The organism is Exiguobacterium sp. s122 (genome assembly GCF_018618475.1).
In the GTDB taxonomy this organism is placed as follows: Bacteria; Bacillota; Bacilli; order Exiguobacteriales; family Exiguobacteriaceae; genus Exiguobacterium; species Exiguobacterium himgiriensis.
The window spans coordinates 57,672-106,790 of record NZ_JACSMD010000004.1; the positions used below are offsets into that span (position 1 = coordinate 57,672).

At 44.6% G+C, this 49,119-nt stretch carries 51 protein-coding genes and 1 pseudogene; 35 read left to right on the forward strand and 17 right to left on the reverse strand.

Annotated features, from left to right (window positions below):
* Positions 1–152: 152 nt before the first annotated feature.
* A complete protein-coding gene (locus KNP92_RS13835) occupies positions 153–1,220 on the reverse strand; it encodes a hypothetical protein (protein WP_214841481.1) in 1,068 nt (355 codons plus the stop codon).
* Positions 1,221–2,057: 837 nt separating this feature from the next.
* Complete coding sequence (locus tag KNP92_RS13840; protein WP_214838064.1) at positions 2,058–3,494, reverse strand: hypothetical protein; 1,437 nt, start codon at positions 3,492–3,494, stop codon at positions 2,058–2,060.
* Between the two features lie 1,174 nt (positions 3,495–4,668).
* Here KNP92_RS13840 and KNP92_RS15955 point away from each other — a divergent pair.
* Positions 4,669–5,292: pseudogene (locus tag KNP92_RS15955) on the forward strand (BA5345 family protein).
* Between the two features lie 310 nt (positions 5,293–5,602).
* Here the strand turns inward: KNP92_RS15955 and KNP92_RS13845 are convergent.
* Positions 5,603–6,439: a hypothetical protein gene (locus tag KNP92_RS13845; protein ID WP_214841483.1), complete on the reverse strand. Its 837-nt coding sequence runs from the start codon at positions 6,437–6,439 to the stop codon at positions 5,603–5,605.
* 533 nt (positions 6,440–6,972) lie between these two features.
* On the opposite strand from KNP92_RS13845, the gene KNP92_RS13850 reads away from it, so the two are divergent.
* Positions 6,973–8,340: an AbiJ-related protein gene (locus KNP92_RS13850; protein WP_214841485.1), complete on the forward strand. Its 1,368-nt coding sequence runs from the start codon at positions 6,973–6,975 to the stop codon at positions 8,338–8,340.
* 208 nt (positions 8,341–8,548) lie between these two features.
* On the opposite strand, the gene KNP92_RS13855 is transcribed toward KNP92_RS13850, so the two are convergent.
* Together KNP92_RS13855 and KNP92_RS15895 are read right to left on the reverse strand one after the other, a co-directional pair.
* Positions 8,549–8,944: a site-specific integrase gene (locus tag KNP92_RS13855; protein ID WP_214838133.1), complete on the reverse strand. Its 396-nt coding sequence runs from the start codon at positions 8,942–8,944 to the stop codon at positions 8,549–8,551.
* Between the two features lie 366 nt (positions 8,945–9,310).
* A complete protein-coding gene (locus KNP92_RS15895) occupies positions 9,311–9,718 on the reverse strand; it encodes a transposase family protein (RefSeq protein WP_214841487.1) in 408 nt (135 codons plus the stop codon).
* A gap of 586 nt (positions 9,719–10,304) precedes the next feature.
* Here KNP92_RS15895 and KNP92_RS13865 point away from each other — a divergent pair.
* A complete protein-coding gene (locus KNP92_RS13865) occupies positions 10,305–11,096 on the forward strand; it encodes a hypothetical protein (protein WP_214841489.1) in 792 nt (263 codons plus the stop codon).
* A 315-nt stretch (positions 11,097–11,411) separates the two neighbouring features.
* On the opposite strand, the gene KNP92_RS13870 is transcribed toward KNP92_RS13865, so the two are convergent.
* On the reverse strand, positions 11,412–11,651 hold the full coding sequence (locus KNP92_RS13870; RefSeq protein WP_214838075.1) for a hypothetical protein: 240 nt from the start codon (positions 11,649–11,651) through the stop codon (positions 11,412–11,414).
* 368 nt (positions 11,652–12,019) lie between these two features.
* Positions 12,020–13,045 (reverse strand): tyrosine-type recombinase/integrase, encoded by a 1,026-nt coding sequence (locus KNP92_RS13875; RefSeq protein WP_214838078.1) that lies wholly within the window; start codon positions 13,043–13,045, stop codon positions 12,020–12,022.
* A 299-nt stretch (positions 13,046–13,344) separates the two neighbouring features.
* On the opposite strand from KNP92_RS13875, the gene KNP92_RS13880 reads away from it, so the two are divergent.
* Genes KNP92_RS13880 through KNP92_RS13890 form a run of 3 tightly spaced genes read left to right on the forward strand, consistent with a single transcriptional unit; the run spans position 13,345 to position 16,758 of the window.
* Positions 13,345–15,495 carry an ATP-binding protein gene (locus KNP92_RS13880; protein ID WP_214841497.1) on the forward strand — a complete coding sequence of 717 codons (2,151 nt, stop codon included), beginning with the start codon at positions 13,345–13,347 and terminating at the stop codon, positions 15,493–15,495.
* On the forward strand, positions 15,495–16,121 hold the full coding sequence (locus KNP92_RS13885; RefSeq protein WP_214841499.1) for a hypothetical protein: 627 nt from the start codon (positions 15,495–15,497) through the stop codon (positions 16,119–16,121). The genes KNP92_RS13880 and KNP92_RS13885 overlap by 1 nt, the downstream gene beginning before the upstream one ends.
* Positions 16,111–16,758 (forward strand): HNH endonuclease signature motif containing protein, encoded by a 648-nt coding sequence (locus tag KNP92_RS13890; protein WP_214841501.1) that lies wholly within the window; start codon positions 16,111–16,113, stop codon positions 16,756–16,758. Before KNP92_RS13885 ends, KNP92_RS13890 begins: the two co-directional genes overlap by 11 nt.
* 135 nt (positions 16,759–16,893) lie before the next feature.
* Here KNP92_RS13890 and KNP92_RS13895 read toward each other — a convergent pair whose 3' ends face one another.
* Together KNP92_RS13895 and KNP92_RS13900 are read right to left on the reverse strand one after the other, a co-directional pair.
* Positions 16,894–18,318 carry an Eco57I restriction-modification methylase domain-containing protein gene (locus tag KNP92_RS13895; RefSeq protein ID WP_214841503.1) on the reverse strand — a complete coding sequence of 475 codons (1,425 nt, stop codon included), beginning with the start codon at positions 18,316–18,318 and terminating at the stop codon, positions 16,894–16,896.
* Positions 18,319–18,474: 156 nt separating this feature from the next.
* Positions 18,475–18,669 (reverse strand): helix-turn-helix domain-containing protein, encoded by a 195-nt coding sequence (locus KNP92_RS13900; protein ID WP_214841505.1) that lies wholly within the window; start codon positions 18,667–18,669, stop codon positions 18,475–18,477.
* Between the two features lie 365 nt (positions 18,670–19,034).
* On the opposite strand from KNP92_RS13900, the gene KNP92_RS13905 reads away from it, so the two are divergent.
* From KNP92_RS13905 to KNP92_RS14000, 20 genes are all read left to right on the forward strand, one after another.
* Positions 19,035–19,523, forward strand: a complete 489-nt coding sequence (locus tag KNP92_RS13905; RefSeq protein WP_214841507.1) for a helix-turn-helix domain-containing protein — start codon at positions 19,035–19,037, stop codon at positions 19,521–19,523.
* Between the two features lie 299 nt (positions 19,524–19,822).
* Positions 19,823–20,005 (forward strand): hypothetical protein, encoded by a 183-nt coding sequence (locus KNP92_RS13910; protein ID WP_051627825.1) that lies wholly within the window; start codon positions 19,823–19,825, stop codon positions 20,003–20,005.
* 12 nt (positions 20,006–20,017) lie between these two features.
* On the forward strand, positions 20,018–20,242 hold the full coding sequence (locus KNP92_RS13915) for a hypothetical protein (RefSeq protein WP_214841509.1): 225 nt from the start codon (positions 20,018–20,020) through the stop codon (positions 20,240–20,242).
* A gap of 66 nt (positions 20,243–20,308) precedes the next feature.
* The gene (locus KNP92_RS13920; protein ID WP_214841515.1) at positions 20,309–21,409 is read left to right on the forward strand and encodes a hypothetical protein; all 1,101 of its coding nucleotides are present in this window, start codon (positions 20,309–20,311) and stop codon (positions 21,407–21,409) included.
* Positions 21,410–21,552: 143 nt separating this feature from the next.
* Entirely contained in the window at positions 21,553–23,787 is a 2,235-nt protein-coding gene (locus tag KNP92_RS13925; protein ID WP_214841517.1) for a VirD4-like conjugal transfer protein, CD1115 family, read from the forward strand.
* A 16-nt stretch (positions 23,788–23,803) separates the two neighbouring features.
* Complete coding sequence (locus KNP92_RS13930; protein ID WP_012390470.1) at positions 23,804–24,046, forward strand: hypothetical protein; 243 nt, start codon at positions 23,804–23,806, stop codon at positions 24,044–24,046.
* Between the two features lie 16 nt (positions 24,047–24,062).
* Positions 24,063–24,479: a hypothetical protein gene (locus KNP92_RS13935; RefSeq protein WP_131472605.1), complete on the forward strand. Its 417-nt coding sequence runs from the start codon at positions 24,063–24,065 to the stop codon at positions 24,477–24,479.
* A gap of 15 nt (positions 24,480–24,494) precedes the next feature.
* Positions 24,495–26,429 (forward strand): pLS20_p028 family conjugation system transmembrane protein, encoded by a 1,935-nt coding sequence (locus tag KNP92_RS13940; RefSeq protein ID WP_260564101.1) that lies wholly within the window; start codon positions 24,495–24,497, stop codon positions 26,427–26,429.
* Between the two features lie 6 nt (positions 26,430–26,435).
* Positions 26,436–26,735 carry a DUF5592 family protein gene (locus tag KNP92_RS13945; protein ID WP_214841521.1) on the forward strand — a complete coding sequence of 100 codons (300 nt, stop codon included), beginning with the start codon at positions 26,436–26,438 and terminating at the stop codon, positions 26,733–26,735.
* A 1-nt stretch (position 26,736) separates the two neighbouring features.
* Positions 26,737–27,357 (forward strand): hypothetical protein, encoded by a 621-nt coding sequence (locus tag KNP92_RS13950; RefSeq protein WP_214841523.1) that lies wholly within the window; start codon positions 26,737–26,739, stop codon positions 27,355–27,357.
* A gap of 17 nt (positions 27,358–27,374) precedes the next feature.
* A complete protein-coding gene (locus KNP92_RS13955; protein ID WP_214841525.1) occupies positions 27,375–29,327 on the forward strand; it encodes a VirB4 family type IV secretion system protein in 1,953 nt (650 codons plus the stop codon).
* A complete protein-coding gene (locus KNP92_RS13960; RefSeq protein ID WP_214841527.1) occupies positions 29,327–30,433 on the forward strand; it encodes a lysozyme family protein in 1,107 nt (368 codons plus the stop codon). The genes KNP92_RS13955 and KNP92_RS13960 overlap by 1 nt, the downstream gene beginning before the upstream one ends.
* 81 nt (positions 30,434–30,514) lie before the next feature.
* The gene (locus tag KNP92_RS13965) at positions 30,515–31,003 is read left to right on the forward strand and encodes an AraC family transcriptional regulator (protein ID WP_214841528.1); all 489 of its coding nucleotides are present in this window, start codon (positions 30,515–30,517) and stop codon (positions 31,001–31,003) included.
* A gap of 118 nt (positions 31,004–31,121) precedes the next feature.
* On the forward strand, positions 31,122–31,700 hold the full coding sequence (locus KNP92_RS13970; RefSeq protein ID WP_214841530.1) for a hypothetical protein: 579 nt from the start codon (positions 31,122–31,124) through the stop codon (positions 31,698–31,700).
* A complete protein-coding gene (locus KNP92_RS13975; protein ID WP_214841532.1) occupies positions 31,701–32,540 on the forward strand; it encodes a hypothetical protein in 840 nt (279 codons plus the stop codon).
* Between the two features lie 192 nt (positions 32,541–32,732).
* Positions 32,733–32,984 carry a hypothetical protein gene (locus KNP92_RS13980; protein WP_214841534.1) on the forward strand — a complete coding sequence of 84 codons (252 nt, stop codon included), beginning with the start codon at positions 32,733–32,735 and terminating at the stop codon, positions 32,982–32,984.
* Positions 32,977–34,131, forward strand: a complete 1,155-nt coding sequence (gene mobP2, locus KNP92_RS13985) for a MobP2 family relaxase (protein WP_214841536.1) — start codon at positions 32,977–32,979, stop codon at positions 34,129–34,131. Before KNP92_RS13980 ends, mobP2 begins: the two co-directional genes overlap by 8 nt.
* A gap of 18 nt (positions 34,132–34,149) precedes the next feature.
* Positions 34,150–34,590: a hypothetical protein gene (locus tag KNP92_RS13990; RefSeq protein ID WP_214841538.1), complete on the forward strand. Its 441-nt coding sequence runs from the start codon at positions 34,150–34,152 to the stop codon at positions 34,588–34,590.
* 5 nt (positions 34,591–34,595) lie between these two features.
* Complete coding sequence (locus KNP92_RS13995; protein ID WP_214841540.1) at positions 34,596–34,883, forward strand: hypothetical protein; 288 nt, start codon at positions 34,596–34,598, stop codon at positions 34,881–34,883.
* A 4-nt stretch (positions 34,884–34,887) separates the two neighbouring features.
* Positions 34,888–36,324 carry an ImmA/IrrE family metallo-endopeptidase gene (locus KNP92_RS14000; protein WP_214841542.1) on the forward strand — a complete coding sequence of 479 codons (1,437 nt, stop codon included), beginning with the start codon at positions 34,888–34,890 and terminating at the stop codon, positions 36,322–36,324.
* 69 nt (positions 36,325–36,393) lie between these two features.
* On the opposite strand, the gene mphN is transcribed toward KNP92_RS14000, so the two are convergent.
* The 3 genes from mphN to KNP92_RS14015 all read right to left on the reverse strand — a co-directional run bounded on the left by mphN (position 36,394) and on the right by KNP92_RS14015 (position 38,883).
* Positions 36,394–37,284, reverse strand: coding sequence for a macrolide 2'-phosphotransferase MphN (gene mphN, locus KNP92_RS14005; RefSeq protein ID WP_214841544.1), 891 nt, complete (start codon positions 37,282–37,284; stop codon positions 36,394–36,396).
* Between the two features lie 535 nt (positions 37,285–37,819).
* The gene (locus KNP92_RS14010; RefSeq protein WP_024127775.1) at positions 37,820–38,044 is read right to left on the reverse strand and encodes a DUF3006 domain-containing protein; all 225 of its coding nucleotides are present in this window, start codon (positions 38,042–38,044) and stop codon (positions 37,820–37,822) included.
* Positions 38,041–38,883: a ComEC/Rec2 family competence protein gene (locus tag KNP92_RS14015; RefSeq protein WP_214841546.1), complete on the reverse strand. Its 843-nt coding sequence runs from the start codon at positions 38,881–38,883 to the stop codon at positions 38,041–38,043. Before KNP92_RS14015 ends, KNP92_RS14010 begins: the two co-directional genes overlap by 4 nt.
* Before the next feature lie 144 nt (positions 38,884–39,027).
* Between KNP92_RS14015 and KNP92_RS14020 the strand changes: the two genes are divergently transcribed.
* From KNP92_RS14020 to KNP92_RS14030, 3 genes are all read left to right on the forward strand, one after another.
* The gene (locus KNP92_RS14020) at positions 39,028–39,309 is read left to right on the forward strand and encodes a hypothetical protein (protein WP_214841548.1); all 282 of its coding nucleotides are present in this window, start codon (positions 39,028–39,030) and stop codon (positions 39,307–39,309) included.
* A 123-nt stretch (positions 39,310–39,432) separates the two neighbouring features.
* Positions 39,433–39,813 (forward strand): hypothetical protein, encoded by a 381-nt coding sequence (locus KNP92_RS14025; protein ID WP_214841549.1) that lies wholly within the window; start codon positions 39,433–39,435, stop codon positions 39,811–39,813.
* Positions 39,814–39,869: 56 nt separating this feature from the next.
* On the forward strand, positions 39,870–40,811 hold the full coding sequence (locus tag KNP92_RS14030) for a DNA/RNA non-specific endonuclease (protein WP_251136610.1): 942 nt from the start codon (positions 39,870–39,872) through the stop codon (positions 40,809–40,811).
* 76 nt (positions 40,812–40,887) lie between these two features.
* On the opposite strand, the gene KNP92_RS14035 is transcribed toward KNP92_RS14030, so the two are convergent.
* Positions 40,888–41,496 carry a helix-turn-helix domain-containing protein gene (locus KNP92_RS14035; protein ID WP_214838336.1) on the reverse strand — a complete coding sequence of 203 codons (609 nt, stop codon included), beginning with the start codon at positions 41,494–41,496 and terminating at the stop codon, positions 40,888–40,890.
* A 251-nt stretch (positions 41,497–41,747) separates the two neighbouring features.
* Between KNP92_RS14035 and KNP92_RS14040 the strand changes: the two genes are divergently transcribed.
* Genes KNP92_RS14040 through KNP92_RS14050 form a run of 3 tightly spaced genes read left to right on the forward strand, consistent with a single transcriptional unit; the run spans position 41,748 to position 44,424 of the window.
* Positions 41,748–42,449 carry a hypothetical protein gene (locus tag KNP92_RS14040; RefSeq protein ID WP_214841552.1) on the forward strand — a complete coding sequence of 234 codons (702 nt, stop codon included), beginning with the start codon at positions 41,748–41,750 and terminating at the stop codon, positions 42,447–42,449.
* Positions 42,449–43,375: an AAA family ATPase gene (locus KNP92_RS14045; protein ID WP_214841554.1), complete on the forward strand. Its 927-nt coding sequence runs from the start codon at positions 42,449–42,451 to the stop codon at positions 43,373–43,375. Before KNP92_RS14040 ends, KNP92_RS14045 begins: the two co-directional genes overlap by 1 nt.
* Before the next feature lie 5 nt (positions 43,376–43,380).
* Positions 43,381–44,424, forward strand: coding sequence for a DUF58 domain-containing protein (locus KNP92_RS14050; protein WP_214841555.1), 1,044 nt, complete (start codon positions 43,381–43,383; stop codon positions 44,422–44,424).
* A gap of 298 nt (positions 44,425–44,722) precedes the next feature.
* Here the strand turns inward: KNP92_RS14050 and KNP92_RS14055 are convergent, their stop codons facing one another.
* Both KNP92_RS14055 and KNP92_RS14060 read right to left on the reverse strand, forming a co-directional pair.
* Positions 44,723–45,067 carry a hypothetical protein gene (locus KNP92_RS14055; RefSeq protein ID WP_214841558.1) on the reverse strand — a complete coding sequence of 115 codons (345 nt, stop codon included), beginning with the start codon at positions 45,065–45,067 and terminating at the stop codon, positions 44,723–44,725.
* 174 nt (positions 45,068–45,241) lie between these two features.
* A complete protein-coding gene (locus tag KNP92_RS14060; protein WP_029336186.1) occupies positions 45,242–45,448 on the reverse strand; it encodes a hypothetical protein in 207 nt (68 codons plus the stop codon).
* A gap of 333 nt (positions 45,449–45,781) precedes the next feature.
* Between KNP92_RS14060 and KNP92_RS14065 the strand changes: the two genes are divergently transcribed.
* Together KNP92_RS14065 and KNP92_RS14070 are read left to right on the forward strand one after the other, a co-directional pair.
* Complete coding sequence (locus KNP92_RS14065; RefSeq protein WP_214838313.1) at positions 45,782–46,351, forward strand: hypothetical protein; 570 nt, start codon at positions 45,782–45,784, stop codon at positions 46,349–46,351.
* 2 nt (positions 46,352–46,353) lie between these two features.
* Entirely contained in the window at positions 46,354–46,980 is a 627-nt protein-coding gene (locus KNP92_RS14070; protein WP_214838310.1) for a hypothetical protein, read from the forward strand.
* A 197-nt stretch (positions 46,981–47,177) separates the two neighbouring features.
* Here the strand turns inward: KNP92_RS14070 and KNP92_RS14075 are convergent, their stop codons facing one another.
* Together KNP92_RS14075 and KNP92_RS14080 are read right to left on the reverse strand one after the other, a co-directional pair.
* Positions 47,178–47,384: a hypothetical protein gene (locus KNP92_RS14075; protein ID WP_214838307.1), complete on the reverse strand. Its 207-nt coding sequence runs from the start codon at positions 47,382–47,384 to the stop codon at positions 47,178–47,180.
* Between the two features lie 390 nt (positions 47,385–47,774).
* The gene (locus KNP92_RS14080) at positions 47,775–48,230 is read right to left on the reverse strand and encodes a JAB domain-containing protein (RefSeq protein WP_214803761.1); all 456 of its coding nucleotides are present in this window, start codon (positions 48,228–48,230) and stop codon (positions 47,775–47,777) included.
* A gap of 371 nt (positions 48,231–48,601) precedes the next feature.
* Here KNP92_RS14080 and KNP92_RS14085 point away from each other — a divergent pair, with 371 nt between their 5' ends.
* Positions 48,602–48,943 carry a YolD-like family protein gene (locus KNP92_RS14085; protein ID WP_251136611.1) on the forward strand — a complete coding sequence of 114 codons (342 nt, stop codon included), beginning with the start codon at positions 48,602–48,604 and terminating at the stop codon, positions 48,941–48,943.
* The last annotated feature ends 176 nt before the right edge of the window (positions 48,944–49,119 follow it).

Below are 49,119 nucleotides of genomic sequence, written 5' to 3' on the forward strand. Positions count from 1 at the left end.
TGGTTTGATTTTTTTCCTAAAAGTAAAAAAATCAGATTCAGTATGCAATGATGACTTAGAACGAATGAGAAACAATATAAACAGAAGGAAATACCTGAAAAAATGGGTCGTTTTCATATATATTTTCAAAAATGAACATGACAAATAGACCATCATGCGATAGCCAATTTTGCCTGGTTCTCTTTTAGTCGTTGGTGAAGATAGAAAATTGGCTCCTCAAAGAACAGCTTATGGGTGCTCGAGTGGACCAAGTCCTCACGATGGTGTAGGAATGCTTGTTTTAACTCTTCGACGACCTGTTTGAACGTCTCGGCCCCGAAAGTATCGCTCATCGAGAAGAGTGAGTCACGGTTGACTTTGAGGGCGTCAAAGTCGAAGAACTCCCCGACTCGCTTGCGCAACTCGAACCAGAGGAGTTGAACTTCAGTGCGGTCTTTCTTTTTGATCTGCTTACTGTCTTGCGCAGCCGATAGCTGGACTTCGAGTAAGAGCGGTCGCGTCACGTCTTGGACTCGTTTCTTGAGCGAGATGTTCTGTTTGACCATATTTAAGAAACGCTTACTGTCTTCAACAAGCGACACTTGGAGGAATTTGAGACCAGACATCATCTTTTGGATGGCGAGCTTATGGCCACAGTATTTAGGAAGGAATCCTTTGATCTCATCGTAGGTCAGGATGGCCTGTTCATTTGACTGGACATGGACATCTTTCTCGACCTGGACGATTGTCCGTAGCGCGAGTCGCAACGTATTCACATTATCGAGTGCGACCAGTTCGGACAAGAGGCCGTGCCAAACAGACGTATACCCGGTCTTCGAATCGACCGTAGCACCGTCTACAAACAAATCACGATAGTTTTCAAGGTAATCCGTCAATTGGATTGAGATCACTCCTGGGAAGTGACGGACGACCGTCATAAGACCATTCTGTTCAAATGTTTTTAAGTTATTATGTAGGGAGCGGATCGACGTGCATGCAAAATCCGCGACCATGTGGTCTTCGATAAATTCTATTTTCCCTTGGTCGTCAGCGTAGGCGAGAATAGAGAGCATATGGCGGATCCGAGACTTGGTCCATTTGAAGGCCGTGAAACAGGCCGGGATGTTATAATGATGCTGCTCATAACGATAATGATCGGCTCGTTTTGTCCAACGCGTCAATCCGCTCATCGCGACCAATAGTTTATTGGCGACCAAAATATGTCGATTCGTCTCTATCATCTCTCCTACACCTCCCCTATCCTAAAATATGCTAGTTTCAGTATCCAGCTCTTTCAAGATAGTGTCAAAGTGCGTTTTCAGTACGGCATTTTGTTACCAAAATGAAAAAAACGTTGGTATGAAGCCATTTTGAACGAATAAAAATATGCACTTTCAGTACGGTCATTTATTACCAAAATCGATTAATCCGCTCTATAATGCCATTCATATTGAAAATAAAGTAGATTTTTTTAGTCAGAAAAGAGAAAAGTGTAGTGTCAGTACGGCATTTTGTTACCAAAAACGAAAAAGTGTAAGTTTGGTACGGTCGTTTGTTACCAAAAAAGAAGAAAATGCAGTTTCAGTACGGTCATCTGTTACCAAAAAGACAAAAAGAGTCTCGAAAATTTATTTTTTATAGGGCGACGAATCGGTAAAAGTGTGGTTTCAGTACGGTGTTTCATGACCAAAATAAGAAAATGTAGTTTCAGTACGGTCATCTGTTACCAAAAAACAAAAAGTGCAAGTTTGGTACGGTCGTTTGTTACCAAAATCGTTGGAATCTGATATAAATGAACGCCATACTCACTAAAAAAGGTGATCAGATTGAATATCAACCGAATCTAAAAAGGGAAATTCGAGTGAAAAATTTTCAAACTACCTCATTTATAAAGAAGAAAGAGAGAAGAGTGTAAGATTGGTACGGCATAATCAAAAAATTGTTTCATGACGTCTCATGAGTCTGGATACTAGTTGAGCGTTTTGGCCCATTTTCATCGTTAAATCGATTCATGTGAAACATTGGTGCAGCTAAACTGAAAAAAGAACCCAGATAGACTGGGTTCTCCACGATATCAATTACAATAATAACGTGTCCACATGACCTGGCAATTCCCAAGACTCCAACGGGTAGAAGGTGAAGAAATAATAATCACCAGAGCGATGCCATTCCTTCAGGATGAAATCATGTTCCTTGATTCGATCCAGATTCAACTCAAGCTCTTTTAGGTTATCGGCCTTTCGGACCTTGTTGAATCGAATCGAATAGGTGAACTGACGCCAGTGCCTACGGACGGGTTGTTGCTCCCCTGTCTGGATGGAGCTCATCCGCTCTTTTTGAAGGACGAAGGCCAGGTGATAAGCGAAGCTGCCTTTCAACTGTTCGATTTGTTCCCCATAGATGCTGACGATCTGTTGTTTCAACAGGTCGTCGTAAATCTCCTCACTGACCGTGACGATGACCTGGCTCTCGGCTAATGTCGTCGCATTTTTAATGGTAACCGAGGAGAACAGGCCTCGGATGAAGAAGTCCCCGTCCTCGTTGTGGCCTGCGACCCGATAATAACCGAGCTTCATGAGACGTTGCGTCGTCAAATCGTAGCTTTTCCCACTATCGTTCGCATACAGCTTCTTGACGAGCTGCGAGAGCGGGAAGATGATTTTCCGGCTAGTCTGGAACGTCATGTCCCGATACGCCAGAATCTCTGTGAAGGCCTCGAAGTCTTTCGAGTCAAGGTCTGGCACTTTCCCGTTCAATTCTTGGATGAATTCTTTGCTGACAAGGACCGAAAGGTGGTCGGGAATCCCCTTCTTATATTTCGGGACCACCGTGTCATAGTTCTGAAGCTCGAGATTCAACTGCGACGCTTCATTCAGTTTCTCATCCAACAGGTCCGTCTGGTTCTTGATGCGGTCAGACATGCCGAAGAATGGGATATCGACGGCGAGCGTCGGAGAGTGGTGCGCCGTCGGTTGGTTGAGGTCGACCTCTTTGGCGACCTCCCAAAGAATCATCAAAACGTCCGTCTTGAGTGAGGTCTTCTTCTGATTCACCGTCTTTTGGGACCAGTAAGGATACGTATGGATCAACAGATTCGGATTCTCAGCCCATTCCTTCAACTCTTGGATGCATTGTTGCATATAACCTTCGATGGTTTTCACGTGAAACTCTTTCAAGAAGGCTTCAGGGCCGACCAAATGATGATATGCGGTAATCATCTCGAACCGGGCACGCAATTCTTTTTTCGGGCCACGCCCCTCTTCGTAGTTTCGGATGGCAGCCTGCACCCATCGCTTCTTTAGCTTGTTGAATGAATGATAACGTATCTTCTTATAAGAAGCCTCTAAATTTTCGAATTGATAGTGCTCTTGATAAAGTGTCGTGACGAATTCCTGGATATCAAAGATAGACACGCTGTGGAGAATCTCCTCCATACGATGTCTTTGAATAGCCGTGACCGCTTGAGAAATGATGAGTTGTTGCGAGCGGCCATTGGAGGTTGATTGAGTCTCCATATTGATCACCTCTTCTAAGGATAAATATAGCACAAATTTGGTGGCACTTAATTAACGATTTTAAATTATTTCAAATACCGTAAGTCCCTTTTAAAAGTGTGTGCCGGCACACACTTTTAAAGAATGTAAGTAAGATAATTTCTTATTCTTTGATTCAGTCCACAAGAAATCAAGAGGTTAAAAGGCGAGTTTCGAATAAATAGAAATAAGGATGTTTCCATGTTTTATCCTTTTCGCCGGTGATTACCGATGAAATTCGACGATGATCTTTCTAAAGTGAGTTTTTCACGTCTTCAATCCGTTTTGCTAACGAAAATTAGTGAAATTCTTTAAATCCTGTTGAATATTTATAATTTCAATAGGAACAAAAAGTGTGCGCCGGCGCACACTTTCTAGTCTATAGACATAACATCGTGTGTAGTTTTTTTATTTGACCGACCGGGCGCAACTCGCTGCTATAGGGCCAATTAGTGAGCTGAATCGCGGACCTTATCGCTGCTCGGTCTTCCTTTTCTCGCGAAACTCTTAGAAATCTAGTCATACTCTCAATTGATGCACTCAGTGATTTCTATTTTCGTACTGCCGTCGCAGTGTCTCCGCTTATTAAAAAAATCAGCCATTGCTAAGCTGTAAATCTACCGCGGAATCCAGCCGGCATTACACGAATTCGCCCGAGGGGGAACGGAAGTACGTCTCGAACCCACCCTCTGTGTGAACTGCCCAATGCTCGATTGATCTACAAATCCCTAGAAGTACTAGCGTGTATTGGCAGATGCAATGGAGAAGCATGTTATGCTTTGGACCGTCATCGGGGACCTAAAAAAATCAATTGAGGCTGTGTCTACTTTTACTGTCCTCAATCACACGAAGGTGGTTGCTGGGTATGGAAGATGCTCCGCCTGCCTAAATAAAGGTTCGACCAGGGCACATCAAGGGCCGAAAACGACAAGTCATATTTCAGTTCGTCCGAAACGTGACTTTATCTATAATCTAAAAAGTGTGCGCCGGCGCACACTTTTTAGATTATAGACATTAAATGGTGAACTTAGGGCGCATAAATAGAGGAGGTTGAAAAAATAGATAACAGAACCGCCCGTGAGTACTCGAATTCTAAGGTTAGCAGTATCGCGTTTGAAACATGATACTCTAATAAGAAGAAAGGAAGGGTGATTAAATGAATTTTGAAACAAAATATTTGATTAGGTGGGGAATTCCCGGGTGGGTGTTCATATTTTAGTTATTCTTTTATTTTTCATTCACGCAAAATAATTACTCCGAATTCGTAAAAAATGTTCCGTTGCTGATATCTTTGATAGTTGCAGGGGTGCCTTTAGAATATCTAATTTATCAAATCTATTTTGTCTTTTTTTGGAGTATTAGAACAAAAGACAGTTTGAACAAATTTAGAACCGAGCTTGGAGACAAATTTTCTCCAGACGCAACCTTTGGTACTCTCTACAAGAATAGAAATAACGATTACTACTATCTTGAGCACGTGTGGCATTCTATGTTGTTGGAACAGGATGAGGGGGTCCGGGCTTATTTAGAGGGGCGATATAGACATTTGCTGAGCACTGTCCATGGGGTAGGGACATTGTTTGTCAGTGCAACAGGGTCACTAGTCCTTGTCTTCCTCTTGTTAGTTCGTAGTTTGATCACAGGCGAAGAGCCATTGCTGTTTTACATCGGTATTGCAATGCAAATCATTATCTTAGCTGCGGCTGCTCTAAACTATAGATACTTTTCCGATGATCTTCGTGCGTTTCAAATCAGCATGTTAAATAAATATCTATCTTGAAGCGATGTGCCAAAGGATTTAAATCATAGTTCTAAAAATACAAGATAGACTAGTGATTATAAAAATGCTTATTGATTTCTTTTTCATCTAAAAGGAGAGATGAATCATGTATATTCTTGAATCATCTCTTTTTGATGAAATATCTGTAGTCGTTATGATGAAAATTTTCAGCATCTTACATATTCATTTAATTTATCCAATATAAATATCAACCAAGCAGACACGAAAGCATTCATCATATTTTTGCTGGGAAGTTAAAAGGAGTATGGGTAGAAGCCGGATTTTGCAAAAACATTTATCACAACAGAGGTTATTCCTCTTCGTTCTGGTTCATTTCAAAAAAGAAATCAATAAAATCTTTACCAAACCTTGAGATTTCGAACTGCTCCTTAGATTTAAATTTAGGTTCTTTCAATTTTGGTAAACGATTGGACTTCGGATTTGAAAGTTTTTCAAGGTATGTAAAAATATTTTTGAATGTCTTTGAGATTTCTTTGAGATCATCAACGACATTAAGATCTGTGCGAGTTGTCAATAAACCAATCCGAAGCAAATTTCTTCTTACTGCTTCGTACTGTTCATAGGATATCCCATGTCTCTCCATGACATCGTGAAATGTCTCTTTAGAACCCTCTTGGTACCAGAATCGAGTCGAATTCATTAGCCGTAAGACCGAAATATCGATTATTCGTAATTCTTTCAACACGTCGTAATAGGTTAAGACAAAGTCTTCTGATACAAAATCGTGTTTCGTGATTTGTACAAATCCATTGACCATGTACTTAATTTTTTCTTCTTGTTGCTCGTCTATCGCCGAGTCTATTACATATTGAAACAGTCTATCAATCTGCTCTTTTTGTTCACTGGTTTTAGAATCGAGATTAGACTGAATGGATTCCACTTTTAAATTTAACTCTTCAGCGACACGTATCATGTTTCTTTCGAAGCGAGCACGTTTATAGCCTTGAACGGCTCCTGATACCCCGGGGATAAATGAGCTCGCCGCATCTACAGCTAAATCACCTGCCGCACTTGCGATAGACTTCTTAGCTACCTCCGCACTTATTTCGCTTCCTACTGTCAAAAAAGTATCCAGAGCAAATTCACGGCTAGATTGCTTCACATCTTCTTTTTTGTCTCTGCCCATTGAACTCATTCCTTTCATCATAAGTAATTCTATTTTATAGGAAATGTATGATAAACGCTTTAGTGGGAATAGACGTACATATTGCAAAAGTTGTTTCTACAGAAACAATAAGTTCAGGAATAAGAGAATTGAGATTGGATAGATAAATATTTAAGGAAAAGAAATCGTAAAAAGTACGAACAAAGTAATAAAGATAATTAATATTGTTGGTGTAAAAAAGAGAATACTTACTGCTGACATTTGATTCTTGGTTTCCTGATGACGTATCCAGATATTTTAACCAGATAGATGCTCACATTCTGGGAGAACGTCTAGAATCAGCTAGCGTTTCCAACAGAAAAAGTGTTGTTCGTGAATCGGAAAGCCCTAAAGCCTCATTCATTTTCCCATCCGTTAGCCGTGTTCTTTAGGCCTAGCAATGATCTAAAAGATATCATGTCGTTGAGTATACGGGAAAATAAACCCCATATGATCGTTATTAAGTTTATATTAAAGTTATTTAGGATTATCCAATCATCGTGAGGAGTGATCTCGTGGCGAAATTAAATCAAATAGTTGAGGAGATTTCAAATATTTTAAGTGGAGAAAAGGCTTATAATTTGCCGAGTGTCTGTGGAAGATATGGATTAGACGAGGGAGAAGAAAGTGAGGCGTTCTCTAGTAAGAGGTTGTATGTCCAAAAGAGGTTAAAGGGGAAGAATCAACTCTTTCTTTTGGACCTCTCTAAAAGAATTATTGATGATTATGGAGAAAGTGCCAAGTCTCTATCAAAATTAATGTACAGTGTGAATCCCAAAGGGGTTTTTGAAATCAGTGAAATAACCAGAAAAAACATTTTTGATGAGCTATACAAGCGAACTGACTTATGGGGGAGAGCAGATGTCGTTTCTTTCTTTAAAAGAATTTGGGATTTAGACGCGATGCCTTCAAGAGATGGTAGATTTGATACAGCTGCTCAGGATATTTGGCAACACATGATTAATAATTATGACTATGATGAACAGTTCTTATTGGAGGAATACTTTGAATTGTTGATAAAAAACGACCAAGAATTCATGAATTTTTTGGAGCAATTAGTTCATCCAATGATAAGAAATAAATCCTCCCAAGAGTCATATATCAATTTATTGAATGAACATTTGCATAATGATGGATTTCATCTATATCCTACTAGCCAACTCTCTGGATACCCGATTTATAAAGTTCATAGAATTCAAAACGGAGTGAGAGGCGAAGTAAAGAACCTTATTTTTGCTGCTGTAGGCGCCAAGCCAGAAATTATTATAAATGATTCTCTCAACAATGACATTACCATTGTAAAGCACAAAGACAACTGTTTGGTTTATGAAAAACCAATATCTTCTGACGGATTGTACTGGGCAGAATTAGTTGATTGGTGGAGCGATATGAATCCTACGCTGACATCCTATAAAGAAAAAGAAGTTTCACTGTACAAACGATTGTTAAATTCGTTAGATTCTCCACCAGAAATTACTTTCTTTAAAGCGTATTTTCAGTTATTCAGAGGTCAATATCATCAAAACCTGCCTGCGCTAATCCCTCAAGTTTATCTTCATTATGATCCCTATACAAAAAGACAGCGGAATGGAGAAATTTATTTGCCACGTCAGAGAATGGATTTCTTATTGCTTCTTCCAAATCGAGAAAGAGTTGTTATTGAAATTGACGGGAAACAACATTATTCAGAAGAAAACATTGCTAGTCCTCAACGGTATGCAGAGATGGTTTCGGCAGATCGGGATTTGAAGTTACATGGGTATGATGTCTACAGATTCGGTGGTTATGAATTAATGAATGAAGATAAAAGTGCTGAACTGATGAAAAACTTCTTTAATAGCTTCTTTAAGAAGTACGACATTAAAACTATAAATGCCCAATAACCAAAAATAGAAATTAAACATAGGTGATTGTTAGTTTTTAGAGATTGAAAACAAGATGCCTTCCTGCTCGCTCTTTTTTATAAGTTGCAAAGGTTTTATTGACAGTAGAAAAAAACCTAATACGTCCATAATTGATTTATGTTGCCTTTCAGATGATGATAGGTATCTTAATGTTCAACGAAACAAATTTATCCGAGTGTTCAGGTATTTATTCAAACGGTAAGTCAGCGTTCGATACGTTTGAGAGTCGATCAAGTGATTGCAAGTAACCGTTCGTCGTATTTATCGATTCGTGACCTACCAATTGCATGACCCCAATCAACGAATTGCCGTTTGCTAGGAGCTTTGTGATGTAGGCCCGGCGGAACCAGTGAGGCGGGGTCTTCTCTTCATTCGCTACATGGTCGACTGCCTGATGACTCATCAGGCGCAGGGCCTCATATGTGATGGCCTTGTTGTTTTTTTTCGTGCTAAAGGCGATGAAAGGAGACGAGACTTCCTCAATCATCATCAATGTCTGCAGCCGGTTCACGAGGTGAATCGCCTTCTTGATAACCGGGATGCGGCGCCACTTGTCACGTTTCCCTTCACTTCCAGGTAGTATGTATACTTATTTCGCTTTACGTCGTGAACTTTATTGATAAAAGTTTTGCGCCTCCCATGCCAGTCATTAATAATTAATAGCCAATCGTCTCGTTCCGGAGCTCCATGAGCTCCTTTTTTCTCGCCTGTTTATATGAAACAAGTGCCATCGGTCACTCACTTGCTGAATCGTCTCATCGGCTAAACGGATGGCCTCCCGAAACTCGACGGATCCAAGCACAGACGGTTTTGAAATTCCGAGAAGGAAGTAAGGCGATCGGGCGTCGCGTCTCTAGATCACAGATGATTGTCCCGTACTTTTTTTGTTTTCTTCAGGCTCAGTCATCAATGCCAACCAGCGAGGGTCAGACATCTTTCGATGATGTTGTTAGCGTTTCAATAGTTTGATTAGCGTACTATCGCTGATATTGTTCAAAATACGTTCCAGTCCGATAGCACTCATCCCACTTAAGAGCCTCAGTAGCCCACATTCTAAACGAATCGTTCTGCAGGAGTGTGGTCGATACAGGGATAGAAATCTTTCCGTAAAGATGCTTGAGGGACAGTTTGGTTCGTCGTAGAAGAAACGTCTTGCCTGAATTCGTAGCTGAACATCATATCCGAACACACGCTCATCGTGCAATGTCCTGATGTATCGGCTATGGATACGTTGTGAACCTTTAGTGCAATGGGGACAGGGTGCACACGACTTTTTTCCATGAGAAATGAACTGATACGCTTCATTGCAACGGTTCACCTCGACTACTTCTAGTTCTGGAAAAAACTCGTTTAACATGATTGATCCCTTCAATCCTTTTAGTAAACTAATTCTCGAAGATTACCTTCATCAAAAGTGAGGAAGAACCAATTTTAAACCGCTGTTGACAATGGACAGCATTGCAAAATTAGAACCGTGACATTTATACGATGCGATCTAATTCGGTACCTGGAGATATATTCCTATTACGATTTTTATCTGTTCATAATGTTAATTTTTAAGACAAGATGTAATTGCAGGAACAGTTTAGTCCAAGATGGTTTAAATATGGAACGGTTCATGTCGAACTCCTCCCTATTTATGAACGGTTTTGGTACCTATTTATCCTTTTCTGTTTTCACCAGTTCAGAGAATATGTCCGGGACTCTCTCTGCGACTATCGAGGTCTCAAAAAAAAAACAAGCGGTCACCTAACAGCGACTACTTAGCGATGTCATGTAATTGTTTGGCGATTAAATCCGCATCTTTGAATCTAATATTGTCACGATATTGAATTCGAATATTACAATTTAGAAAATAAATACAATATAAAGAATATTAAAAAAATTTTAACGATTAAAAGAATTTATGATACAATTTAGTAAATAAATAGGAATGGATGTGTTTGGAAATGGTAAAAAGATTTTTAATTAGTGTGTTTGGTATGTTCTTAATCGTTGGTTACACTTTACCCTCTTCTGTTGCTGCGAATTCAGAGAGTACAAGTAATTACTTGAATGAGGTTAAAAGCAACCAGATAACAAATTTTGTAATGATTGATGATTCAAACAGCATGTTAAAGTATACATATACTGCAAATGGACAAAGTTATTTAGTCGAAGAAAAATTTGTAAACGATAAAAAAGTGGTTAGTAAGATCTTTGTTAAAAACCAAAAAACAGGGAAATACAAAAAAGAAGATGTCATCACTACTTCGTATTTAGAGAACGAAGGAACGGTAGTTCAAACAAATGAATCTTTTGAAGTAATTAGTAATGTCGATATTGATTCAATGAAAAGTGTTATCGAAAAAAACACTGAAGCTTATGACGACTTGACTCAAAGTCTAAACCTATCGGCTTCTTCGTATACACCATGGACATATAGTAGTACTAGCTATGGAAATAGTACTCCAACGAAATGGTTAGTAGGTGCGATTGGTATAACAATTGCCGCCATTACTAAAGTTCCTGCCACTGTTAAATGGGTTACGAATATTGCAAACCTAACTTTCCAGCTTTATAACGATAAAGTATATTACAAATATGTTTCTTATCATAGAGGATCTGGCTTGACTTCGGAAGTGATGACCCATAGATATGTTTATACAACTAGCAGTTATAGTAAGGCTCTCGGCTACTCTGTTACAGTATCTGGTCGCACGGGCATGCAAGTTGTTTCAACAGTCACGTTATAATTAATATAACATTTTATCAAGATGGCTCTTATTTTTTAAGAGTCATCTTTTTTGACTTTCTTATATAAAACCTTATAGCTAGAATATAATTATAAATAAAGTGATTTCTATTAAAGATAAAAATTATCAATTAATAACAATTTAGTTTTAGCTTTATAAAAATTATTTTGTAAGTGAGAAAAAATGAAACTCGACGCATAAAAAAAGAGAAAAAATAAATCCAATCACAATATGCGATTGGATTCGTCACCTATTTTATAGCTGAATTAAATTTAATTGCCTGCAGTTAGCCCCGTTATTTTAGTTTTATGTAAGTTACAAATTTGCACCATCGGACCATCTGGTTAATCCATATCCAAAAACAAACAATGTTACAAGTAAGAAAACAATCCATAAGTAATAGCCTTTTGTTCCTCTGTTATTTATCGCCATCACTAAAGTCCAAGCAATTAATGAAAGTGGCCATAAAAGAAATAGCCAAATGCCTTTCAAAAAAATAGCTAAAACTCCCAACATCAATGAGGCATATAACAGAATAGTTCCAATTTTTTTCATACTTACTCCTTTGTGCTTTAAAAGTATAGTTTTTAATAATTTAACAAATTCATTTTAGATTTTTGGGTATTTTTAGTTGTTACTGATAGATTAATGTAACCGTATATGTATGTCAAACAATCATTTAAAAAGTGCTTCTTAATTACGACGTAGCGATATTTATGGTACTCAACTACTGGTAATTTTTCACAGGGTTCATATGAATGATTAAGAAAAAATTGATAGTCATTTACAGATGTGTTCCGATGTTATTGGTATTATCTCCTTTATATACTCAAATAAAAGAACAGTATGCTTTCATTACTAAGAAAATGTTTGTATAGCCTTTTCGATTAAATAAGCTCTACTTTTTAAAAGAGGAATAGAACTTATTTAAATGGCAAATTAGCATTAGAAAAGTTTGAAAGTTCGTTGAGAGATTGTAAATAACCGTTCGTTGTATTAATTGATTCATGACCAACCAACTGCATGACTCCAATCAACGAATTTCCGTTCGCCAGGAGCTTTGTGATGTAGGCCCGGCGGAACCAGTGGGGCGGGGTCTTCTCTTCGTGTGCGACATGGTCGACCGCCTGATGGGTCATCAGCCGTAACGCCTCATAGGTGATCGCCTTGTGAGCTTTTTTGGTGCTGAAGGCGATAAAAGGGGACGATACCTCCTCAATCATCATCAATGTCTGCAGTCGATTCACGAGATGGGACGCTTTCTCGGTAATCGGAATGCGGCGCCACTTGTCGCGTTTCCCCTTCACCTCGAGGTAAGATGTATGCTGATTTCGCTTCACATCGGTGAACTTGATTGACAACAGTTCTGCAGCTCGCATGCCTGTCGTCAACAACAAGTACCCGATCGTCTCGTTTCGGAGCTCCATGAGCTCTTTTTTTTGTGCCCGCTTGACGGTATATCGGAACGACTCGGCAATCCGCTCGATCTCGTCGAAATCGATTTCACGCCGAAGCAACTCAGGCCGCTGCTGGTTCTTCACATGGAAGGCCAGGTTATGCAGATGATACTGGTTGACGTGGAGGTAGGTCAGGAGGCGTTTTAACATGTGGTTTTTCCGCTGTGCCGTGCGTGGGGCATACTGTTCGTTCACCTCAAACAAGTAACGATGGATGTCGAGTACGGTCAGGTGTTTTAACCCATCTGTCTTCGTCATCACAAAACTGAGGACGAACTCGAGGTCCAGTTTGTACGCGCGTCGCGTGTGCGGGCTCTTGTCCGCATAGATCGGGAACAGTTCTGTCGCCCAGAACAATTCGATGATCTCGACATCATTCAAGGTCTCGAGATCAATATGGTCCTTCCTTAATGCTTCGGCCAGTTTCGGGTTGGCCCCGGTCAGTTCTCGCAATGCTACCTCGAACGCTTGCTGTTTTTTCTCGATCTCCATGCTTCTCCCTCTTTTCGCTCTCTGTTTTCTACTAAATATCTGTAGTCCTTGAAATATGAGGTGAAATATAAGTAATACATATGTATTTATATTTAAAATACGTTTGTAATTAGATGAATTGATTAAAAAATATGTATTACATTTATATATTTAAGTACAACTAAATTATTAACACTTGTGATAATCTTATATTATCACAAGTTATAAAATTATGTATAAATTCATTATTTTTATATATACTAATTATTGACAAGAATAATCCAATTAAAAGTTTTTATTATATAGGAGGTAAAATCTTAATGGAGGAATTAACTTTTACAATTGAAGATAGCGAAATAGCTGAATTGTTAGGGAGGCAAAACTTCTCTACAAAAGAATCCGCAATCTATGAATTAATTAAAAATTGTTATGATGCTGGATCTGAATTTTGTGTGATTAAAATTTGTGAAGATTTCATTTCTATCTCTGATAAAGGAAAAGGGATGAATGAAGAGGATATTAAATTACATTGGATGCATGTCGGAAAAAGCAATAAAAAGTATAAAGATCCTGAATCAAATAGAGTCCTTGCAGGATCCAAAGGTGTCGGAAGATTCGCGCTTGCGAGATTAGGGAACCATGCCAAAGTGATTTCTAAAAAAAATGAAAGCTCTCCAGTTATATGGGAAACTAATTGGACCAAAAATTCTCTTATAAATGAAAGCGTAAAGGATCTCGAAATTGGGACAACTATTGAGATTAGTGATTTAAGAGATACATGGCGCGAAAAAGATGTGAGAAAATTACAGGATTTTTTGAACCGTGCTTATAAAAGTACAGAAATGACTATAAGTATTGTTTTTGAAGATAATAGTTTTGAAATAAAACCGATATTTAATAATATTCAAATTGGTGAAGATTATGTATCCAAGATAACACTTAAATATGTAAGTGAGACACAAGAGATAAATGTCTCTGTTGTCTCAGATGAATTTACTCCTGAAGTTGAAAGTATTATTAAAAGTAAGGATTTCTTTACCTATAATGACACTTTTAATTTAAATGATGAATTTACTAGTTCAAACATTTTTGAAAGTGATGAGCAAAAGACAAATTTATTAAGGCAAGTTGGAGATTTCAATGCCGAACTATACTTTATTTTAGAGAGATCTACAAAAGAAAATGCAAAAAAATTCTTTTATAAACATAATGGTTTAGTGGGAATAAATACCGGTGTAATACTATATCGAAATGACTTTAGTATTGCTTCTCATGAAGGAAGCAAAGATTGGCTCGAAATTACGGATCGTGCAAGAAAATCACCTGCCGCCGCGACTCACCCTAATGGGAGTTGGAGGGTAAGAAAAAATCAATTATATGGAATGGTGAATATAGATAAGGTTGTAAACGATAATTTAATCGATTTAGCAAATAGACAAGGCCTAGATGAAAACGTTCATTATGAGATATTTAAAAGTATTATAAACTTTGGTATTAGTAGATTCGAAAGATACCGACAATCTATTATTAGAAAGATTGATAATTATAATTTGTTGAAAAATGTTGAAAAACGCCAAGAAAATAAAAAGTTAAATGAGTTTCTAAAAAAACCTGATCAAATTAAAAAAATGACTAAAGAGGATCTTGTTGAAATTGCTGTAGAAATTAAAGATATCAAGAAAGAAAATATAGAGAGTAAAAAAGTTTACAAAGAAAAAGAAGAAAAACATAGATACGATGTAAGAATTTTAAATGTTTTGTCTACACAGGGGCTAAGATCAAGTGCACTTGCCCACGAACTGCATAATAAAAAAAATTTCTTGAGCTCAGGTTTCGAAGACATAATTGAAGCTCTTGTGGAATATGATTTTTGGGATAGATTAAATTCAGAAGAATATACTCAGCACTCTTATAATAATGTTCCTAAATTACTTAATGATCTGCAGACTATTAACTTAAGATTATTAGCATTTTTAGAAATAATATTAAGCAAAATTGAAAAGAAAAAATTTGAAGAGAAGATGAGTTCTATTCAAAGTGTTATGGATAACATTAAACATACATGGGAAAGCCAATATAGCTGGATAAATATAAATCTAATAATTAAAAACGAACTTGAAAAACCCTATGAAATTTCAGATGATGTTCTTGAAGTTATATTTGATAATTTGATACTTAATAGCATTCAGCATAACGAGATGAAAGACAATCTAAATATTAATATTGAATTTAAGTGTAATACTGATAATTTTGATGTTTTATACTCGGATGATGGAATCGGACTGGATAAAAAGTATCAAAATGATCCATTTAGAATTTTGGAAGTCCATGAAACATCTAGAAATAACGGACATGGACTTGGAATGTGGATTGTAGAAAATACTATATACACATATAAAGGTAAAATTCTAAATATTACAGGCGACAATGGATTTAATTTAGAATTTTCATTGAAAGGAAGAGATGTGTGATGAAGACAATTAACATCTGTTATATAGACGATATGATTGATAACATGCTTAATAGATTTATAGTTGAATACTGTAGAACAGTGACTTCAGTTAATACTATGAATTACATATTAAAGCCCACTGAATATGAATTTCAGCCTAGTGACAACTATAAAACTTTATTAGCAAATCCACTAATCAATACTGCAAATATTATAATCATAGATTCAAGATTATTTGAAAATCAGAAATCTGAATTAAGTAAGTTCACCGGAGAGCAGTTTAAAATTATTCTTAAACAAATTCTTCCATTTATAAAAACTATTGTTATTAGTCAGAATGAACCTGACGAAGTTTCGCAGACCGTACCAAAGTATAAATCAGAATTAGGTAAAAATAATAGACAGTTGGCTAAAGAATTTTATACTGAAAAACTCTCTCCCATAATAGATAAAAATGTGCTGAGTACACTAGAAGAATTTAATGTGTTAGATCAGTTAGAAGAGGAAAAAGAAGTAGATCCAATACTTGTAGCTACGATTCAGTCTACAATTGCTGGGATCAATGACACAGCTTTATTTGAAAAGGAAGATTTGGATAAATTAATTGAGCTTTTTAACGAGGTAAAAGTTAGCTATGAAGATTAAAGATTATAGAAACACGTCCTATAAAGAATGTGATTTTAGTATAAATAGTAAGAAAGCTGATTTTTTAGTTTTTTTTTCCTCTGTTCATCCTAAGGCATGGAATGTATATGATCATGTAAGTGTTAAACAAAATGAATTGAATTATAAATTCAGAGAAATGTATTATGAAAAATGTATTTATTGTGGAGTAAGTATTCAAGTTATTGATTCCTCTAACTTTGAGGTGGATCACTTTATTCCAAAAGAAGTCCTAAAAAAAGAGTTGCCAGATTACGATTCACGCTACATTAATGGTATAGATAACTTAGTGAATAGCTGTAAATCATGCAATAGAGCAAAAAGTAATTTTATATGTGAAGAAACAAGTCTGGATCTTATCCATCCAGATAGAAATAAACTTCATGAAATTTATGTTCGAGAAAATGACTATTCAATAAAAATTCATCCAGAGTATAGTACAAATGAAATGGTTTCAAAATTTTATCGGGTCTTAAAGCTAGATAGTCAGCTAAAAAGATTAGACTATTTAATAATGGAGATGAAAGATTTTTGCGAAAGATATAATGACCGTGCTGAAATTATGAAATTACATCAACTTATTTTATCAATTGAAGATAAAAGAAGGAGAGTATCCTAAAATTAAAAGAGTTACAGCTCAAAAGGGTTTTGAGCTGTAACTCTTTTAAATAAAAAATATGAAAAATTTGTAATGGTTTCAAATGACTATTAAATTTAGGGGCTTTCATCGTAATTAAGGTGCTATTGTATTTGTTTAACACGTTTTAACATTACCTGTAGGAAGAAGTTCCGGATGTAAATCAGGATTAAACATATAGTTATTAATATCAGTTGAAGAAATACGAATTGAGTTACCATTTACATTGATTCCAACGTTCAAAATATAATTGTGAAAATCTTCACTGTTCAAAATCTTTTTAGCTATATGCAGACTAGTATCTTTTTTTGGCACTATATATATACCTGAATAGGGGATACTTGAAGTATCAAGTTCATATATCTTTATATGTTTTGTAACCAGAGTAGATAGTAATAGTTTAGGTTGATTTAAATGTTGTAGTGCTTGAGATCGTCCAAACTCATACCATTGAGAACTAACATCAGAATCTCTTTCAAGTAGTTGTTCTTTAAATTGTTTTAAATACTCAACACAGTATGGGAATCTTTCGATGAAATCTTCAGGAGGATACCTTTTTAAATTATTAAATTCATCATAAAAATAAGGGAATATAATTAATTCATTTTTTTCGAGTCGTAAACTATTTGGACTATAAGCATTTTTCAATATTTCTTTTTCAATTTTATATTCATTTACAAAAGCATACTCTTCTGTAACATAATAATCTTTAATCACAAAAGCTTTATTATACAGAGTAGCAATACTTACAGAAGATTGAAAATAATCACCAAATCTCACACTATGATTATTAGTTATCTCTTTTGAGTTTGCTTTAGATGAAAAAATCCACTTTTCGAACAAATGATTTTTGTTAAAAACGTATTTTCTTTTTTTAGTAACATCATGGTAATTAAATTTTTCAATATCTGTACTTTTATTCAGACAAATTATCGAGGAGGAAGTCAGAACATTTTTAAATAGTTTATGAGTCGTGTAATCATAGACATCAGTTAAAAAAGGTACAACTAATTCTCTCAGGTTTTTTGCTGAAACATTTTTAAAAAAATTGTTTGGAACTAAATATATCAATTTTCCATTTACATCTAACATGTTTATACTCTTCTCGATAAATGCATAATAGTAGTCGAATTTCCCTTTTTCACAAGAAGTGAAATTATTTTTAAGAAATAGACGTGTTTCAGAGTCTAGATCGTTGTATGAAATGTAAGGGGGATTCCCTATTACATAATCAAACTGAAAGTTGAATGAATGTTTTAAAATATCTAAATTTAAAATGTTCCAAGAAACATTACTAATTCCATAATTAGATACAAGAGAGTTCAAGTTGCTAATGCAATTCCAATAATGAACTTTGTCTATTTCTGCCCCATAGATATCATTTTCTAAACCTTCTTTGATTTCTCCGAGACTATATTTATTTTTCAAACCGTCTTTTATGTATCTTCTTACAATTTCTCGAAGAATATTCCCGTCCCCACATGCATTTTCTATTACCTTTTTCCCGAAAATATTAGAATCATAACCAATACTATCCAGCATATTGATTACTATATCTGTTGGCGTGAATACCTGACATTTTATGTTCAATTTAATATCCCTACTAACTAATTGATTGATTTACTATTATATTTTCAATTTAATATATTTTACTACATTTTTTTAAAATTATAAAATGTGGAATTGTGTTTTGATTATTTATTTTTTGAATTTAGCAGTATTAAAAAAAGTACTTATATCCAAATCTAATCCATTACAAAACTTTTGTATTGTACTCACTTTCGGATGTTTTGTCCTACCACTCATCAGCTCTGAAATCGTAGCTTGATTCAACCCACCTTTTTGAATTACTTGATGGATCGTCATGTTGCGCTCTGCTGCGAGCTCTTTCATTCGCTCGATGATTGCCTCGTTCAATTCCACTTACTCACCCCACAATCTTAGTACTCTTTATTCGTTATTCTTGAAAAAACCTTCTATTCCTCTACCCTATCATAATCTCTTGATATCAGAGTACTTGTCATTATTTTCTATAATCAAAGCGTTATTTTTTTACAATTGTGCTACAAAACCAAAAATATTGAGTTACTGTCGCTCTTAATCCCTTGTATAGAGCGGATTCGACAAGAATCGTCAACTGTAAAATTTCTGACATATCAGAAAACTGATGATTTTTATTCCTATCCCTGCTATATTGGAACCAACAAAAGGAAACATCTGTTTGGTCGCCGCTCTGGTTTACAGAAAGGGGAAGGCTTATGTATCGATTCGGGGAGTGGTTGAAGGAGAACCGCCGGCTCTCGGGCTGGTCACAGATCGAACTATCAGAGAAGACGTTTGGAGAGATCTCACAGCCCGCCATCAGTCAGTACGAACAGAATCGCTCGGTGCCGTCGATTGCCGATATTGATCACCTGGCCCGAGCGTTCGGACATACGCTCGCGACGGTGCCGTGGGACGCCATCGACTTCGGATACGGGACGAAGCGGTCCGTCACCAAGCTCGAACGACGCCGGTTCGACCTGAAAGAGTTGCCGCAGGCCGACTCGGTCCGTACGTTCGACGGGAAGACATATGAACTGCACGGCTTCATCGGCATCGAGAAAGGGAGCGGCGAGGCGGTCCAGTTGACGCAACTCTACTACCGGATCCGCACGGTCGTCTGTGACGCCCACGTTCTCGCCAAGCGTAAAAATCCGGATGACGAGCTCATCCACGTCAAGAAGCGGAAAAGAGTCCGACAGTAACCGACATCGACGCAGCAGCACATCCTTAAGGATGGTCTAATCCAATCACATACCGGCGTGTCCCTCACCAGTGACCGGGTGGGCGGGATCTATGCACAGATGGTTCGGCGAGAGTCGCCTAAAACTCGCCACAAGGTCACCGCATCGTTCCGGGTCATCGAAAAACCCTGTACAGCTCCTTCGATTCAACGAGGAGCGGAGTTCGTGGGGGAACGGCTAGAAACCCACCGCACCGAATCCGACTGTCCTTAATGATGTGCTGCTGCACATCTAGAGATCAAGGGAAGGAAGTGTGTACTGTGGCATCAAAAGAACAGAAACAGAACCGTAGCTTCGCTGAGAAACTCTTACGCATCCGTGGGAAGGACTACGAGGAGTGGCTCGACGAACAACATCAACAGGTCATCCAGGACAACCAGGAACTCATCATGGAGGCGCTCGAGGCGAAGCTCAGCTTCAAGTCGCCGGCGCACCAGGACTAAGGAGGGAACGACATGGGACTCAATGAGACAGGGCTCAGCTTGCTTCAGTTCTTCCAGGGACTTGCCGTCATCGCCGCAGCCATCGCATTTGCGATTGGGGGCTTCTACTTCATCTTCGGCGGGGATCGAGGTCGCTCGAAGGCCATCGGTTGGCTCGTCGGGGGCGCCGTCGGCCTGATCATCGTCATGGGCGCGTTCACGCTCGCCGAGATGGTCGACCAGAACATCAAATTCTAATACACACCCACGCAGCGTTCCAATCGGAAGGCTTTTTTTGTTGCTTGAAACGAGAGGAGGAACGAGATGCTGTTTGTACGATTCACCGACGTACCGGACACACGTATCCAGAACTATGAACGGCTCCCCTTCGCCGAAGCGGTCGTCGCGACTCATAATCTGCACCAGGCACGTAGCGAGGAAGGGACGAGCTGTTCCGGTGACTTCCGTCTCTTCGACCAGAAAGACGAGATGCTGTATCGAGGGACGTTCACATTCGGAACCGAAGGCACCTATCCGAACCTGTACCATCAAGTAAAGGACCGGGTACAACGAATCCAGACGAAGAAAGAGGATAACGCGAAGAAGATGTGGATCCTCGACGAGATCGAGTCCGAGACACCGGAAGACTATAAACGCCATTCCATCAAATCCAACCCGATCGTGTCGTCGACCTATCAGTCACGCCTGACCCGACTACAGCGTCGCCTCATCTACGGTGCGGCCACGGCCGGGATTCTATTCACCTCACTCTTCACTGCCGCGCAATGGTTCAGTGACAAGGAGGCGCACGCCGAACAGGTGACCGGTACTGAACAGACGTGGTTAGATGCTTACGAACGAGCGCTCCAAGGTGAGGAGTCCTCGCTCATCGATTTACTGGAACGGAAAGACCGGTCCGAGGAGGAGGATGCCCTATTGGCCGACCTCTATTTGGCGGAAGGAGAAGACCAGAAAGCGCTCGAGCTCACGGATGACCTGATCCTGATCGAGACGAAGCTGGCCGCGCTCGATCTATCCGATCAGGAGAAACTGGAACGGCTCCAGGACTTCCAAGCGTCACATCCGACCGATGAGGGCGCATTCGATCTCGCCACACTAGAACGGGATCATGAGACCGTGGCCAAGACGGAGAATGTGGAGTGGACTGCTCCCCGTATCTCCGCGAAAGTGACCGCCTATCTCTATCTCGGGGACATCGAGGCTGCGAACGATTGGGCGTCCAAGACGAACGACCCTGCCGTACAAGAAAAAATCGACAACTATCAAGATAGTACGGCCACGATCGACGGACTGAACGAGAAACTGAAGAAGACCTCTAGCAAGGACACATCGGCCCGTGAGAAGATTCAAGCCGCGATCGCAGCTGAAGAAGTTAACCTGGAAACGATTCTTTATTCAGATTAAGGTAGGTGAAATAATTGAGAACTCCGTCTCTATCACCACGATTCTCGATACGTCTGATCTTCCCCGCCCTGTTCTGCCTGTTGGTATTACCGGCCGGGATTTTTTATCTGCTGAACGGGGTCTACAACATCATTCGACAAATCATGACCCCGATATTACAAGACGGGCTGTTGGCCGGGGCGACGATTCCGACGCTCTCACCCTCCATGTTCTTGGAGGTGAGTCTTCCCTCTTCGACCGTCTTGATCGGACTGATGGTGTTCAGTCTGTTCATCGGATTGGTCGTGTTCGGCAAGATATGGCTGAACTTCCGGGATCTTCGGAAGAATCAAAAAGGGAGCGCCCGCTTCACCTCATTCGATGAATTGAAGCAACAGTATCGTCGTGTCCCGGACCGGAAGAAGCGGTATGACGGATTGGGCGGTGTCCCAGTCGGACGGGTCAAGAACGAGCTGTTCATCGATGACTCCCCCGTCAACAACCTCGTCATCGGGACGACCCGATCCGGGAAGGGCGAGACGTTCGTGTTCTCGACGATCGACCTGTACAGTCGAGCCAGTGATCAGGCCAGTCTTATCATCAACGACCCGAAAGGCGAGCTCTTCGCCGCCTCGAAGGAAACGCTCGAGCAACGCGGGTATCAGGTCGAGGTGTTGAATCTGATGAACCCGCTCCAATCGATGTCGTACAACCTGTTGCAGCTGACAATCGACGCGTTTTTAGAAGAGAACTACTCGCTCGCCCAGCAGTATGCGCGCTCGGTCGCGTTCATGTTGTACCATGACCCGAAGGCGCGGGACCCGTTCTGGGCCAACTCATCCATCGACCTGTGCACGGCGCTCATCCTCGGGCTCTGTGAGGAGGCGAAGGACACGCCGGAGAAAATCAACATGTACAACGTCGCGCTCATGCTCTCGGACCTCGGCTCACGGACGGTCGTGACGCGGCAAGGACAGGAAATCTCCGCGCTCGACGAGTTCTTTCAGCGATTCCCGGAGAACCATCCCGCCCGGCTCCAGTTCGCGACGCTCCACTTCTCGGGTGGCCAGACACGGGCGAGTATCCTGGCCAATACGAACGCAAAACTCGGTATCTTCACGTTGAACGGGACCGGGAAGCTGACGTCGATGAACTCGCTCGACATGCGACGCATCGGATTCAACCGCTGGATCAGCGGGCGGAGCGAGCCATTGACACGTCTCACGTTCATGTTCCCTGATGGGACGACCCATGCGCTCACGACCGATGACGATGGCAGCTTCATCGTGTACCACGCGTCGTCACTTAGAACCGGAGACGCCGTTCAAATCTCGACTGACTCAAGCACTGCGACGATTCAACTGGAAGCGCATGACGAGGAGAGTGGACGGTTCCACTACGCAATCGACGGGACGATACAGATCCGTGAGGTGATGCACCAGCTCCGTCCTGTGGCGGTGTTCCTCATCGTCCCGGACTATGACCCGACGTTCAACGTCATCGCGTCGCTCTACATCAAACAGGTATACACGGCGCTCGCCCGGGTCGCCTCGCAGACGAAACAAGGCAAATGCGAGCGCCAAGTAGTCTTCTTACTCGATGAGTTCGGCAACATGCCGCCGATCGAAGGCATGGCCAATATCATCACAGTCTGTCTCGGCCGGAACATGCGCTTCAACCTCGTCATCCAGGCCTACTCCCAACTCGAGAACCTATACGGAGAGGATTGGAAGACGATTGACGGCAACTGTGGGAACACACACTATCTGTTGACCGCGGACGAGTCGACCGCCGAACTGATCTCGAAGAAGCTCGGTGAGGCGACCATCGTCACGAAATCGCGGTCCGGGCAGACGTTCTCGCTCAAGAAATCGAAGACGGAGAACGTGGACGGCCGTCGGCTCATGACAGCGACCGAGGTCATGGGACTCAAAGAGGGCGAGATGCTCATCATCCGTGTCATCAAGCGTCAGGACACGAAGAAACGCCGTATCCAGTCGTATCCAATCTTCCTGACCGGCAGGACGGCAATGAGGTACCGCTACGAATACCTAGCGGACGACTTCGACACGGATCGTTCCCTGCATGACATCGACATCCCCTGCCGTCACGCCGGTCTCGACTTCGAACAGATTCGTATCCGCTTCGCAAAGAAAGAAGACGAGACGGAAATCAATACACCATCGAATCAGGAAGATAAGTCATTGCCGGTACGTGACGTACTACAGGACAGCATCCTGCGCTCCATGTTCGAAGGACATGACATCGGCGAGATGTCCCTCCCCGAGTTCGAGACGAACTTGAACCTAGGAGTCTACGACGTCACCGACAGCCAAAAGAGCTTTTTGAGTACGATGATTGCGAAGCGACTCGAGAAACTGAAGCAAGGCACACCGTAGAGAGGAGGCCGAATTCATGGCCGAGAGTGCGAGAGAGAAGCGAATCCAGAACGAATTGCGTGTCGTCGCGAGAATCATCGAGACGCAACGCGTCCGCCTCGAACGGGGCGACGTGCTCAACATCCAGACGACCGACGGCTTTCTGACCGTCTATCAGGACGACACCTCAGACACCCCGAAAACTGTTACACTAATAGATAAGTTCGACTTCCGGGTCAACCTGAAGGTCGCGGATCTACTAAAGGGGAAAATCGTCTGACGGAGGGGTAAACGTTATGAGGAAACTACTTGCGGGTACTTTAGGAATCAGCTTGTTTTTACTTGGAGCTTGCTCAAATTCCAATGAGTCTTTGGTTCAACGTGATATTGAACACGTTGAGAAGGTCATGACAGCCGAAGAGGATGACTATTTGCTGATTGTAAAAGAAGAAGATGGTGAATTCGAAGAATTTGTTGAATTCGTAAAAGAGGTAGCGAACGAAGAGAATCAACAAGTCACGCTCTATAATACGTTTCAGCCAGATGGCGAGGAACTTGTCGATCGTGGTAACTTTGAATACACTGACGAACTAAAAGGTGCCGTTCTATACTCGATTCAAGATGGAAACGTCACAGATGAAATCAATGTTGGAATGTTGACGGCGGACAATTACGAACAACAGTTAGCGGACTTCTTTACTAGGACTCAGTAGATTGGGGGTCTTTCAATGGCTGATTCCGATTTAATCACCAAATTACAGGAATACGAAGACGTACTCCAAATAAGTAGTATGGTCAATGACGCACTACGCTCAATGGGATGGATTCTTGTCAGAGGACTATCAGTCTTGATTGACGGCCTTGAATCAATCACGAATCAAATCCTATTAACCAATACATTCTTCAATAATGACCAAGTGGTTGAATTCGTTCTTACGATTCAGCCTTTTTTGTATGTTCTTTTAGCAGGAAGCTTCTTGTTCACTGGGTACTTGTTGATTTTCCAAAAGAAATTTGAACGTGAGAGTTTTTTGATCAACCTGTTCATCACACTATTGATCTTAGGTTTACTTTCACCAACTATGAGCCGAATTCAGGAGTTCTCTGATGAAGCAATCGCAGAAATCGGAACAGATTCGCTTTATGACGGAGAAGCCTCATTATCTGAGAGTATCTTAAAACGAAATGTACATGATTTGATTGAGCACGATTCGAAGAATTTTGATGCTGCTACCGGTGAATCATTAAATGCCATTCCGACTGAGTTGATTGATAATATCCGAATCAATGAAATTTTCGACAAGAACAACTATGACTTATCGGCAACCGGAAACAAATTGGCCGAGTCCTATATTCTATGGAACGGAAAAGAGACAAGCCTCGGTAAACTCGATCAAGGTGGCGTCGAGTGGAACAACCAGTATTACTACCGCTATCAGCCGAACTGGTTAACCATCTTCGTGACACTCGGAATCATGGGCTTCACACTGTTCTCGATCGCCTACAAACTGGCACGTCTCTCGTTTGAGCTTGCCTTCAACTATGTCCTGGCGATCCTCGTCGCACCGGCCGATCTGCACAGTGGTCAAAAGACGAAGAAGGTCATCCAGAGCATTCTGAACACGTTCCTTGTGATTATCTTGATTTTCGTCTCCATCAAGCTGTACACGATTGGGACTGCCTATCTCGCGGAGACATTGAACGGGTTCGCCTATCTGATCGCCCTCATCGCCTTCTCGGTCGCATTGATTGACGGGCCCAACATGGTCGAGCGGCTGTTCGGGATTGATGCCGGACTCAAGCGGGGCTGGGGTGTCGCCCTCAGCGCCTATGCCGCTGGGAAAGGCGTGACCTCGGCAGGTGCCCATGCGGTCTCGAAGGTCGCACGTGCCACACAGGGCGCACCAAAGATGCCATCGCTCCATGAAGCCGCGACGACTCGGATGGATTCGAGTGCCATGCCGCAAAATGATTCACCGCTTAATACGGTGAGCCAATCTTCACAGCGGATGGACGCCGAGAGACACATTGATCCAGATAATGTCGCTCAGGAGAACCAAATCGCAAGTCGCACGCAGACCGACAAAGAGAAACCGACAAATCCGAAGGAGGTTGCGCAACCAATCAGTGCTCAAAAATCAGAATCGGAAGCGCCAGGCTCTCCAAACGTGAAGGAAGCGTCGGGTCGCACGTCTCCTGAATCGATTACCGAACGTGCCGACCATCCAACAACGTCGTCGGAGACGCAAAGACCGGAGTCGATTCACGACCATTCAAGTTCTGGTCATTCTCCAGTCCCTGCTTCGTCGACTCTCGAATCGGTCACCGGGTCTACCGATACCACATCCGGACCAGGCCATCGTCACAATGAATCAGTAGACAGAAATGACGTGACGACACCGACGCCTCATGAGGTACCACCTTCAGGCGACTCATCCTCGTCTTCGTCCTCTACGATGGATTCGAATGATTCGACAACAGAGAAACGCCAAGGACGCGCCCGACGGACCATCCATCAGGATACCGCGCTCGACATAGAGACCGAGGTCATCGAACAGGTGCGCGAGAACCAGACATACCGTCATAGCCAGCAACAGGAAGATTCACGACGGATCTATCCGACCTCGCCACCGAAACCTGACAACATGAAGAAAAAGGAGTGATGACCCATGCGCAAATACCGGATTCCGAACGAGGTCACGACCGAACTGAAGATCAACAAGATGCTCTATCTGCATGATTTCCTGTTCCTCGTCGGGCTCATCGTGCTCCGCCTCGTGACGCTCCCGTTCATCCCGTCCTTGCTACACATCCCGTTCACGGTCTTCCTCGTCGTCTTCGGTCTATTCATGGTGCTCAGACCGGCGACGAACCCGCAGAAGCGGATGGTCCATGCGCTCTACTACGCGCTCATCAAACGGAAAGACACCTATCTCGCGCTCGACGCGCACACGAAAGGACGTGAGTGAGATGGCGTTCATCGAAGACACGCTACAGGGACCGAGACCTACGGGCACCTGGCTCGACGAACAGGACATGGTCGAGAAACGGAAGGTCAAAGACAAGGTCGTCGTCAAACCGACGGTCGCCCAACTGATGCCGGTCGTCGACATCACCGGTACCGAGTCGTTCGAGATGCGCGACGGGACCTATCTCGACATGGTCCAGCTCACCTCGAAGGACATCTATTCACTGAACGAGGAGGAAAAAGACCATGACGTGTTCTCCCTCGCCTATCTCCTGCAGGCGTACACGCACCCGCTCAAGGTCGTGCCACTGAACACGCCACTCAGTCTCGAGCGGCAGAAGATCAGCATCGAGCGACAGATTCGACAAAATCAGACACCGGCCTACCTGCCCTTCTTGTTGAAGAAAAAGCAGGAGCTCGAATACCTCGAGGAGCATCGCACCAATCGCGATTATCTCCTCTTTTTTTATGCCGACGACGAGCGGACGCTACGCGAACGGAAGACACACCTCTATAAACTGCTCCGCCGCTCGAACCCGATGCGCGAGCTGACGCTCGACCAAAAAGTCCATGTGCTCTATCAGCTGAACAACCCGAACACGAAACCGCAACTCGACGCCTGAAGAAAGGAGTGACGCGCATGTGGCAGCGCCTGCGTGACAAGTTATCCAAACAATCGGACCCGGAGACCATAAAAATCGAGAAAGGTTACAATCCCGACGTCATCGCCAAGATCCAGCCACAGGGCGGCATTAAGTTCGACGCCAACTTCGTCCGGCTCGGGGACGGCTATCTGTCTTGCCTCCATGTCTACAAATATCAGTCGCTCGTCTATGACTACTGGCTCGAACCGATTCTGAACATGCCGGGCGTTCTGACGACGCTCGACATCGGGACGGCCGACAAGCGTGAAATCATCCAGACCATCAACAAGTCGATGGCCGAACAGAACACGCGCTTCGAGAACGCAAAGGACAACATCGACCGCATCGACGCCCGGGAGACATACAAGGAGCTGAACGAGCTCTATGAACAGATCACTCAGGGCGAGACGATGAAATATCTGCATCTCCGCCTCTATGTGAAGGCGAAGACGCTCGACGCGCTCGAGGTGAAGGTGCAGGAAGTGATGGAGGAGCTCGAGGCCCGCAACTTCCGCTCGACGATCTTCCTGAACGAGCAGGAATGGGAGTGGCAGAGCCTGTTCACGAGCTACGACCAGCAACAAAAGCTCCCGAACCGGCGCCGTGGGAAAGAGATCCCTTCCCTCTCCATCGCTGGTGGCTATCCGTTTCACTTCACGTCGCTCCAAGACGCGACCGGGACGTATTACGGCACGACCGACACGAACGGCAGCGTCATCTTCGACCTGTTCCACAAGGACAAACAGCGAAAGTTCTATAACGCGCTCATGATCGGCAAAATGGGCTCTGGCAAATCGACACTTCTCAAGAAGACCGTGCTCGACCAGGCGATCAAGGGCAACAAGATCCGCATCCTCGACGTCACGGGCGAATTCTCCGATCTCGTGCGTCAGCTCGGCGGGAAAGAGATCGCGCTCGACGGGTCGGCCGGGCTCATCAACCCGCTCCATGTCTATAAGACGGTGACGAACAACGACGGCAGCGCCAACGAGGCACTCTCGTTCATGCAGCATCTCTCGAAGATGGCCGTGTTCTATTACTACATCAACCCGGCGGCGACGCAGGAAGAAACGAACGAGTTCGAGATCCTGCTCCGGGATTTGTACGTCCGGCACGGGCTCTGGGACGAACAAGGCGAACTGCCTATCACGACGCATCCGGCGAAGCGGTACCCGACGTTCTCCGACTTCTTGCATCTCGTGCGTCGTGAGCTCTACACGGACGACACGCGCACCTCAATCAAGGAAGCGATCAGCCCGAACCGGGTCCGACGTCTCGAGAACATCGAGCTCGCCGTCACGAACCTCGTCCATAACTACGGCAACATCTTCGACGGGCACTCCTCGATCGACCGGTTCGACGAGGAGCTCATCGTCTCGTTCCCGCTCCGGAACCTGACGAGCCTACGGGACGAAGTGTTCCAGGCGCAGGTGTTCTCCTTGATGAACATGCTGTGGGACGGGATGATCGCCAACGGATCGAGTCAACTGAAGGCCTACAACCAGGGCGTGCTCCGGACGGAAGAAGCATGCAAGTACCTCATCGTCATCGACGAGGCACACCACTTAATCAACACGCGCGACATCGCGCAGCCGGCCATCCTGTATCTGCAACGCTGTATGCGCGAGGCGCGCAAGTACTTCGGCGGCATCTTCTTCGTGTCGCATCTGATCACCGACTTCGTGCCGGCCGGATCGAAGTCCGAGAACGCGGAGAACGTCAAGTCGCTCTTCCAGCTTACGCAATACAAGATCATCGGCGAACAGGACGCGGAGAGCATCCCAATCATCCAGACGGTGTTTGATGGCCAACTCTCGAATTCCGAGATGCGGATCATCCCCTCGCTCGAGACGGGGCGTGTCGTCCTCAGCATTTCCGGCGTGCAGAACCTCATCTTTGACGTCGATGTCGCACCCGAAGAACTCGTCTTGTTCGGTGGGGGTGCCTGATGTGGGCGGCCGCGAAACGGACGGCCCGCTTCGCCGTCACAGCGAAATGGCAACTCGCGACGCTCAAGTGGCGGCTCATCCTGCTCGGCATCACGGCACTCGTGTTGTTCCTGGTCATCCTCGTCGTCGGAATCCTCGACACGCTCACAGGTGTCCAGAACGAACAACCGACCGACGTCACGTTCAATACCGCAGGAGGTCTACAGGTAAGCGACCAGGTGCTCCAATATCGGGGCTTGGTCGAATCGGAACTGTCGAAGCACGGACTGGCCGAACAGACGAACCTCGTACTCGCGCTCATGATGCAGGAGAGCGGCGGACGCGGGAACGACCCGATGCAGGCGAGCGAATCGAAGTGTGGACGCATCGGATGCATCACCTCCCCCGAGGAGAGCATCGTCTACGGCGTCGAACATTTCGCCGCCGTCTTCGAACGGGCGAACCGTGACGTGCAGCTCACGCTACAGAGTTACAACTTCGGAGGCGGCTTTATTGACTATGTGCAACAGAACGGAGGACGGTACTCGAAAGAGCTCGCCATCTCGTTCTCCCAAATGATGTACCAACGCGTGAAACACACCGGCATCTACCGCTGTCATCGTCCGAGCGCGGTCCAGTACGGTGCCTGTTATGGGGACATCGAATACGTCGACGCGGTGTTGAAATACCTCGCGCCGATCGCCGTCGCCGACGGGGTCATCACGAAAGAACTGTTGTCGGGGTTACGTTCCCCGCTCGCCATCCCGCTCAACGTGACATCGCGTTTCGGGTGGCGCGTCGTCTTCGGACAACGGGATAACCACACCGGTATCGACTTCAGTTGCACCCCGTCCGACACGATCCACGCGGTCAAGAGCGGCACCGTCATCTATAGCGGGAACCGCGGACCGTACGGCAATCTCGTCCAAGTCCGACACGACAACTACATCACGGCGTACGCGCACCTGAGTCGTCTCGGCGTCCAAACGGGCCAACAGATTGACGCCGGACAAGCGCTCGGGTACTGTGGCACGACCGGCCGCTCGAGCGGGAACCATCTGCATTTCGAGATCAAGACGAGTGAATGGTCCGGGCATATCGACCCCGCCCCGGTCTTCGGATTGTAATAATAAAAGAAGGAACATCACTTCAAAGAATAGAATGTCATTCGTGAATATATATATGCCAACTTTATTGGAGGTTATAAAATGGACATCGTATTAAGGCAGTTACCGGAAACTGAGATTGCGTTTATTAGACGTAATGGTAGCTATTTTGAACCCCAAGAACATTGGGGAAAATTAATGCAGTGGGCAATGCAATATGATCTCTACCCTCCTACAAGTCAATTTATTGGTGTTTCATTAGACAATCCGGATTTCGTCAAAGCTCATGAATGTAGGCATGATGCTTGTGTAACAATTCTTGAGAACTTTGATAAGTCGGGACACGATGAAATACAATTTAGAACGTTAGTAGGCGGCCAATACATTGTTCACCATTTCTATGACAGACCGGAAAAAATGAAAGAAACTTATGAATTTATTTTTGAAAAGTGGTTACCAGAAAGCAAATATTTAATGGACGAAGATAGACATAACTTAGAGTTTAATTTGAACAATCCTGCTGAAGATCCAGAGGGAAAATCTAGAGTTGATTTACATGTACCAATTAAGAACAAGGATTATCCAAATTGAAAATTTCAACAAACGTAAGGGATTCTCAAAAAATGAGGACCCCTTTTTGTTTGGTTTAACGTAAGTCAAAATTCATTTTTGCTATGTCATAAATAAATGAGTGAAAGGAGCATATCAAATGGTGTTTACCACTAAACATTTCGCTTCTCTGTTCGGGGTACTGCTTCTCATTTCGCTCGCGGCGAACGTCTTTTTCTATCAACAAGTGACGGCTGTCACGAGTACTTCAGACACGCATCAGACGGAAAATGAGAGCGTCACTCACTCTGAATCGGAAACCTCCGAAGATACACCGTCGGACACTGAGCCAGTCGTCGCTTCGATGGAGACGGAACGAATGGAGGAGCTGACCACACGTGCGACGCGCTTCGTCGAGTATGCCTTCACCATCACGAAGGACAGTTACACGACCCAGAAACGACAGGCGAAAGACGTCATGTCGGAGGAACTCGCGGCCACGCTCTTCGCCGCTGACGGCAGTGACGTCGGCACGTTCGAGACGACCGTTCGCGACATCAAGGTGTTCCCTTCTGCCTCCGGAGAAGATTGTCTCGTGCGGTTCGAACAGGACCTGTTGATCCTCGAGACGGGTTATGAAGAGACGACGCAAGAACTGTTGGCCCTGACGTTCGAGTCCGTCGACGGACGTTTGGTTGTTACTGAGATGGAAGACCTGACACCGGAAGGAGGGATCTAGATGCGACGACAAACGCGACGACGCCTCACCCAGAACGTATCCCGCTTCTACCTCGGACTCGGCGTATTCTTTGTCATGGGCTTCCTCTTTTTCGGAACCTCATCGTTCTTCTTTGCTGAGGAAGCACCAATCAATGAGACGCCGATCAACGAGGCGATTCGGCTCTCAAACGGGGAAATCGTGACGCTCCATGCCTGGAGTTATGACACGGAAAAGCGGACGATGCGCATCCGACTCTCGCTCGATGAAGTACCAGGTAACACGAACGATCATCTCTTCCGCTATGTCTATAAGGCACGTCCGGATTCCGAGAAGGAAGTCATGGTGCTGTACGAACGTAACGACCAATACGTGCTCGAATTGAAGGACGTGCCGAGAGACTTCGATCAGCTCGCCGTCCGAATCTATGGGGTGGACGAGTCACAATCAATCGACACACTCACACCTGAGGAACAGGAGAACAGTCTTTTGACGTCACTCTATGCCGACCGTCGGACCATCGAACAAGCGAACCACAGTTCATCCGACGAGACAACCTTCACGAGACAATTCGTCGAGGACGGGCTCGCGCATACCGAGCGCCAGTTAGAAAAAGCGCAACAGTCGGTCAAGGCGCAGCGACAACAAATCAAACGGCTCGACCGTGACAAAGAGGAACTTGAGGACGAACTCCCCTACCTCTCGCTCGACGAACAGGTCGAACAGGAGAACGAAATCTTCGACCTCAGCCGGAAGCGTGACGAGCTCACACTCGAACTTGAGAAACTCGAACAGTCGGTTCAAGCGCTCGAAGAAAAGCACGACAAACTGCGCGTCCGGCTCCGGGAACTGTCGATTTAAGTGGCACATTTCGTGCCAAATCGTTGGTTTTATTGGCACATTTCGTGCCGTTTTCGGACTTTTGATGATATCACGGAAACCCCAGGCTCTGCCTGGGCTATCACGACAAGTGATAGCAGTTTCCCCTTATGCTCTTTGAACGAACTTTTAGGACCTCGGCAATATACAGCCTCTAGGAAGGTGGTCAGACAGATGGATCTATTACTCCGCGACATCGACCCCGTCATCGTAAAGCAAATCGATGAATGGGCCAAGGAACATAACCACTCACGGCAACAATATTTGAAAGAACTACTCGCCTCCTGGTGCGCGAACGGCATCCAATCGACGCAGGTCGAGCGACTCGAACGACAGCTTGAGGCGAACACGCTCCACCTGAAACGGAGCGCGGAAGAGCTCGCCGAGTTGACCCGGTTGTTGAACGAGGTGATGCAGGATGCGTGAGACGCCGGGCGTTGTCATCAAGTCGAAGTTCAAGGTGCCGGGCACGAAAAAGAAGTCACGTCGTTACACGACGTACCTCGACTACATCAATCGACCGGACACCAAAGACAGCCGCGAACAGTTCGAGTCGTACCATGATTACATGGGGGACGAGATGAAATCGAGCGGTCTGTTCACACGCGAGGACGACCGGTTGGACGACGAAAAGCGTCGCGCCGTCCGCGACATCTTCAAGCACGCGCAAGAGAACGGGAGCATCCTCTGGCAGGACGTCATCTCGTTCGACAACGCTTGGCTACGCGAGACCGGCGTGCTCCACGACGACCTCGTCGACGAGAAACGGTTGATCCAGGCGACACGGAACGCGATCGATTCAATGCTTCAAAAAGAGAAGATGGTCCACGCCTACTGGACCGGTGCCGTGCATTACAACACCGACAATATCCACGTGCATGTCGCCATCGTCGAGACGAGCCACATGCGCGAGCGCGGCAAACGAAAACCAAAATCAATCGAGCTGATGAAGTCGAAAGTCATCTGTTCGCTCGCCGACCGGACGAAAGAACAGGAGAAACTGAACGCCTTCATACGAGACGAACTGGTCGCCCATAAACGGAACCGGAAGATTCAAACGCTACCGAACCGTGTCCTGCATCCCGACCTTGTCCGCCAATTCAAGGACATCTATGAGCAGTTGCCGGAAGACAAACGGCAATGGCGCTACAACATGAACGGGATGCAGCCGCTCCGTGAATCACTCGACCGTCTGACCGACCGCTATATCGACATTCATTTCAAATCAGAGTTTCAAGCCTTCAACGAGCGGCTCGAGCAGGAAGTGTCGTTCCATCGTCGGAGCTACGGCGACAAGGTGAAGGCCGAGCGGTACCGGACGACGAAACGACAGGACCTCTACACCCGAATGGGGAATGCCATCCTCTCCGAGATGCGTGAACTGGCGAAAGAGCAACACGTGAATGAGAAGAGTGAAGCTCGCAAACATCCGGTCCGACGTGCGTTCAAACAACAAAAGATATTCAACGAATCACTCTACCGGATCGAGCGGCATATGAACGACGAGTTCGAACATTTGAAGAATCAACGTGCTTTCGAACAACTGGAACGAGATATCGAATATGGAAAGTGAGGGAGGACGATGGAAGAGTTGAGACAGATCCGCCTCCGGTTGAAGCCAGATACGGTCGCGTATTTGGAAGAGTTCGCCGACGACAAACGTTTCGGCCATCTCGGTCAGGTCATTGACCATATCGCAACCGAACACAAACAACTGGCCGACGAGAAGTGGGACATGCAGTTCCTCACCCGCTCGATCAGCACACAGGTTTCCCGTCATATCGAGGAGTTGATCAACGAGCAGGTATTGACGGAACTCGAGCGGATCCGTCTCGCCGCGAACCGCTCCGACCGCCACGGTCAGATCCTGACAGAGCTCCTGCAGGCGCTCATGCAGACCGAGGGCATCGAGGACATCATGACGACAGACCAATTCAAGCCGACTTTCCTCGCGACGGCGGAACGTGTCGTCCAGGAACGTATCGAACACCAAAAACAGAAGAAGGACACACTAACTTTTGAGAGAGGATGAACCTTATGCGACCACTTGACCGTCCCTTTACGATGGGACAACTGTTGACGCTTCAACAGAAAACTGTCTCGGTCCTTATTTATGGAAAACGGTACGACATCCTGGTGTCCGTTTCCGAGCATCAGCTTTTAACTGCTATCGCGCAAGACGAAATCGTCTTGCTTCCCGTCAATTTCGATCGGACACGGCTGTTACTGGACATTCCGGAAACGTCGCCACAACTCGAGCGTGAACTGAACGATTTTACGGATAGTGATGAATCTGTCACCGACTTGTTGAAGGAAGGAGTCTGACACGATGGCCAAGATGAAGACGAACGAAGAACGGAAGGCCGAGCTCGAGGCCTTGACCGAGCAGATGGGAAAACAGATTGACAGCTACTTCGAGAGTCCGGAGAAGATTCGGGAACATCTGCAGTTTCTCGGCAAGTTCCATCAATACTCAATGCGGAACGCGGTCTTGATCGAGTCCCAGTTCCCCGGCGCGGTCGCGGTCGGCTCTTATCCTTTCTGGGAGAAGCAAGGCGCACAGGTACAAAAAGGTGAGCGTGGCATCAAGGTGTTTGTCCCAATCCCGGTGACGTACGCCCTGCACAAAGATGAATGGGTGCCGCTCAGCAAAGCACCGAAGCCGATCAAGGACGGCGTGAAACAAGGACGCATCCCGTCACGCAAGATGATGTACTTCAAAATCGGTCACGTGTTCGAATACACGCAGACCGACGCGCGCGAGAAAGGAATTGAGGTCTCGGCCGTCTTCAAACGGTATCACCGAGACGGCGGGCTCGAGAACGAACAAGACATCCGTGACGCCTTGACGACGCTCGCGGATGCCCGGAATGTGACGCTATTGGAGGAACCGCTCGACGAGATCGGGACGGCAAAGGGTTGTTACTATCCGGAGCTACATGCGATCGCCTTGAACCCGCGAAACACATCCATCGAGGACATCAGTGTCCTGATCCATGAGCTCGCCCATTCGGAGCTGCACAACCAAGAGCGGAATCTCGAACGGGACAAACCGCTCACGGCACCCGAGAAAGAGTTCCAAGCCGAGATGGTCGCCTATGTCGTCTCACATCAACTCGGGTTCCCGACGGACGATTTCTCGCTTTCTTATCTGGCCGGCTGGACGAAAGACAAGGAGCTCCTCGACAAGGAACAACTGTTGCAGGAGGTCCATCAGACGTCCGCAGGCTTCCTCGACCATATCGAGTCACATTTAGAGAAGGTGAATACTTTGGAGCAAGAAAAGGAACAGAGTCCACTCGAGTATATCAACCAGATGAATCACCGCATGGGGTGGAAAAATACTGATCTCAATCTCTATGAACAGATGCATGCCGTACAAAGTGTGTTCCCCGAGGAGGTGGAGCCCTATCTGAACGCAAAAGCGGCCCTCGAGACGAACCTGAAGATGGATCGCGTCGATGAGCCGCTCATGTATATTCATGGTATGGGTCTCGGGTTTCAGCAGTTCGGCATCGCCAATAATCATGACTTCAGTGAAGATCAGCTTGTGGCTTATACAATCGCATTACCGAATCAACCATTGGTCAGTGGTCACTTCGTCCCGGAAAGTGCCGTACATCCTTTACACCATCTTGAAAAAACCAATCGTTTGGAGAGACCGGTCCTGAAATCGCTTGAAAATCACTGGCATGACGTGTTGTTAGATGAAGAACAAAAGTCCCTTTCAAGAATTTCATTGTTTAACATCGAAAGACTCTGGTGACATTCGTGGGTATGATGATTTAAAAATTCATACCCTTTTCAATTTCAGAGCGCTGCCATTGCTTTTACCTCATACATTTTGTGTAAGCATATGAGCAGCTGTTTCACGCATATCTTGTAGGTCAGATATCTCTGCGAATTCAGCTACAGTTATTGCGCTGGTTGTTAACAACTCAATTATATGCTCATCCATTCTTGACCATGTTCTTCCGCCTGCATTGTCGTAAGCATCGAGTAACTTTGTCAAACCATCCTTACCAAACAGTAATAGATGTGATAGAAAATCCACAGATGTGTCCGCAATACTAATTTCTGTCCAATCTATCAAACCAGAGACCTCAAAATTCTTATTTATTAGTATGTGGCCAGGGTGTAAATCCCCGTGGCTTACACCTACATGCGATGGCCATAGCGAATCATTCGCCAACCATTCTTGCCAACGCTCCCATAGCTCTGAATTCACATGATACTTCTGTCTCACCTTCTCCATCCGTATCTTCATTGAACTGTTTAAATCTCTAGCATATAGAGTTTTGATACCGATTTCTTTGAAGTGTCGATGTGGTAATGTGTGTAGTTCTGCCAACACTTTACCTAATGACTGATAGTAAGATTGTGGTGTATTCTCTTTGTCAAAACTCCAGATGTAATCTTGTTGCTCTACATCAGTTGTTGCAACCGGAACACCATCTAATTGCTTATACGCAATTAGTTCATCATCAAAAATTGACCAATTTGGAACTTGAAAACTCACATGTTCTTCCATAATTTCTAGTGCCCCCTTTTCTTTCAAGGCGCTCCTCATCGAATCTAATCTTCGAGGAATTCTTAGTATCCACTTGCTACCAAGCGTATCTTTTGCATAAGCAACTTGAAAATCAACACCCGATTCATTTACCACAATGCTATTCTCTAACACATCTAATCCTTTATTTTTTGCAAGCCGTTTAAATTCGTTCATGATTTGTTCCTCCAATTTTTATGTTGTGCGATAAGCAAGTGAAATGTATGCATTTTTAATACTTTTTCATTTCAATCTTTTCTAATTAGACTTAACTAAATGAAGTCATAAAAAAATCACAGACAAAATGGTGTCTGTGATCAAGAGTAAATGAGCTACAACCAAGAAGCGTCCATTATCAAAAATAAAAGGACACGACAAAAAGAGTTGTAAATCTGCTATGTTTGTAAGTGTGTGGTTTCTTCGTCAAAGATTGATAAAAATGTGCAGACTACTCCCATTTACTCTGTTTTATGAAAACAGAGCCTTTGAACATATTCAATTAGCCATTGTTCAAAGTGTGGTGGCGTAATCTCCCAGCGTGCATCATTCTTAACAATCCTCCTAGTGAATATTATGCTGTTGACTTTATATCAGTTTTTATTCAATGTCAATCGAGCTTTATATTTAGATAAAAATTATTTGCCGATTTGTCTTTATTAAATACTGATTTGTAAGTTTTAAAAATACAATCATGAATAATTGATACTCGTTTTTAATCTTCCCAAAGCTCATCCATCAACTCATCGATATCACTCGATAATCGTTTGCGTTCCTTGGCGTCCACTTCAACTTTCCCATCTTCATAAAACCAAAGCACGTCACCAGGTTGAACCGTGTCTGGAAGTCGTGACTTTGGAATATCCTCCATCACTTCTCCGAATTCGACGACAGCCAAGTCCCCTTCAAATCGATCGATGATACCTCTCCGTCGCTTCATTTTGATTTCTTCACGGCGTAACTCGAGCCGTTTCCTGTGATAATGATCGTGCCATTTTTGTCTGTACGAAGCGTATTCACTTTTTGACGCTTCAAGTTCGTCACTACTTCGGACGTCGGGTGGCCGTAGCTGTTCTTCCCGACACTGATGATGGCATGCTTTGGTTTGACCGTATTCAGGAACGTGCTGCTCGTCGACGTCTTGGCACCGTGATGCCCCACCTTCAAGACATCTGCACGGAGCGTCTGCTTCTTCGCCATCATGTCCTTCTCAGAAACATGTTCCGCGTCCCCTGTGAACAAGAAGGTGTTCTTCTTGTACGTGACATGAAGGACTGCACTCCAATTGTTCAAGTCACTGTTCGAGTAGGATTTGACCGGACCGACAAATTTCGCACTCACACCTTTGATTGGCAGTTTCACTCCGGCCCGTGCCGTTTTGATGGTCTTCCCTTCCCGTTTGACGGCTTGAAGGAAGTCTTTGTAGGCCTGGGTAGTGTGCTTCACTTTTGGTGCGTAGACGTTCTCGACACGATAGGCATCCAAGATTTCGTCCAATCCACCGATATGATCCGCATCCGGATGCGTCGAGATCAGTACCTCGATGTCGTCGACTTTTTGCTTTTTGAGGTAGGCGACGATCGCATCGCCCTTTCCTTTGTTCCCCCCGTCAATGATGACGTCCTCACCGCTCGGCATCTTGATATAGATGGCGTCTCCCTGCCCGACATCGATGTAATGGACTTTAATGCTCGTAGCGGCTGATGCTTCCCCGTATGGCGACACCAATAGCGCTCCACTAAATAGAACGGCACTCCCAATCTTGATCAATTTATTCATCTTCTATCACTCCACTTTATAATTATTGTAAAATTATCCAACACACCTTTATTATAATCCGGTATTTGTTAAATAGCTTCTTATTCCTGTGGTTGACCGTATACATAAATAGGCAAGGTGTAATTGATAGGAGGAGTGAGAGAAATGGATTTACGAAAACCAATCGCAATAAACAAGACGAATAAACCGGTCCTGATTTTTAAAGACGGGGTAGAAGTAAAGGAGTGTGTCTCCATTCAGGAAGCTGCACACTATCTGAAGGGATACACGTTATGCACCGCAATGCCGTATCGTCACATTATGAATGGCATCATTCTTGATGAGACCTGGATCCATGAGGGAAGCAGCTATCAGTTCACCACTGATCCTGATGTGAAAAAGGCAAAGTTGGAAGAGATGAAGATCCAAAACAAAGTTCGTTTTTAAGGAAGTACAGAATATGAAATCGGACAGGTCTCATGTGGGGCACCTTACACATGCTGTACACGACTTCGTCACTGTTTATTACAACCCTACGAGGTACACTTGAACTAAAAAGGGGTTCTCCTTATGCGACTTCAAGAATGGATCCAGCAATATCACGGTACAGAGTTACTACGCTTTGATCACCTTTGCGAGTACTTGGATGCGACACCGTTTGAAATCAAACACCACCTTGATGGAATCAGTACTGAGATAACCGGCGTACTGAAGTCAGAAGAGGGTGTTGGCGACGACGCGTTCATCACGAAGCTGGAACATCATTTGCTCAGTCGATTCAACAAACGAAGAAAAAAAGTGAAAGTCACGATTGAGGTCGAACTGCCATTACCGGAAGAAGCCTACAACTTTTGTCAGCGCGAACGATTTAGAATGATTGAACGCGTCACTCAACATATGGACGAACAAAACGTGAAGGATTGGCGCATCGTAAACATGCGGAGGATATAATTGAACATAGATCGTATTGACTCATCTACATATATACATGCTATAAGGAGAACAAAATGAAATTTACCTACTCAGCCTTCCCTTTGGCCATCCTGCTGATGGCCGGTTGTACCAGTGAAAACACCCCTTCTACAAATGAGAAAGCAGAGGAGCCTGCTACTCAAACAGAAGAAGTCGTCGAGACGACCGAAACGAGCACAGACGACTCAAATACGGAGACGACTGCAGAAGAGCCTGCAACAGCCGAAGAAACGGTCACAAATTCGGATAACAATCAATTCTCCGGCTATAAACTGATCAATGTTGATGGTGGGGACTTGTCCGGGTACCGTGAGGCGAACGTCGTCGTCGATATCGGATATGGAGATCGCGAGTATTGGGCTTTCACGAACGAGCATGGTCAATTGATTCGTGTCATCGCCGACCAGATCATCCTGCAGGATGATGACACGGAGGACGTGACCTCGGACGGTCGTTACTACCATGACGAAGCGAAGGTTCCTGGCGTAGAACACAGTGATCTCGATGAGGGTCACGTCATCGCCGACTCGCTCGGGGGCGTCTCGAACGCCTACAACATCACACCACAGGATAGCACGCTCAACCGCTACGGGGACCAGGCCTATATGGAGGACGTCATCCGTAAGGCCGGCGGCGCGACCGATTTCGAGGCGAACATCACCTATCCCGACACGACGACACATATCCCGTCACACTATGAGTACACCTACACTGTCAGAGGAAATGTCGTTACCGATTCGTTCGACAACGTGAACCCAGATGAAGTGAACGAAGCACTCGGCCTCACAGAAAGTGAGCCGGAACCCGCAGCTGCACCCGAGACCACAGGCGATGTCTCGAGCGTAGATACGAATGGCAACGGTCAGGTGACGATCCAGGAAGCGAAAGACGCCGGTTTCACGATGCCGATCATGAGCGACCATTGGCTTTACCCCTACATGCGTGATAACGACAACGACGGAATGGTCGGGGAATGATTTCACCCTAAAAATTAAAACAATGATGATTTTATAAAAAGACATCCTCTATTTTTAAGAGAATGTCTTTTTATGTTCATTTACGTTTTCGATTCACTTTATCAAGCCTAATCTTCTCGATCAACGCGTGGATGATCTGTTCATCTCTTCCACCGAAATCTTTGTTGAAGGGAATCCGATCCCCCTCGAACATGAAGTAATCAAGCAGGTATGGGACTCGTGGTGTCGCGTGACCCCACGTATGCTTCGAGCAACGTTCCCACACCTCGGCTTCAAACTCTTTTGAATAGCGCATATGCTCGACCGCAGCCTTGACCTCTGATTTCTTCAGGACGAAGTAGTCCTCGAAGACGAATTTGCCGAGAAGCTCGTACCACATCTCCTCACGGGCCCGCTCTTTAATCGCTTCTACATCGACTTCGACGTGATACGAGGCCTCTTCTTCATTCTTGACGACATTCCGAGCTTCCCCTGTCACCGACTCCAGATACAGCTCCCATCCTTCCGGCATCCGTTCTTTGATGAACTGTTCGAGCGCCTCCTCACTGATCCGATAGCCTTTTTTACGCGACTCGAGCGGTTCTGCCTGGATCACGCCTTTTCGTACCCAGTTGCGGACCGTCTCCTTATGGCTTGTGAGCTTGTTCTTCGATAAGATTTCAAATGCCTCGTCAATCGTATACATGGTAAGCCTCCTTTTAATACAGTGATTATTTTATTAAATAATACCATAATCATTGTGTTAAAAAATATAGACACAAACTCTACTTTTTAGAAGGGATATCAATCAAAATTAAGCGAATCATTTATGATAGAAGTTTAATTTGGAATCAAAAAATAAAATCCCATTTTTAAACATTGAATTTTTTTGTATTTAAAGGGATATTTAAGGTTAAGCTGTATATCTTTAATTTCATTTGTATAAGAGGAGGGTTTATGCAGAAAAGAAAAATGTATTATTTCATCATTTCGACCTTAGTCATCCTCGCTTTATTTAAAACCGGCGGGGCTTTCCTTTATGGAATGATTGTAGATCGCCCCACCCAACAAGACATGTCGGGAAATCCAAGGTATATCGACGGTGAGTTGGCAACCTTTAAAGACAAAACAGAGAATCTAGAGGATACTAATGATATACCGAAGTGGTATGATCTTTTGTCAAAAGAACGGTTTGAAAAGAAGACGTCTGGCGAAGATCAAGGGGATACTTCAGACGTCCTGAAATGGGCCGTTATAGCTTTCTTGCTCATTTTATTTTTCACGTACTACAAGCGCGTACGGGATTGGTGGGATAAGCGGCGACGCAAAGCGACACCGTCTTCAGCCGACGAGAGACCATTATCATCTCGAGCCAACATGAACACGGTGACCAATACCACACCAATCTTTCTCTATGCCTCTGATACTGAGCTTGGGAAACTACTCGTGGAGTTGAATGACATCTTGAGCGAAACTCAAAAACGAAAACCTCACGAGACCGTCTCAGAGTGGTTTGCACGCATTCGATTCGAACAATCTGTGAAACCTTATGCCGATGTACGATATGGAGAACTGGACGTGATCGACGAGCGCTCACTTCATGATTTCAAAGTATCTGTCAGACAATACATCCAACACTACAAAGGAGAGAAATCTTGATGAACATTCGTACGATGATTGAGGAAATCAACCAAGTCTATTTGGGAAACCCAACAGTAGTAGAGTTGTGTGTGACATCGCTTTTGGCAAACGGACATGTGCTCTTAGAAGATGTACCTGGCACCGGAAAGACGATGTTGGCCAAGACATTGGCGACGAGTTTCCACGGCGACTTTTCAAGAATTCAGTTTACAGCCGACTTATTACCGTCAGATATTGTCGGTTCAGATTTTTTCAATCTAAAGACGCAAGAGTTTGAAAACAAGCAAGGCCCGATCTTCGCCAACATCGTGCTCATCGATGAAATCAACCGGGCCGTCCCACGTACCCAGTCCGCATTGCTCGAAGCGATGGAAGAACGACAGGTGACGGTCGGGGGCAAGACATATCACCTTCCTACCCCATTCTTCGTCATCGCGACGCAAAACCCGATTGAATCATCTGGTACCTTTTCTTTGCCTGATGCGCAGCTTGATCGGTTCATGATGTGTTTACATACAGGGTACCCAACCGAAGAATTCGAACTTCAATTGTTGGAGGAATCTGTCACCGAGACCCGGAAGGCGGTACTGGCGAATGTCGATTTCGAGCAACTCCTGCAATATCGAGCCGATGCCATGAAAATCCACATCTCGAAAGATATGTTACGTTATATCGTCTCGATTGCGACCGCGTCACGTAGTCACCGGAATGTTCAGACGGGGATCAGTCCACGTGCGACGATTGCGCTCTCGAAAGCCGCTCAAAGTTATGCCTATATCCAAAATCGTGACTATGTCACACCAGAGGACATCAAGTTCTTGGCCCCATACGTTTTCGCACATCGATTGACACTGACGCTCGAGGGCGAGATCAAGTCCTCGAAGGCCATGGTCATGGAAGAACTCTTGGCGACCGTCCCGGTCCCGGTCGAGATGGGCATGTGACTCCGATGAACATCACGACCAATGTATTTTTCTTGCTTGAAAAACGAATCCAAATCGTCTTATTTTCAGTGATGGTCATCTTGTTGTTCGTGCCGTACCTCTCGATCTTTTCATTCGTTCTTGCTGTTTTTATGGCGGCAAGTCTTTATATCGAGCGTTACACGAAACGACTGACTGCACAAATGGACGTCACGTGGAGACAGTTCGACTCGATTCTGTTCAAAGATGAAAGTTGTAAGTTCACCCTTGAACTGACGAACGTGCACCTCTTAAACGAAATGAGCACGAAAACGTATATACGTACGCCAAAGGATGGACCTTACGTCGTGAACTTAGAGGGGCATACGGAAACCATCATCGAATTGGACGAGCTGCCGTCTGATTTCGTCTTCGAACTTACAGGTAATCGAAGGGGGCCCATCGAAATAGCTGAAATCTCCATCACGATTAGCTTGCCTCTATCGTTGGGTACGTTGACACTCTATTTGGCTCCCCCTTTACGTTGGACGGTCTATCCATCGATTTCAAGTACTCATGCGCAGCGTATCCAATCACATCTGAAGCTTGGTGAGCGCGTATCTAAATATTCTCCAATTAAGGATCGGTTACTACAGATCTCCTCGAAGCCCTATGAGGATGAACCGTCTAGACAAATCGACTGGTATGCGACGGCGAAGAAATCGACTTTGCAAACGAAACTGTACCAGCCGGTCAATCAAGACATGTTCACGGTGTATCTCGACTTGTCGGCTTCGAATGGAATCGGCCTTCATCATCAGTTCGAAGAGTTGATAGAGGATACGGCATTGGTCAGTCGGGAATTGATTGAAAGCGGCGGGAAGGTCGAGCTGTTTGTGAACCGATTAGATCAAAAGGGACATGTCAATCACTTGAGCATCCAAGAAGGGGCGAAGCAGCTTAAAAACATCCTCGCCTTACTCTCTAGTCTCTCGGAGCAAGATCACTATATGGGTTCAACCCGTTTCTCGCCTTACGTGACGAAAATAAAAAACAAGCAAGCTCAGCTCATAAAAATTGCATCAAGCTAACTGACTTTTTAAAAGCCGAGTTAGCTGATGCATTTTTATATATAGACAGTGCACTAGATGATGCTGGTCCATGTAAATGAAAAAACACCATTCCGCCGAATGGTGTTCTTCGCGTGGCGTTAGACGCACCCCCGCTCTTGCTTTTGACGTTGTCATTACGCTCCGTGCCTCCCGTCAGAAAGGACCAGGAACATAGAGATGCGTTTTAAAGCAGCTCTTGTTATCGGGCCGTCAGGGGGGCAGCGGTGCGATGAGCGACTTCGCCACGGGGCGTTAGACGCTCACGCATGAGCCCGGATCACCATTCCTTCTCCCATGCCCCGTCCTCAGAGACTCCCCAATCCTCGAACCGATACTTGATGAGCCAATGGACGTGCATCACTTCATAATCGAATACACCCTTGGACAGCTCCGAGACGACGAAGCTCACGTCTCCATCCGCCACCACCCATGTCCCGTATAGATACACTTTCTTGATCGGACAATCTTCTGAATCCAGATAGATCAACACCCGGAAGTAGGGCGAGTTCCGTCCGTCATCGAACCGGACGACCTTCTCGACGCAATGTGCCTTGTCGACGACACGCATCCACTCGGGATGTTCCATCAGTTCAGAGAACACGGTCCGGACGAACGGATCCAATCCTTCGAACGCATAGTCATCAAGCAGCCCTCATCCATCACGTCTCACCTCTTCCGGTTTTCTATAGAACGATTCCCCGTCCAGAGCCCGTTCAGTCCTTGTTCATGAGACTACAGAAATGAAGACTTTTAAAAAGTGTATACACATATACATGTATACAATCATTCCTTTTTCTTATGTACGACGATTCCGTCGAAGCATATTCGTATTGAAAAAGACGGTGAGGTGGGTCAAGCGTTCTCCTTCCTTCACATCACAAAGAAGATCCATGCTCACAAGTTTTAAGTCGTCAAAATCTTCTTGGAGCCGGTCAGGAAGACGTCGAAGCAATACCTCCGTCATCTCGTCCATCGTCTGTTGATCTAGTTGGTAGCTGTCCATCTGAATCATCCTCTCCTGTTGATAGCCTCATGATACCTCGCATCCAAGCAGGCAACATCTCACCTAATTCCACGTAAGCCCTGGTGTTGTTTCAAACAAGCCCTAGGGCTTGTTTAGAAATCATGGTCATTTTCAATAAACAAGCCATGTTTTACTTCTATCGTTTTATCAAAAAATCACGAGACAGAACAAAACTTCACCCTATATCCACGCACGAACCACTCCGTTTTCGTCATACGAAAACGACCCTTAGAAGAGACAATAATAGATGGATTTTATATAAAATCAAACGGAGACTCCATAGAAATCCTAGCTCCTAAACCTACAGTATCTGTGCAACGCAGTGCATTGTTTAAAGCTCTTTCAAAATTTATGGAGCATGGACGTGTTCAAATTCGCAAACCTAAAAATGACAAAGATACTAAAGGAGACTTAGTTGAGACTGTAAAAGTTAAATCAAAAAATAATAACAATACAAAGCCAGGTCTAGATGCAGCAAAAGCATATATGCAAAACAAGGACCATATTGCATTCCCAAATGTATTACCCGGCGCCAAAAAACCGCTTATACTAAAGAATGAGAGATTTGGGCATATGTTATATCGACATGACCTTAGATATTGGATTGGGACGTCCGGTCCTGGAAAATCAAAGCCGCAGACATTTTTCCCACCCGATACGACAAACACACAGATATTAAACGCCCTTTCAAAAACGCTTCATGCGAGAAAATCAAAGATTGCAAATGACTTTTTGAAATATAAAGGTGAGAAATTCTTTCAATATGATGCATATGTCGATGGCAAGTTTTATCGCGTAGGTATTCAAAAGTATGCAGATGGATCAAGTAAGAATCCGCAAGTAACGCAATTCTATCCAAAAATACAGTATTGGAGGTACTGACATTGAAAATCTATAGCATTAAAAACCTGGTCATCATGTATCGAGAGATGAATTCTGAACAGGAAATCTCTTTGGTAGAATTACTCAATGATAAAGAGATGGAACTATTTGATTTTTTAGAGAACGAAGAGATGTCAGGTGAACTCATATACTATATCAAATACTCAGACGGTGAAGAACAAGTCGTGACTCATGACAAGTCCGAACCTGATTTAAGCGAAGGTACATTTAGATTGTTCGATTTCGCTCAACGCTGGCTCACCGTATACGAATGGCGAGACTCCAAAGAATTTGAAACAAGACGAGAATTCCTCAAGTTCGATTCCCTCTATGAAGGTCTTAGATATTTGGCCGGTCCAGAAAAATGGTCCTATTACTCTAATCTTTCCTCTGAAGAGCTCGAAGAACATTTGGGACCAGATACACAGGGACTGGACGAGCATGAAAATTCAGATGAACGCTTAGAGATGTATTTAAGAAGTGAGAAAGATTATTTATTTGAAGGAGAATGGAATTCAAGAGAAGGAATCAAGAGTGGCCGTTACTATGATCCATATCTAGAGAGATGGATTAACATCCCAGAATCATATATTGCATTAAGGCCCTTCATTCTAGGGGTAACTTATTAAAAAGTGTGAAACTAAAGTATGAAAAAACGCCCTTCGCATATAAATTGGACGGGGGTACCCTAATTTTCTTGAGATAATATAAAAACACCTTCGGCGTGGTACAATTTTTAAAATGTGCTAGCATCAAAGGTGTTTTTGCTTGAATAAAAACATTTACTAGAAAGATTATATGAAGATATACGAACTTCTTTTTGTTCTTATGTACGTCGATTATGGCGAAGCGTATTTGTACTAAAGAAGACGGTAAGGTCGGTCAAACGTTCTCCTTCCTTCACATCACAAAGAATATCCATGCTCACAAGCTTTAAGTCGTCAAAATCTTCTTGAAGCCGGTCAGGAAGGCGTCGAAGCAATACCTCCGTCATCTCGTCCATCGTCTGTTGATCTAGTTGGTAGCTGTCCATCTGAATCATCCTCTCCTGTTGATAGCCTCATGATACCTCGCAAGCAAGCAGGCAACATCTCGCCTAATTTCACGTAAGCCCTGGTGTTGTTTCAAACAAGCAATAGGGCTTGTTTAGAAAACATGGTCATTTTCAATAAACAAACCGTGTTTTCACTTCTGCTATTTCATCAAACAATCTTCTTACGAGACAGACCAAAACAACGTCCAATCTTCACACACGAATCATCTCGTTTTCGTTATGCGAAAACGACCCTTTTCCGGATCCCGCTCTATGGATCCAGGCGAGAGCAACGCGAGTCGCCCATCCCGTCAAAGAAAAACGTACGTTTTTCGTCCTTGCCCTTCCCGGACGGACCGGGACCGGTCCCCCGGCCCCACTCCATTCCGTTCAACCCATGTAACCTCGCTGTTTCATGCTGACGTATGACTCGTCCGCACCGAGGATGAGATGGTCGAGCACCGGGATGCCGATGAGGTCGCCTGCTTCATGTAATCGTTCGGAGACGAGGATGTCCTCCCGGCTCGGTGTCGGGTCACCGCTCGGATGCTGGTGACAGACGATGAGACACGAGGCGTTGTTCAGGATGGCGCATTTGAAGACTTCCCGTGGGTGGACGACGCTCGAGTTGACGCTCCCGACGTGCGCCCGGTGGACGCCGATGACCCGGTTCTTCGTGTTCAGCATGATGACGAGGAACACTTCACGGTCGTCGTCCCCGATGAACGATGCGCCGATTTGTCGGGCACTGTCCGGCGAGTGGATGATGGCGTGCTCGAGGGCGACCATCTCCTCGCGAACCTCTTGCTTGATACGAATGACCTCGATGATGGCGGATAGTTCCATGATAATTTGTCCCCTTTCGGATAAGCTGTCCTCAGAACGAACACCGTTGTGCGTCCTGTTGACGGGAACGCAGCGAGCGTCGGGAGACGGTGCAAGGGCGACCGCAGGGAGAGCCTCAAAAAAATGCGTAGAGCGCACGCAGGGCCAGGCTTCCGTAGCCAACGAGCGAAAAGCCTTGCTTTGAGCCTAAAGCGAAGGAAGACGGGCCGGAGGGCGCGTCATTTTTTTGACGTCCCTTGCACCGACGACCAGCGAGCTAGAGTACGGAAACAGGACGCAGGGATCAACAATCATGAAAAAGGCTGTTCAAACGGGACAAATCAGGTATAAAATAGGAACAAGTGTTCGTTTTATAAAAAGGAGTGATTGTGATGACGATGTATCGCGATCGGGGTGAGCTGAAATGGATCCCGTTCCTCATGCCCGAGCACAAGGCGCTACTGACGAAATACTATAAAGAGATTCAAAAAATTGAGATGCCAGATATCGATGAACAGGTCCTATCGGTCTATGAGAATGTGCTGAATGACGCGATCTTCAGCGGGGATATGGTGGAGGTGAAATATGTGGAGGATCGGGAGATGAAACGATTCAAGGGGTTCGTACATCGTACGAACTATTTGGAGCGGACCGTCGAGCTGGCCAATCAGCGGGACGGGATCATCCATGTGCCGTTCGAGGCAATCATTCACGTGGAACAATCGATGGACTAACGCCCTGGCGGTTGCTGACGAAAAATCCTTTGCTGCTTTTATAGATGTATCAGTTAAAAGTTGCAGTACACTGATATCTTTAAATCATTCCGTTTGTCAATTTAAGCTAGACAGATCGACTCCATTCAGGTGACTCAAAAATGCCTCCAACGGTGTGCGGTAATTCAGTGACTTTC

Coding starts and splice junctions, on each gene's coding strand:
- KNP92_RS13835 (WP_214841481.1), bottom strand. CDS start 1,220: ATGATAGAGACGAATCGACATATTTTGGTCGCCAATAAACTATTGGTC.
- KNP92_RS13840 (WP_214838064.1), bottom strand. CDS start 3,494: ATGGAGACTCAATCAACCTCCAATGGCCGCTCGCAACAACTCATCATT.
- KNP92_RS13845 (WP_214841483.1), bottom strand. CDS start 6,439: ATGGGCAGAGACAAAAAAGAAGATGTGAAGCAATCTAGCCGTGAATTT.
- KNP92_RS15895 (WP_214841487.1), bottom strand. CDS start 9,718: ATGTTAAACGAGTTTTTTCCAGAACTAGAAGTAGTCGAGGTGAACCGT.
- KNP92_RS13870 (WP_214838075.1), bottom strand. CDS start 11,651: ATGAAAAAAATTGGAACTATTCTGTTATATGCCTCATTGATGTTGGGA.
- KNP92_RS13875 (WP_214838078.1), bottom strand. CDS start 13,045: ATGGAGATCGAGAAAAAACAGCAAGCGTTCGAGGTAGCATTGCGAGAA.
- KNP92_RS13880 (WP_214841497.1), top strand. CDS start 13,345: ATGGAGGAATTAACTTTTACAATTGAAGATAGCGAAATAGCTGAATTG.
- KNP92_RS13885 (WP_214841499.1), top strand. CDS start 15,495: ATGAAGACAATTAACATCTGTTATATAGACGATATGATTGATAACATG.
- KNP92_RS13890 (WP_214841501.1), top strand. CDS start 16,111: ATGAAGATTAAAGATTATAGAAACACGTCCTATAAAGAATGTGATTTT.
- KNP92_RS13895 (WP_214841503.1), bottom strand. CDS start 18,318: ATGCTGGATAGTATTGGTTATGATTCTAATATTTTCGGGAAAAAGGTA.
- KNP92_RS13900 (WP_214841505.1), bottom strand. CDS start 18,669: ATGAAAGAGCTCGCAGCAGAGCGCAACATGACGATCCATCAAGTAATT.
- KNP92_RS13905 (WP_214841507.1), top strand. CDS start 19,035: ATGTATCGATTCGGGGAGTGGTTGAAGGAGAACCGCCGGCTCTCGGGC.
- KNP92_RS13915 (WP_214841509.1), top strand. CDS start 20,018: ATGGGACTCAATGAGACAGGGCTCAGCTTGCTTCAGTTCTTCCAGGGA.
- KNP92_RS13920 (WP_214841515.1), top strand. CDS start 20,309: ATGCTGTTTGTACGATTCACCGACGTACCGGACACACGTATCCAGAAC.
- KNP92_RS13925 (WP_214841517.1), top strand. CDS start 21,553: ATGACCCCGATATTACAAGACGGGCTGTTGGCCGGGGCGACGATTCCG.
- KNP92_RS13930 (WP_012390470.1), top strand. CDS start 23,804: ATGGCCGAGAGTGCGAGAGAGAAGCGAATCCAGAACGAATTGCGTGTC.
- KNP92_RS13935 (WP_131472605.1), top strand. CDS start 24,063: ATGAGGAAACTACTTGCGGGTACTTTAGGAATCAGCTTGTTTTTACTT.
- KNP92_RS13940 (WP_260564101.1), top strand. CDS start 24,495: ATGGCTGATTCCGATTTAATCACCAAATTACAGGAATACGAAGACGTA.
- KNP92_RS13945 (WP_214841521.1), top strand. CDS start 26,436: ATGCGCAAATACCGGATTCCGAACGAGGTCACGACCGAACTGAAGATC.
- KNP92_RS13950 (WP_214841523.1), top strand. CDS start 26,737: ATGGCGTTCATCGAAGACACGCTACAGGGACCGAGACCTACGGGCACC.
- KNP92_RS13955 (WP_214841525.1), top strand. CDS start 27,375: ATGTGGCAGCGCCTGCGTGACAAGTTATCCAAACAATCGGACCCGGAG.
- KNP92_RS13960 (WP_214841527.1), top strand. CDS start 29,327: ATGTGGGCGGCCGCGAAACGGACGGCCCGCTTCGCCGTCACAGCGAAA.
- KNP92_RS13965 (WP_214841528.1), top strand. CDS start 30,515: ATGGACATCGTATTAAGGCAGTTACCGGAAACTGAGATTGCGTTTATT.
- KNP92_RS13970 (WP_214841530.1), top strand. CDS start 31,122: ATGGTGTTTACCACTAAACATTTCGCTTCTCTGTTCGGGGTACTGCTT.
- KNP92_RS13975 (WP_214841532.1), top strand. CDS start 31,701: ATGCGACGACAAACGCGACGACGCCTCACCCAGAACGTATCCCGCTTC.
- KNP92_RS13980 (WP_214841534.1), top strand. CDS start 32,733: ATGGATCTATTACTCCGCGACATCGACCCCGTCATCGTAAAGCAAATC.
- mobP2 (WP_214841536.1), top strand. CDS start 32,977: ATGCGTGAGACGCCGGGCGTTGTCATCAAGTCGAAGTTCAAGGTGCCG.
- KNP92_RS13995 (WP_214841540.1), top strand. CDS start 34,596: ATGCGACCACTTGACCGTCCCTTTACGATGGGACAACTGTTGACGCTT.
- KNP92_RS14000 (WP_214841542.1), top strand. CDS start 34,888: ATGGCCAAGATGAAGACGAACGAAGAACGGAAGGCCGAGCTCGAGGCC.
- mphN (WP_214841544.1), bottom strand. CDS start 37,284: ATGAACGAATTTAAACGGCTTGCAAAAAATAAAGGATTAGATGTGTTA.
- KNP92_RS14010 (WP_024127775.1), bottom strand. CDS start 38,044: ATGAAGCGACGGAGAGGTATCATCGATCGATTTGAAGGGGACTTGGCT.
- KNP92_RS14015 (WP_214841546.1), bottom strand. CDS start 38,883: ATGAATAAATTGATCAAGATTGGGAGTGCCGTTCTATTTAGTGGAGCG.
- KNP92_RS14020 (WP_214841548.1), top strand. CDS start 39,028: ATGGATTTACGAAAACCAATCGCAATAAACAAGACGAATAAACCGGTC.
- KNP92_RS14025 (WP_214841549.1), top strand. CDS start 39,433: ATGCGACTTCAAGAATGGATCCAGCAATATCACGGTACAGAGTTACTA.
- KNP92_RS14030 (WP_251136610.1), top strand. CDS start 39,870: ATGAAATTTACCTACTCAGCCTTCCCTTTGGCCATCCTGCTGATGGCC.
- KNP92_RS14035 (WP_214838336.1), bottom strand. CDS start 41,496: ATGTATACGATTGACGAGGCATTTGAAATCTTATCGAAGAACAAGCTC.
- KNP92_RS14040 (WP_214841552.1), top strand. CDS start 41,748: ATGCAGAAAAGAAAAATGTATTATTTCATCATTTCGACCTTAGTCATC.
- KNP92_RS14045 (WP_214841554.1), top strand. CDS start 42,449: ATGAACATTCGTACGATGATTGAGGAAATCAACCAAGTCTATTTGGGA.
- KNP92_RS14050 (WP_214841555.1), top strand. CDS start 43,381: ATGAACATCACGACCAATGTATTTTTCTTGCTTGAAAAACGAATCCAA.
- KNP92_RS14060 (WP_029336186.1), bottom strand. CDS start 45,448: ATGGACAGCTACCAACTAGATCAACAGACGATGGACGAGATGACGGAG.
- KNP92_RS14075 (WP_214838307.1), bottom strand. CDS start 47,384: ATGGACAGCTACCAACTAGATCAACAGACGATGGACGAGATGACGGAG.
- KNP92_RS14080 (WP_214803761.1), bottom strand. CDS start 48,230: ATGGAACTATCCGCCATCATCGAGGTCATTCGTATCAAGCAAGAGGTT.
- KNP92_RS14085 (WP_251136611.1), top strand. CDS start 48,602: ATGACGATGTATCGCGATCGGGGTGAGCTGAAATGGATCCCGTTCCTC.